We start from the raw sequence: 56,895 nt of genomic DNA, 5'->3' as shown, positions 1-56,895 counted from the left end.
CGAGAAATGCCACAACCTTTACTGGGAGCTAAGCGGCACGAGTAAAAAAAACATAAAAATCTCCGCCGACAAAGAAGCCAGCCCGCCTACGGCGCTAAATTCGGCGTTAAATTTTATATTTTTTAAAGACGGCCGCGTAAAAGATATCAAAGAGCAGGTAAAACAGAGTCTAACCGGCAAAGAGCAGTTGGGCGAGGAGCCTAAAAAGCTAGAAGAAAAGGTCGGTCTAAACGCGGTTTATAAAAAAGAGTTCGAGCGGCTTTACCCGGGCGGCGTAAGCTTTGAAAACATCGCCGACGCGCTGGTAAATTTCGAAAAAGCCCTCGTTACGCCAAACGCCAAATTCGACAAATTTATCGGCGGCGACGAGAACGCGCTAAGTGGCGACGAAAAGCGCGGGTTTGAGCTATTTAAAAAAATCGGCTGTATAAACTGCCACAGCGGGGTCAATCTAGGCGGTAATATCTACTACGAGCTAAGCTCCGGCGATAAAGGCAAACAGATTCGCTACAAAGTGCCTAGCCTAAGAAATATCGAAAAGACCGCGCCCTATCTTTATAGCGGCGAGATAGCGGATCTAAAAGACGCGATAAAATTTATCGCCAAAGAGCGTATCGGCTACGAGTTAAGCGATGAGCAGACGCAGTTGCTTTATAAATTTTTGCTTGCTTTAAGCGGCGAACGACCGGAAATTTTAAAATGAAACACAAGATAATCTTTCACAAAATTTTACTTTTCATCATCGCTTGCATCGCGTTTTTCGGTACGGTGATGACGCAAAAAGCCACCAAAGACGTAATCAAAGCCTACGAATACAAAGGCGCGATAGAAGACATGATGGACTCCGACGACGAGATAGACTTTGCGCTAAAAAGGACGTTTTTGCAGGCTGATTACGATGCGACGATGAGATATGCGGCCAGTCTTAAAAACGATTTGTTAAATTTAAGCTCCGGCAAGCTGGCATCGTTTGAGCGGCTAGCTATCGGCGAGGGAGCGATAAACGAGATACGAGAAGCGTTTGATAAAAAAAGCGAGCTAATCGATAAATTTAACTCCCTTAGCGCTCTAGCAAAGCTTAGTTTTGAAGAAACGATGCTGAAATTTAGCTCTTTAAACAACTCACGTTTTAGCGAACTGCTGCCTAAAATTTTGCTGATTAGATACGGTATAAACGCCGATATAAACGGCGCTAAAGAGCTACTAAAAAGCTATGAGAGTCTAAATTTAAACGAGCGCGAGAAAGATTTTTTACAAAGCGCGCAAAGGCTGCTGCGTCGCTACGAGGAAGCAGACCGGACGCTAGCTAGCATACAAGATTTAAATCTAAGCAAAAAGCTATACGAGCTAAGAAGCAAAAACGATGCCTACGTAGAGCGCGTAACGTCGAATTTACGCGGTACGACGATTTTTGTGTTCGTACTTTTCGGGATTACGGCGGCGTTTATTTATCTATCGTACATTAGGGCTAGAAACAACATCAGACTGCTAAATCGCTTCGAACAAGCCGTAGATAACAGCTTTAACTCCATCGCTTTTACCGATCTAAATAAGCAAGTCAGGTACGTAAATAAAATTTTCGAGCAAAACTCGGGTTATAAATTTGAAGAAATAAGCGGCAAAAATATAAATTTACTAAAATCGGGCTTACATCCGCAAGAGTTTTATCAAAGAATGATAGACACGATAGAAAACGATAATATCTGGCGCGCTGATGAGCTAATCAGCAAAACCAAAAGCGGTAAATTAATACGCGAACAGGTCGTTTTCTCGCCGCTTTTTAACGAAAAAGGCTACAAAGACGGCTATATGGCGATCAAATTTGATAGAACCAAAGAGATAGCGATAACAAAAGAGCTCGAAGATAAAAACAAGCAGCTACAAAACGAAGCCCTCATAGACAAGCTGACGGGATTTGGTAGCTATTTCGCGCTCACGCAGCGCATGGAGCGCCATCCTAGCGGGATGATAATCTACATAAACATAAACAATTTTATGGATTTTAGATTTTTTTACAAGACCAAAACCGTAGACCTTATCATCGCCTCGTTTGCCTCTACGCTAAAGCTTTGTATAGATACTTACGCGATGGACGCGGATATCTACAGAGTGCAGTTTGACGAGTTTTGCATCTGGTATAACGGCGAAGACGCAAACAGGGACGCTAAGCGATTCGTAGATTATTTCAAAACGCAAAACCTCTACGTAACCGTAGACGGCGAGCGCGAATCCATACCTAACATAAAAATAACTTTAGGCGTCAGCATGCCTCAAGACACGGTGCAGACAAACCGCCTAACTCAAGCCATGCTAGCGCACCACGAGGCCGTGCAAAGGGGCGAAGCGGCGCAGTTTTATACCGAAAATAGCTACATCGAGCAGCAGTATTATCACAACCAAATCATGTCGCGCACCATCGAAAGCGCCCTATATAACGATACCGTTATCGTCGAGTGCCAGCCCATCTACGACGTATCCGGCCAAGGCGCGCGGATCAAATACTACGAAGTGCTCGTGCGCCTCATCGACGAAAACGGCAAGATACGCTATCCGGGCGAATTTCTTGATATCGCAAAGAAAATCTCGCTTTATAACGACATAACCAAAAAGGTCATCGAACACGTCTTTAGGCTAGTCGAGAGATTTGAAAACGTGGGCTTTTCGATGAACCTTTCAAGTAGCGATATCACAAACGAGAGCATAAGAGAGCTCATAGAGAAAAAGCTACGCGTCTGCTCAAAGCCTGAGCGCGTGTATTTTGAGATATTAGAGAGCGAAGGCGTGGACGATTATAATATCGTAAATGATTTCATCAACAAGGTTCGCGCCTACGACTGCAAAATCTCGATCGATGATTTCGGTAGCGGCTACTCCAACTACTACCGTATCTTGGAGCTTGATATCGACACGATCAAGATCGACGGCTCGATTATCAAAAAATTACCGTTTGATCAAAACGCCCGCTACTTGCTGCAAACCATCATTGACTTTGCCGCAAGACAGGGCTACAACGTCGTGGCGGAGTTTGTCAGCTCAGAAGAGATCCTAGCCGAGATAAAAAAATTCGGCATCAAATACGCGCAGGGATTTTTGCTAGGCAAACCGATGCTGCCGGATAACATAAAAGAGTAAATTTGCGTACGGCAACTATACTGCGCTAAATTTGACGGCGGCGCGCGTATGGGAGAATAAGTTTGACTAGAACGGATTTAGCCTTAGTTTGCGTACTAGCCTTTTTGTTTTATGCCAAAAGCGCAGGGATGGGCTGGTTTGCGACTATCACGATATGTTTTTGGATTATAGGCTACTTTGCAAATGATATTTTTTAGGGATTTTTTAAATTTGCTTTTTAATGCTAAATTTAACGCGGTTTGCGTCCGCTAGTTAATTTAGCTCGTCCTAGTCAAATTGGTCCGCTCAAATTTGACTAATCCTGCATCCAAACCGCCAAAAATCCGAGCAAAACGATAGCGAAAAACAATCCCGCCTGAAAATAAAAATTCTTTTTTAAATTTTCGTTTATCAGAGAGCAAAGCCCGGAGATAAAGATGTATAGTTCGCTCACGCATATCCTTTTGACTGCAGATTTTACGTCAAATTTGCCGCCCTCGCCGAGTCAAATTTGAGCGAGGCGACGAAAAGCTGCTTAAATTTAGCTTGGATTATAAATTTGAGCTTGGCTCGTCTTTAAATTTTCTTCTAACAAAAACGGCGCAAACCGCAAACGAAACCGCCGTCAAAGCATAAAATATATAGCTAAAAATAGGATTTGCCCGCGTTTGGCCCTCTTTTAGCTTTTTAACCGAAACGGCGTTTCTAAACATATCAAGCATCGCGATGCGCCAGCCGTAGTATTTGATCTGCGCCCTGCCTTCGCCCACTAGACTCTGGGCGGCGGCTTGGACGTCGGCGGAGTTAAATTTAAAATAAAGCGGTAAGCCCCAGCCCGTGTCTTCGTTTCGATACGGCATCACTTTAGTGCCGTTTAGCTCCCGCGTGTAGATAAAGTACACGTCGCGCGTCGGACCGTCGGCGGGATTTTGCGCGTCGATGAAGCCGTCTTTGTCCATGCGTTTGACCTCGCCGCCCGTAATGATCGCCTCGTCGTAGTGCGGAAAAGCGTAGTTTATCGCCGCGACCGCCGTAACGTGCAGGGCAATCAAGAAGCCAAAGATAAAATTTCGGAGATATTTTTTAAATTTTTGCATTTTCGTCCTTTGGACGAATTTTACAAGATAGAAGTTTATAATAAGCTAAGCCCCTAAAGCAGGGGCTTAGAGGGATTAGGCTTTGGCCTTGCAGCCGCAGCTTCCCGCGATAAATTTAAGAATCTGGATAAAGAAGCAAACGCCGCCGATGATGAAGATCGTATCGCCGATCATCCTTAGCCAGCGTAAATTTTGCAAGTGATCCATCTGTAAAAACTCCGCGCTTCTAGCGTACCACATGCCCACATCTATCGCGGCGACGGCTTGATAAAGACCGATCGGAAGCAGGGACGCTAAAATCATTAGCATTAGACCCGCATTTAGCGACCAAAAGCCCACTTTCATAAGCTTGTCGTTAAATTCTTGCCCTTTGAAAAGGTAAAGCGCCACGAGCCAAACAAAGCCCAAAGCCAAAAATCCGTAAACGCCAAACAGCGCCGCGTGTCCGTGCACCGAAGTGGTGTTTAGACCCTGGATGTAGAACAAAAATAGCGGCGGGTTGATAAGGAAGCCAAACACGCCCGCGCCCAGCATATTCCAAAACGCCACCGCGATAAAGCAGTAAAGCGGCCATTTGAGGTTTTTCGCCCAGCTTTGCGCGAACTGAAGCGAATACTGATGGAAGGCCTCTGCTCCAAGAAGCACCAAAGGCACGACCTCAAGCGCAGAAAAGCTAGCGCCCACGGCCATGATCGGAGTGGTAGTTCCCGCAAAATAAAGGTGGTGGAAGGTGCCAGGGATACCGCCCATTAAGAATAAACTAGCGCTTGCCAAGGTTGAGTAAGTCGCGAATTTTTTACCCACTAGACCCAAAGAGGCAAACACGAACGCAAGCGACGCGGTCGCAAACACCTCGAAAAAGCCCTCGACCCAAAGGTGAACGACCCACCAGCGCCAGTATTCCATCACCGGTAGCGGACTTCTTTGACCGTAAAATAGTCCCGCGCCGTAGAAAAGTCCCACCGCGATAGCAGAAGCCGTAAAGATAGCTAGCAGGTTTTTATCGCCGTCAGCCTTAAATCCGCCGACGAATCCGCGAAGTACGAGCGCCATCCAGATAACAAGACCCACAAACAAAATAAGCTGCCAAACCCTGCCAAGCTCGATATACTCGTATCCTTGGTGACCAAGCCAAAAGCTAGTAGACGTTTCCATCTTGCCCGCTATCGCCATGTACTCGCCGATAAAGCTACCCACGACTAGGAAAAGCAGCGCGTAGAAAAGCAAATCCACGCCTAGCTTTTGAAATTTAGGATCCTTGCCGCCGTTGATGATAGGCGCTAGGAAAAGTCCGGCCGCCAAAAAGCCCGTCGCGATCCAGAAAATGCTCGCCTGGATATGCCAAGTGCGCGCCAAAGAGTACGGTATGTGCTCGGATAAATTTATACCGTAAAACTCCTGTCCCTCGACCGTGTAGTGCGCCACGAAGCCGCCTATCATGATCTGGAAAACAAATAGCGCGAGCGCTACGAAAAGGTATTTGCCAAGCGCCTTTTGAGACGGTGTCAAATTTAGCTTTGAAAGCGGATCGGCATCGATAGGAGCGAGTTTCTCGTGATCTTTTTCGCCGTAGAAATTTGAAAACCAAACTAGTAAGCCCACGCCCGCAACCAAAATCGTAACGCTAATAATCGTCCAAAATACGTTTTCTTGCGTCGGGACGTTGTCGATTAGCGGCTCGTGTGGCCAGTTGTTCGTGTACGTAGCTTCGCTATTTGGGCGATTCGTCGCCGTAGCCCAGGTCGCCCAGAAGAAGAAATCATTTAGCTGCTCGCGGTTTTCCTCTTTGACTAACGTGTTGTTTTTCATCGCGTAGTTTTCGCGTAGCTTCTGGTATTTCGGATCGTTACCGAAAAGCCCGTTATACTCGTCACGCACTACTTTTGCCGCGGCGATCCTCTCGTCGCTGATGGTTATAACGCCGTTTTTTAGCGTATTCGTGCGGTATTCGCTCTTGGTTAGAGCCTTGATGTTGGCTTGTTGCTCGGCGTTAAGAGCATTAAATTTAACTCCGTAAAGCTGATTTGCCTTTATATCCATAAACGCGACTAGCTCTTTATGCAGCCAATCAGCCGTCCAGTCAGGCGCCTGATACGCTCCGTGTCCCCACACAGAGCCCACCTGCATACCGCCGATGCTCTGCCAGGCCTCCTGGCCTTTATAAATTTGCTCTTGCTCGACTATTATTTTGCCGTTTTTATCGGCGAAACTCACCACCGGCGGCGCTTCGCGGTAAACCTCTACGCCGTAATAGCCCAGTATCCCGAAGGCGATAGTAACGACTGCTACCAGCGCCCACCAATACTTCTTGTATTCACGCATACTTTTCTCCTTTGTGATATGAAAATTCGGGCGATAGTTTATCCAAAACGAGAATTTAATCGAATGATTTGCGTCAATAAAAGGATAAAATCTGTCCTTAAAATATTGCTTATTTTAAAAATGTATAATTACGAAAATATATTTTGGGAGATTCTATGCTTAAAGTCGAGATTATTTATAAATTTTGCCTGGTTTGCGCGCTTATTTTGGGGCTTAGTTTGCTCGCGTTTTCGGGACTAAATTTCGCGCTTGGAGAGTACGGCGAGTTTTGGATGAGCGCGCATAAATTTGCAGGCTTTTTGGTTGCGCTCGCAGCGCTTTTGCACGTGATAAATCGCAAGAAAAAGCTCATTAAGCTCTCAAACGAATTCATAGACGTCGTCACTCGCCGCAAAAATCCCAGCATGTGCAACATGGACCGCATCATCGCCTCGCTAGAGCCCTACACGATCGCCCAAATCTCGCAAAAACTGGGCTTTGACGAGGCTGAGTTTTGCCGCACTTTGCGCGAAAACGGCGTCAAATTTAGCAGCGCCGACCAAACCCTACGCCAAATCGCTTTTTTAAACGACGAAAAGATATTTTTCGTGCTGGTTCTTATCGTCGAGGCGAAATTCGGCAAGAGATTTTGCGGCGAACTCAAATTTAAGGGCGCTAAATTTAACGGCGTCAAAAAAGCGGCTTAAGCTCGGCCGCAAGCGACGCAGGGGTTAAATTTGCATTTTTGAAAGGACTCAAATTTTAAAAATAACCGAAATTTTAATCATAACTTTTAACGTTTTGCTTTTTGGCGGGATTGCGCGGATTTGTTTTGCGGACGAGTTTGAGCAAGACGGCTCGGCCGAATATAAATTTGTGCCCGCCGTTTCGATTTTATGCCAAATTTTAAAGAGTTTTTGCAAATTTTACGCGAAAAAAATCAGGACGCGATCAAAACGAAGCTGAGATTTTGGGAGACCGTTTAACCGTAAATTTGGAACTTGCGTTAAATCGTGCTCTTTGAACCGATACAAAAAGATAAAATGCGGTCGTTTTGATAAAAAATAAAATATAAAACACTCCGGCGCGTAAGTGTATTGATTTAACAAAACGGGCTTAATATAGGACTAAAAATTTAGCGATAATTTTTAAGTTTTATCAATGCCTATAACCTTGTCAAAAATAAATTTAAGCTCCTCTTGATGCGTGATAGCTAGTACGCCAAGGCGCGGAAAGTCGTGCTTTAGATTAGCAAGAAGCTCGTTTGCTAGTGCGCTATCAAGCGCCGATGTCGCCTCATCAAGTAGTAAAAACGCAGGCTGCGCAAAATAAACTCTTGCAAATGCAAGCCTTTGCGCCTCGCCGCCGCTTAAAATCTTGCCCCAGTCTTTGATTTCGTCTAGCTCAAAGATAAATTTCTCCAGCCGTACGCGCCTTAAAATATCGGTAAAATCGGCATCGGTGCCTTGCAAATCGCTAGGATACGCGATAAGCCGCCTTAGGCTCATGCGCGCTAAAAACGGTTTTTGCGGCACGACCATCGTCCCGCGCGGAGCGCAAACATCGCCCGAGCCGTGATCCCAGATGCCCGCGATATACCTAAATACGCTGCTTTTGCCCGTTCCGCTAGCGCCGCGTAGCAGTACCCATTCGCCACTTTTTACGCTTAAATTTAGCCCGCAAACCAACCTTTCGCCGCTTGGGGTAAAAATTTGTAAATTTGTACACCTTAGCTCGTTTGCTTCGGCGTTTTCGTCAAATTTATCTTGTGCCAAATTTGCCGCCGTTACCTGAGCGGGTTCGTTCGCTCCGTCAAGATCGCTGTTTTGCTCTCTAATTTTAGCGTCAAATTTGACCTTAGAGTCCGCTGCCTGCGCGATATCGATGAATTTATACACGCGCTCCACGCTCGCAGCCCACTCCATGATCTGTTTATAATAATCCATAAACCACGCAAAGCCGTCTTGCACGCTGTAAAACGCCGAGCGTGCCCGCATCATATCGCCAAAGCTCATCGCGTGCGCGAAATAAAGCGGCAAGCAGGCGAAAATCGGGATGAGATTCGTGACCTTTAGATAGCTTGCCGAAAAGCACTCGAGGCGAAACTCGGTGTTCATGATGACGCGCCAGTTGCGCACTACCTCGCCAAAACTCGCTCTAAAGCGCGATTTTTCAGCGCCGGCGCCATTCATTAGCGCGACGGCTTCGGCATTTTCGCGGGTGATTAGCAGATTTGCGCGGTAGTCGGCCTCAACCTGCTGTTTTTCGTAGTTTAGGCGCTTTAGGCTGCGGCCTATGAGGTGCGTGATAAGCGAGCTAAAAAGCGTATAAACGAGCGCGACATAGACCAAAAAGCCCTCTAACGCGAACTCGCGTCCAAAAGCGCCAAAGCGCAGTACTTTTGACGCCTCCCAGAGGATAAACGTGAAAGCAAAAAGCTTGGAGAGGTTGTAAACCATGGATTTTATTAGATTTACGCTTTTATCGGCGAGCAGGAGGCTGTCCTCTGCGATACGCTGGTCCGGGTTATCAAAGCCCGCGACACCGGATAAGCGGTAGAAATTTGCGTTTTTTAGCCATAGATTTTCCATCTCTTCGCTTAGGCTCTCGCGCCACGAGATCACGAGCAGCTTTTTAAACCAGCTTCCTATCACGATAAAAAGCACGATAACGGCGGTATAGACGAGAAATTCGCCCACAAGCGGGAGCATGAGATCTTTTTCAAATTTTTCGATCGCGTCGTAAAATTTTTTATCCCAGGCATTCATTAGCGTCGCGACCTTGACGATGGCTAGGCTAGCCCCCAGCGTCACGGCCAGCATCGCCCACGCCGCTAGTGAGCGCTTGCCCGTCCAAAACCAGCCCGCGATGATGAAAAACTTCTTTAAAATTTGCAAATTTAGCCTTTTTTGTTTGGTTTTTTGCTATTTACGGCGAGATTTTTTACGGCGCGAATTTTATTCTAAATTTAGTCCGCATTGAGCAAATTTAGCTCCGTAAATAAGTAAGACAAATTTACGCTAGAGGCTCGTATTTATAAATTTTACGAGCCTAGCTAAGCCCGAAAAGCAGGTGCGCAATAGCCTGATTAGTATGCGTAATTAAACGTCACCATAAAGTTCCTAGGCTCGCCGTAGAAGTTATTTTGTCCGGCCACGCGGTTATTTTGATTGATAAAATACTTCTCGTCGGTTATGTTTTTGACGGATAAATTTACGTTAAAGTGCTTGTCGTAATAATACGCGATATTCGAATCCCATAGCGCGTAGGCCTTTTGGTCCGGGATGTCGTTAGCCGGATAATACGCGCCGGTCGTGATATTGTATCTTGAGTACATGTTGTTGGTCTTGGTCTGATAGCGTACGCCCGTGCCAAAGACTAGCTTTTGCTGCGCGACTAGAGGCAGCTCGTAGCTTGTGTAGACCTTGACAATATGTTTTGGTATCCAAGGCTTAGCATTTGCGCCTTTGCGGTAGTCGACACTTGTAGGATTGTGCGTTTCGTCTTTCATGTATTCGCTTTTATTATACGTATATCCGCCGAAAATTTTCCACCTATCGGTGATCGCGCCGTTTGCTTCGATATCAAGGCCGCGGCTTCGTACTTTACCCTCGGCTACGCTTCTGTTTTTATTCGTGGCGACGTAGTACTCGTAGTCTTGTATCGCGCGATTTTCTTGTTCGATCTGAAACAGCGCTACGGTCGTGTTTAGCGCGCCGTCAAAAAACTCGGACTTTAGACCGATCTCGGCGTTGTAGCCCACAATAGGCTTCAGTATCTCGTCATTTCTATCGGTAGCAGTTTGGGGCTTATATATCTCGGTGTAGCTGGCGTACAGCGAGTGATCTCTGGCAAAATCCCACGTAAGACCGATATATGGCGTTAGCTTGTGCTTTTTGACCTCTTGTGCGACCGTATGCGTGCCTCGGCGGTAGTTGTCGGTAGTGCTATTTCTCTTTAACCACGAGTATCTAGCGCCAAGGAGTAAATGCCAGTCGTCGCTAAAGTTATACCTAGTGCCGATCGTAAACATTTGTTGGTAAATTTTAGTGTTGTAGTATAGGTTGTAGCAGTTGGTACCCAGCGCGCAAAGAGCCGTCATATCTCCCCAGTTTGGTTCATTGTTTATGAGGCCTTTGTTGAAGGTATTATAGGTGAGATTTGCCGCGCCCGTAAATACGTCTCTGTCGTGCTGCGTGAAGGTCTCGCGAGACATCGTAATGCTGGTGAAAAAGTCGTGATTTTGACCAAATAAATCATAGTTTGCGTCGATACCGGTTTTAAAGCTAAATTCTTTACTTGCGTTGTCGTATCTATCGTAGCCGATATATCTGGTAATCGGATCGCGATTTACTCCGTGCCAGCCGCCGAATTTGAGGGTGCTCTTGCTATCGGTATAGTTAAATTTGGCATAGGCCTTGATGCTGTCGTTAAAATAGTGCTCAAGATCTAAAAATAGGTTATATTTTTCGTAGATCGCACGACTCCAGTCTGATATAAAGGTCGTTTTGCGGTTTAAATTTAACTCCTCGCCGTTCTTGCCGACCACGGGTACGCCAAACGGATCGTAGACGCCTCTACTTTTTTGGTAGATTATCCCGGCAAGCGCGTTCGTGGAGTCGCCTATATCGGTTTCTATCATCGCAGAGACTGCGCCTCTTTTGTTGCCTTTCATATCCCTAAACGACCCATCCTTGCCCAGAGTGCCGATTACTCTGCCTCGGACTGAGCCGTCGGAGTTTAGCCCGCCCGTCACGTCTGCTACGCTACGGTATGTATCCCAGCTGCCTACACCTAGGGATAAATTTGCTCCGAACGTCTTTTGCGGACGCTTTCTAGCTAAATTTATCGTGCCGCCGGGCTCGCCGTTACTCTGCGTCAAACCCGCCACGCCGCGAAGTACCTCCACGCGGTCATAAAACGCCATATCGGTATGCTCTTTGGACTGGCCGTAGAGCCCCTGCGCAGCAAGCGCGGTGGTGGACTGCATGCCGTCTTCTTGGATGTTATCGATGTTAAAGCCTCTAGACATCGGTAGATTCATGCCAAACCTGCTCGTAGTCGTAATGCCCGGCGCATAGCTTAGCGCCTTATCTACGTCGTTTAAATTTAGATCTTTAACGAGCTGATCAGGGATAATGGTGACGGTTTGCGGCGTTTCGCGGATAGTTAAATCAAGACCCGTCGCAGTGTTCATGTTTTGCGTCGTATATGAGCCCGTACCCTCGGTGGCCGAGATGTCTGTTTTACCGTAGGCGGTCACCTCACCGAGGTTTGCATCGACTGCGTAGAGTGAGCAAGCAAGGCAGATAGATAAGCCTATAAATTTGCATTGTACGTTCAAAATTTTCTCCTTAATATTGATAATGATTAGATAAATTATATATAAAAAAATTTAAGAAAAAATAAAGAGCAAATAAGCACTAAATCAGACAAAACATGGGTTAAATTTGGGTGGATAAATTTAGTATTTTGGGTTAAGTGATATAAATTTGGATCAAATCTAAACAAAAACAAATCAATTCAGCGAGCGCCATAAACCGCTCGCTAATTAAAAGCATTAAGCGCCTATGATAATATGGCTAGCTTTGATTATAGCAGTTACTTCATCGCCAGCTTTTAGAGCTAGGTTTTTAGCAGACTCATTAGTGATGATAGCGCTTAGTTTATCGCCGCCGGCTATCTGGATATCTACTTCAGCGTTTACCGCGCCCTCTACTACTTTTGTTACCTTGCCTTTTAGTTGGTTAGTAGCGCTTAGCTTTAGACCGTTCTCGCCTTTGGCTACTATGATAGAAGAAGCTTTAAATAGATAAACCACCTTTTTGCCCGCTACTAGATCTAGAGCCTTTTGGCTATCTACGGTTACGGTCGCTTTTACGGTCTCGCCGCCTTGTAGCTTTGCTACTACTAGAGAGTTTACCGCTCCCTCTCTTACCTCTGTGATTTGAGCTGCTAGTTGATTTCTTGCACTAAACATTATGTTTTTCCTTTGTGATTAAATTTGATTTCGTATTAAAATCTGAGCGAATATTAACAACTTATACTTTTATAAAACTTAAAAACCGAATATGTAAAAATCTAACTTTATTACTAAAAACGCATACATTAAACGATTATCGGAATTTTAGGTATTTTGATAAATGAAGTAGAAAAATTTAATTTCGCAAATTGAAATTCGGGACAAACGTTTTTTGGGTTAAATTTGAAAAGGAGGCAAAAATGCAAACGCAAAAAGATAAAATCGCCAAAGCAGCTAAATTTGAGCCTAAAATTGACGATACAAGCCGCCAAGATAAGCTAGCTTAAAGCGACAAGGAGGCCGAAGCGCTGGAATACAGCAAAGCCTTAGCGCAAATCTCTAAAATTTTAAAAAAAGCCGACTTGGTCGCTTGATTAGACTTTTATTTGCGAGTTTTAGGCAATTGCTTTTAAGCGCGCTTATTGCTACGATGCTTTTTACTCGCATCTGCCGCTAATCCCAACGCTACCCGTAACGGCCGTTGTTTGCTTAGCAAGAAATTTGAGCATTTGCAAGTAAATTTAGACTAAAATCTGCGGCAAAATCGCTACCGCAAGGCAAATTCAGTATCCAAATTCGGCGCTAAATTTAGCTAAATTTTAAAGCTAAAAATTGTATAATCTGCAAAAATTCTTAACAAAGGAGCTAAAATGGCAACAGATCGAGAGTTGGTTAACTTTTCCGAAGAACACGAGCTAAACACCGTACTAGCAAGACATGGCAAGGCTCAAAGTATAGCAAACCGAGAGGTTTTGTGCGAGCTTGGCAAAGAGTGCAAGGAAAAACTAGGCAAAAGAGTGCTAACGCAGGACGAATTTGACGAGTTTTTAAAGCCCGTTTTAAACCGCCTAGAAAATAAAAGAGCTTAATTTCGGGATAATTCCCGAAATTAATACTTGCGGCTAGATTCTCACCCCAAAAAACAATCTATCTTTTATAATAGCTAGCTTAATTTGCGACTAGCTTCTCGGACGGCTAAATTTAACCGCCCGAATTTAGCGCAAATTTGAGCCCAAGCCGCGTCAAATTTGCCGTCTAAAGCAAATCAGATAGGTAGGACGCGGATATTTGGGCTGAGGTTTTCTTGCAATACGTTTTCGATCGCGTATAGCGTGCCCGTCGCGCCGCTTGCGCAGCCGCTGCAAGCGCCCATATATCTGATATAGACGTCAAATTTACCCTCGGCGTCCTTTTGTAGATCGAGTATCTCCATGTTGCCGCCGTCCATCATCAGCATCGGGCGGATATCCCTATCTATGACGCTCTCGATAGCCTTTAACTGGCCCACGACGGTCATATTTTCAAAGCTCACGTCGTCAAATTTGCCCACAGCCTGCGCGTCGATGAGGGCTTGCTTTTTCTCCCGCTCCATCTCGGCTCTGGTGTCTGCGAGGATGTCCACGAGATAATACTCGCGCTTTTCGTGTCCGCCCGGGCGCACGCAGGATTTGCAAAAGGCGCCTGCTTTGGTGTATTGCGTGATCTCCTCGACCGTGTGTAGGTCGTTTAGACGGATGACCTCTTTGATCGTGCCTAGGCTCACGCGCGCGCACTCGCACACGATGATCTCGTCCTCGAAATGCTCCGGATCCACGCCCTTGTACTGCGCCGCCGCGGCCTTGATAACGTCGTAGGCCATGACCGAACAGTGCATCTTTTGCGGCGGAACGGCTGGGACGTCGGGCGTGTCGCGCATGGCTTTTTCCACGTCGATGTTGGTGATTTTGACCGCTTCGTCCACGGTCTTGCCGATGCAAAGCTCAGCCATTGTATCTGAGCTAGCCACCGCCGTGCCGCAGCCAAAGCTTTTAAATTTAGCGTCCATGATGCGGTCGGTTTTCTCATCCACGAGCCAGTACAGCCTCACCGCGTCGCCACAGCTTTCGGCGCCAAAATCCGCTACGATGAGCTTGCCACCCCTTGCTTTTGCCTCGTCCTGTGTTATCTCGCCCATAAATTTGGGATTGTTCATGCGGTCTTGGACGTTTTGGGAGTATTCGTCCCAGATGGAGCCGCCGATTAGATTATTTTTTGCCATTTTATTTCCTTTTTAGAGGCGTTGTCTCGCGAGCGTCTTTGAATGAGTTTGCAAAAATATCGCTGCGGCAACCTATTTGGTTAGCCTTGCTCATTTTTGCTTCACAACATTCAAATCCATCTCGCGATACTGCCGCCCGCTTCCTTTTAAATTTAACTCAAATTTGGGCTTTTAAAAACCCAAATTTGAACCAAATTTATGAAATTTAAATTGTTAAGGCAAAGTATTTTGAGATGATTTTTGGGGTTGCGCAGGTAAAATTTAGCGTAGGCTGGACAAGTAGTCCGCCGAGCTAAATTTTAGCAAGCTCCGCAAAAAGCGCTCAAAAGACAAGCCGCTACTTGCTGTTAGGGTTATAGGCGTACGTGCTTGATATGCCCCTTAACCTCTCCACCGCCTTTTTGATATGCTCTATCGTATAGTCGATCTCTTCTTCGGTGTTAAACCTTGATAGCGACAGCCTTAGCGCCGTGTGCGCCAGATCGCTGCTAGCTCCGATTGCTTCCATTATCGGATTGCTCTCTAGCGTCTCGGACGCGCACGCCGAGCCCGTAGACGCGGCGATACCGGCCTGATTTAGATCCCATAGCATCGCCTCGCCTTCGACGCCTTTTACGGCGGCTAGGATGGTGTTTGGCAGCCTGTGAGCGCGGTCTCCCACGACCGATATATCGGGGATTTGCAGCAGCGCGTCTTCGAGCTTATCGCGCAGGCGTCTTACGTGCAGATTTTCAAATTCGATTAGCTTGTTGCTGTTTTCCAGGGCTTGCGCCATGCCCACGATACCAGCGACGTCAAGCGTCCCGCTGCGTCTGCCGCCCATGTGTTCGCCGCCGTGAAGCAGGCTCGTTAGCTTTTGCGAGTCCTTGATATACAGACCGCCAACGCCTTTTGGTCCATGAAATTTATGCGCTGAAAAGCTCATAAAATCCATGCCCATCTCGCGCACGTTTATCTTGATCTTGCCAACGGTTTGCGTCGCATCGGTGTGAAATAGCGCGCCGTATTCGTGAGCGATCTGTGCGCACTCTTTGATCGGGAAAATCGTGCCAGTTTCGTTATTTGCCCACATGATGCTAACTAGCGCGGTTTTATCGTCGATGAGCTTTCTTAGGTCGTTTGGATCGAGCAGACCGTTTTCGTTTACGGGTACGTAACTCACGCGCACGCCGTATTTCTTGAGCGACTCAAACGTCGCCGCGATCGCCGGATGCTCGACGGCGCTGATTACGACGTGATCCTTTTCTTTATTTAATATATGATCGAAAAACACGCCCTTAGCCACCCAGTTGTTGCTCTCGGTGGCGCAGCTTGTTATCACGATATCGTCGTTATCGCTCGCGTTTATGCCCGCATAGAGCTGGTCCATCGCGCGGCGAAGCGCGGGGTGCGTCTCTGAGCCGAATTTATGAAGCGAGTTTGGGTTGCCGTATTTTTCGCAAAAAAACGGCCTCATAAGCTCGAAAGCTTCGGGATCGACCATCGTCGTGGCATTGTTGTCTAGATATACTCTCACGCTTGACCTTTATCAATTAGGATATATTTTATCCCTTTTATTTTCGCGAGGATAATATAACAAATTTTATAAATTTTTGATTAAAATTTTAGCTTAGTTTTTTCAAATTTAGCCGGTTTTTGATAGAGTTTATATATTGAAATTCCTTATCAAATGAGCAAAACGTCGCCCTTTCAGTCAAATTTGATATAAAAAGATAAAATATATCCTAAACTTAGTTTGATTTCTTAAGGTTTTAGAAAATTTAAAAATTAAAATTTTTGCATTTTGGGTTAAATTTATCAAAATAAGCCCGAATTTAGTACGGTGAAAAAGGGTGAGACCGGCAGTTTAGAGTTTTTCAGGTAAAATGGAGTAGAATACTAGCATGAAATTTTTTAAAAAAGCTCTTTGCGTTTTAGGCGGCGTTATTGCCGTGTATGCAGTATTGTGGTTTATATTGTGGTTTATATTGTGGTGGTTATTTGATCCGCCTTTGGGTTGTGATCCCGAATTAAGCGGAGATCCGGCATGCGATTACATAAATAAGCGGTTTGAGAGAGAATTGAAAAAATTACCCCAGGCTCCCGTACTGTCGGTAAGTGAAAAAAGGCCGGTATTTTTTCTAGGTGAAGGCTATTTTGCCAAAGGTGCGGAATTTGGCTATTTATATATTAAAGATGAATTTGGAGTCTGGCTTAGATATAAAGACCATGAATATACCGACTTTTTGTTACAAAAAGGTATGCCGGAGCACTACTATGGATATTACGAAATTAACCACTCGCCGAATCAGGATTGGGTGGGTAAAAAGCTTAGATATTATAGGTACGGCATCTATGATATTTCGCTTTTTGAGAATGAAGCCAAGATATTTTCTCAAACCGCGCATAAAGTTATAAGAAAATTTATAGGTACGTTTGATTTGCACTCTCAGCCCGGCACCTCTTTTGCGGCTCCGCAAGGCACCGAGGAAAATTTAAAAGCCATAAGAAGGCTTCAAATTCCGCTTGCGGATTTTCCGCAAGAACCGAACTACTCTGGGCTCGGTTGGGCTTATAAACCAGAAGCCAAAGGCTATGTCGGAGATGAGATAGCCAAAAAGCTCGCTCGCAATGTCTTTGAGATCAAAGGCGAGGGATGGCGACAAACTATACGTATAAACAGCAGCGCCAAGGATATCAAGGTTATCTGCGGAGATGAAATTTGCCTCGCGCTTGTCTTTAATGAAAACGAATTTAACCGCTGCGATAACGGCGCTGCATCCACGGAAATTTATACGCTAAATTTAAAGCAAAAATTTAGTAATTTTCATACACTTACTAGCAAAAATTTTGATTATGTCAAACTCGGCGATAAATACGCTTTAGACGACGTAAAATCTTTTAAAATAGTTTTATCTAGATTCAGATATATCGAAGGGTATAACAAAGGTCGCGAAATTACGGACTACGAGGTTATCTTACGAAATAGCGAGGGTGAGCAGGTCAATGAAATTTGCAGAAACCAAACCCAGAAACTTGACAACCGCACGCAGTAAATCAAAACTCGCGCCGCAGACTTGAAACAAAGGCGGTGAAATCTCGGCGCACAAAACCCATGCCTTTAATATGTAAATTTAGCGGCGATCCGGGATAAATCGTATCCTTGCTCGATAAATTTAATGCAAGGCAAACACGAAAGCCGCCGCCGAATTTAAACCCGCTTAAGGTTTTCGGCGTCGTAAAATTTGATCGTCCAGGGCGCATTCGCGATATCGGTGCCTAGTTTCGCCCTAAAATACTCCCGCACCGCGGCGCAGTCTGATTTTGAGATGAAATAAATATTTATAACGCCGGTCTCGCTAAACATGGCAAGGTTGCAAAAGTAGCTTAAATTTACGTCTTTGTCAAAGGCTCTGAGCACGCATCTAGCGATAAAAAATCAGTACATAAAAAATAAACGCGGCCAAGACGAACATAAACGGGATCACTACCGCGGAAAGCGGATTTTTCGGTATCGCTCCTAAAATTTGATAGGGCGATTTTCGCATTTGGACGATATCTGTCAAATTTATCGTTACTCCCTTTTTGGTTTGGTAAATTTTATCCTCGTAAAGGTAAACAAGCGAGGGATTTTTGAGTTTTTTCATTAGGTCGGCGGCAGCTAAAACATTTCCAAAAATAACCCCTATAAACATCGAAACAAATCTGCCGTCTCGCATCGCTTCCGCTGCGAAAACTTCCCAAAATGAGCCGCTTTCCCAGTCCACTATGCCGCTAAAAAATATCAAAAACGCCATAAAAAAGTTAGCACTAAATAAAAATGCGCAGCCAACCGAGATGCGGTAAAAATCATCCTGTAAAACCAGCGGATTTTCGTCATAATTTCTGCTCAAATTTTCTCCTTGTATTGCGCTTGCTCGCGCAAAAATAGCTAAATTTACCGGCAAGCCTCACGCCCTAAATTTAGCCTTTAAAACCGGACGCGCATCTTAAAATGGTTGCGATTTTTTCGTCCGCTTTTTGCAAACGAGCTAAACTCTTGCGCCGATTTTTTGCGGGCGCTTGCCTAGTTTTAGTAAGGCTTTGCCGCTAAATTTAACCTCAAATCAAAGTCGCCCTCGCCGCGGCAAAACGCCGCAAAGGACTATTTAAAAATAAAATCCGCAATGCCGGCAAAACCGCTTAAAACCTTGCGCGCATCCTCGCTGCCTAGGCCGGCGGCTCGTTCTACGAGTTCGTCGCTTTTTTGCTCATCCGCGCTCACGCCTACGCCAAGGCCGTAGCAAACGCCCAGCATAAACGTCCCGTCCGCTCCGCCTAGACGCACGGCGTTAGCAAAGTCCGCAACAGCAGCCTTTGGGTCGTGAAGCTTGCCTCTGCGCGGATCTAGCCTAACCATGCCGCGGCGATAATACCCGTCCGCCGCACGCTCGCTACTAAGCGCCTCCTGCCGCTCCAAAGCCTGGCCGATATAGTCTAGCGCGCGCGAATAATCGCTCATCCGCAAAAACAAATAGCCCAAATTTAGCGCCGCTTGGGGTTCGCCGCCGCTTGCGGAGAGCTTGTAATAGCGCACCGCGCGAACGTAATCTCCGTAAATCGCCTCATAAACGTAGCCCGCCTCTAGCTGCGCCTGCGCGTCCGCGCCCTCTGCGGCTTGCAGAGCAATTTCTAGCGCGGCGCCGTAGTTTTGTTCGTTAAAAAGCCTTAGATACTCGTCTTTAACGGCGTCAAAAAGCTCGCCTGAGGCGAGATTTACCGCAAGTATCGTTAGCCAAAGCGCGAGTCTCACCGCTCGTCCTTTAGCGGGCTAAACAGATCCGCAAACATCGGCTCGTAGTTAGCTATGGGCGCGCCCCCTATCTCGTCGTAGCCGGTTATGACGCCGTCCTCGTCGGTGACGAAAAACGCCGCGTTTAGTTTGCTAGGCGCCGTCTCGTCGCAAGCCCGCCCCGGCTCGCCGCTTTTTGCGCTATTTTGCAAATAATAAACCTTAGATCCGTCCTCTCGCACGCAAACGTCGGCAAAATCCGCGCGGTCTACGAGGGTTAGAATATGTTGCCCTTTTAGCTGCGCTAGATGCGGATTTGCGTAGTTTTTACCGCTCGCGCAGCCGCTAAGCATTAGCGCGCTTGCAAGCGCGGTTTTCATTAAATTTCGCATTCTTTTTCCGTTTTATTTGTTTTTTGTTAAATTCGCAAACTCTCGTGCAAATCCGCCCTAAATTTACTTAAAATAGCCGTTTCGCCTATCGTTTAGGCATTTAGTCGCCGCGCCGATTTAAATTTACCCGTCCCGCAAAATCTCGCCGCGCGGTAATTTCATACTTTGCGCTATTTGACTCAATCTTCTATCTCAAAGTAGTAAGAAATGGGCAAAATTCGGCCCTTTTTGTCGATAAACAAGCGTTTGTAGTCCACGCTAGCGGCCGTCGCGTCGCCCTCAAAAACGTATATGTCGTCAAATTTCGGTTCTATGACGACCTTGCCGTCTACGTCTAGGCAACCGCTTTTTCTATTTACGCTGAAATTTAACATTCCGCCATAAAACTCGTCAAATATATAGTCGAATTTTTGCGGCTCAAGGATAAATTTACCGCTTTTATCTATAACGCCCCACAGCCCGCCGACCCTCGCTACGGCGCGGTCTTCTTTAAAGTGATTTTCTTCGTCAAAACGCGGCTCTATCGCGAACTTTCCGCTTTTGTCTATGAAACCCCATTTGCCGCCCGATTTTACGGCCGCCAGCCCTTCGCTAAAGAGCGACGCTAATTCAAATTTAGGCTCTATAACGATGTTTGCACCCTTGTTCACAAAGCCGTAGAGTCCGTTAAATTTTACGGGCGCCAAGCCTTCCGTAAAAGTTATCGGGCGGCCCAAATTTAGCTTTGAAACGGTAGCGCCGCTTTTGTCTATCACGCTCCATTTATCAGCGATACGCACCGAGGCTAGCCCGTCAGAAAAAGACCTTGCCTCGTCGTAGCGCGGAGAAATGATAGTTTTGCCGTTTTTATCCACGTAGCCGTATTTCATCCTGCCTACAATCATCGCGCCGTCTCTAAAAGCTATACCCGTATAGTCAAATTTGGGTTCTACCACGACCCTGCCCGTTTTGTCTATGAAGCCGAATTTACCGTTTTTGACGATGGCTGCTAGCCCCTCGGTAAAGCTGGTTTTAAAGCCCGTGCCGGGCGCCAAACGCACGGCAAGTCTGCCGTTTTCATCCATAAAAAAGGTCTGTTCGCCTATAAAAACCACGCAAAGACCGTCGGAAAAGGTTCCCGTGACCATAAAATTTTTACCTACGGCTTTTATGTTGCCGTCTTTATCCACGGCATTGCCGTCCGCAAAAACCAACCCGTAGTCCGCTAGCTCGCCCTGACCGATTATCTTAGCTTCAAGGCCGAGCAAGCCTAGAAGCAGCATCGCTAAAAATTTTTTCATTTTTGCCTTTTTTGCAAATTTGAGGCTAATTTATCCCGCCTAGCAGCTCTTGCGTCTGCTCGAAGCTAAAGCCCTCTTCGGCGTCTTGTTTTAGGAAGTTATCTATAAATTCTTTTTTCGAGATAGCAAGGTCAAGCTCTTTGTCGCTGCCTTTTTGATATGCGCCGATGCGTAGTAACACCTCGTTTTCTTTGAGAAGCGAGTAGAGGCGCTTTAGCTTGGCGGCGTTTGCTCTGTGCTCTTTGGTAGCGATGTCGCTCATCACGCGCGAGGCGGAGTTTAGGATGTTTATAGGCGGATAGATGCCAAAGTCCGTCATCTCGCGGCTAAGCACGATGTGACCGTCTAGGATCGAGCGGCTCTGGTCGGCTATGGGATCGCTCATATCGTCGCCGTCTACAAGCACGGTAAAAAAGGCCGTTATGCTGCCCTTACCATCCTCTTTGCCCGCACGCTCCATCAACTGAGGTAGCAAAGTAAGCACGGAGGGCGGGTAGCCCTTGGACGTCGGCGGCTCGCCTAGTGCCAGCCCGATCTCTCGCTGCGCCATAGCAAATCGCGTCACGCTATCCATGATAAAAAGTACGTCTTTGCCTTGGTTTTTGAAGTATTCAGCCACGCTCATCGCGCAAAAGGCGCCGTATTTTCGCATCAGCGGGCTATCGTCGCTGGTGGCTACGATGACGACGGTGCCGCTTAGGTCGCCGCGTAAATTTTTCTCGATAAACTCGGGCACCTCGCGGCCGCGCTCGCCGATAAGCGCGACTACCTTGATCGGAGCTTGCGAGTTTTTTACTATCATGCCCATTAGCGTACTTTTGCCCACACCAGAACCTGCGAAAATGCCTAGTTTTTGGCCTTTGCCGCAGGTTAGCAGCCCGTCTATGCTTTTAACCCCGACGCTAAAAATCTCATCTATCAGCCCGCGCTTCATCGCATCGATCGGAGCGCGCATTATCGGTGCGTACTCGGTCGCAGCGATCGCGCCTTTGCCGTCTTTTGGATTCATAAAAGGATCGACTACGCGCCCTAAAAGAGCGTCTCCGACGGGGATTTTCATGCCTTGGTCGCTTTGATAGACGAAGTCGCCGATCTTGTAGCCTTCTACAAAGCCAAAGGGCGAGATGAGCGCGGTATTTTGCCGCACCTCAGTCACCATCGCTAGTCCGCTTTTGCTCCTATCTTTAGCGCAAATTTGCACGATGTCGCCTATGCTGGGGCGCAGTCCCGAAATCTCTATCGTCGTAGCAGAAATTCGCTCGATCACGCCAAAGACGCTAGAGAGAGATAAATTTGTGCCCAGTTTTGATTTTAAGCTATCTAAACCCACTAAAATCTCACTTCTTTGTGCGAATTTATAAGAGAGAAAAACTCGCGCCTAGTCTCGCTGCTATTTAAAAAACATCCTCGCAGCGCCGATGTTGTAGTGGTCGAGTTGATCTTGCCCACGCCTCGCATCTCCACGCACATGTGACGCGCCTCGATGACGACGCCCACACCTTTTGGCTTGATGACCTCTTGCACGGCCTGCGCGATCTGCTCTGTAAGCTGCTCTTGGATCTGCAGGCGGCGGGCGAAGATATTTACCATGCGCGGGATTTTGCTAAGGCCTACGACCTTGTGGTTTGGTATGTAGGCTACGTGCACGCGCCCGAAAAACGGTAGCAAATGATGCTCGCAAAGGCTGTAAAATTCGATATCTCGCACGAGCACCATTTCGTTATTTGAGCTATCAAACAGCGCGTCGTTTAGCACGACTTTTGGGTCTTGCGAGTAGCCGCTCGTTAAAAACTCGTAAGCTTTAAAAACGCGCTCGGGAGTTTTAGCTAGCCCCTCTCTGTGCGGGTCTTCGCCGACTAAATTTAGCATCTGCTCGACGCAGCTTTCAAACTTTTCTTTTTTTAAATTCTCATTTTTTAAATTTTCTTGCATTTACGTTCCTGACTAATTTCGCTATTTAAATTTGATAAACGATTTTACTTAAATTCGCCTTTCGCGCGCTTAAATTTATACTATGAATAAGGAAAATTTTGCTACACTCTAGGAAATTTTTATTTTTTAAAGGAATTTAATGCAAATCAAAACCAAGGCGATCGACGCCGTAAATGCTTCGCTAAGTGCGAAAATACCGAGCGCGGACGTAAAATCCAAACTCGAAAACGCTGCTAAAAAAGCTGCGAAAAATATGAAAATAGATGGATTTAGAGCGGGCAAAGTACCTGTGAACGTAGTACTAAAACGTTACGAAAAAGAACTAACCGCCGATGCCGAGCAAGACGCGCTAAAAGACGCGATCGACGCAGGTCTAAAAGAGCTAAATAGAAAATTTGAAGAGGTTATCGGCGAGCCGATCGTGACGAAATTCGACAGGGGCGAGAGCGAGATCGACGCAGAGATCGAAATCTCGTTTAAACCCGTCATAAACATCGACGGCTACGAGGAGCTGATAGAGAGCGTCAGCGCGCCGCGCGTAACGAAAAAAGAGATCGATGAGAGAAAAAACGAAATTTTAAAAATGATCGCTCCGCTAGAAAAAGTGGAAAAAGCCGCGCTTGAAAAGGGAGATTTTGCCAAATTTGACTTCGAGGGCTTCGTAGACGGCGCTGCGTTTGAGGGCGGCAAAGCTGAAAACTACCTGCTAGAAATCGGCTCGGGTCAGTTTATACCGGGCTTTGAGGACGGCATGATCGGGCTAAAAGTAGGGCAGGAGCGCGACGTGAAGGTTAAATTTCCGGCCGAGTACGGCGCTGCGCACCTTGCGGGCAAAGACGCGACGTTTAAAGTAAAGCTACACGAAATCCAAGGCAAAAAAGTGCCTGAAGAGATCGACGAAGAGACGCTAAAACGCATCATGCCGGGCGAGGAAAAGGTAAGCGTCGAGCTATTTGAAGAGAGACTAAAAGAGCAGATCAAAGCCGACAAGCACGCCAAAAACGTAAACGAAGAGCTAAAGCCTAAATTTGCCGACGCGATCGTGGCTAAATTTAACTTCAACGTGCCAAAAAACATCGTAGAGCAAGAGATGGATATGCAGTTCCGCGGTGCTTGGAGCAGCTTTACACCTGAGCAGATGGCTAAATTTAGAGAGGATAAAGACGCTCTAACCAAACAGCGCGAGACCTACCGCGACGACGCGGTAAAAAGCGTGAAACTAACGTTTATAATAGACGAGCTAGCGCGCCGCAGAGGCATAAAAGTAAGCGACCAAGAGCTGATCCAAGCGGTGTATTTTGAGGCGTATCGCTCGGGCGTAGATCCGAAACAACACCTTGAAAACTATAAAAATCAAGGAATTTTACCTGCGATCAAAATGTCGATGATCGAGGAGAAGCTATTTAACGAGATGTTCGCGCTAAAGAGCGAGAAAAACGATAAAAAAGAGAAAAAGGCGGAGTAATGAGCTACTACATCCCCTACGTCATCGAGCGCACGAGCAAGGGCGAGAGAAGCTACGACATCTACTCGCGCCTGCTAAAAGACCGCATAATAATGCTTAGCGGCGAGATCGAGGACGGCATGGCGTCTGCGATCGTGGCTCAGATGCTGTTTTTAGAGGCCGAAGACCCGGACAAAGACATATATCTATATATAAATAGCCCCGGCGGCGTGATAACGAGCGGATTTAGCATTTACGATACGATGAACTACATCAAGCCAGACGTCTGCACGATCTGTATAGGTCAGGCGGCGTCTATGGGCGCGTTTTTGCTTAGCTGCGGCGCGCAGGGAAAGCGTTATGCGCTGCCAAATTCGCGCATCATGATCCACCAGCCTTTAGGCGGCGCACGCGGACAGGCGACGGATATAGAGATCCAGGCGAAGGAAATCTTGCGTATGAAAGAAATTTTAAACGCGATCCTAGCTAAAAATACCGGTCAAAAACTAGCTAAAATCCAAAAAGACACCGACAGGGACTTTTTCATGAGTTCTGCTGAGGCTAAAGAATACGGACTGATAGATAAGGTTTTAGAAAAAAGCTTTAAATAAAGAGTAAATTTTGCTAAAGATAGACGACAAAAAAAGCGAAAAACAGCTCCCGCAAAGCGCACAAAATCCTGGACGCGTCGGCGCGGGAAAAGGCGAGGATAACGGCGGCGATATGGGTATTTACGGATTTTCCGAGGCTATCATAAAAGAGCTAGCTGAGGAAAATATCCCCTCAATACCCAAAAATTATTCAATATTTTTTGAAAAAATACTCGAAAAGCAACCGGACGACTTCAAAAAAAAAGTCGGGGAAATCATCAAAATAGAAGATGAAATCGGCAGGCTAGAAGACGATAGGCAAATCAGCATCGAGCGCGAGGTAAAAAATAGCTTTATACAGATAAAAAGTATGTTGCAAGCCGTCGCGCTCATTTATAAAAACCTATCCGTACTAAAAACAGTCGTTAAAAAGCGCCTAGACAGCCTCGATCCAAACGGAAATTTGCTGGCTAATCAAAGCGTTTTTAATGCATTTAGCGATGATCTAGCCAAGCTAAATACGCTGATGGATAAGCATATCGAGGTCATAAAAACCAGCTACGATGAGGTCGGCAAAGTTTTTAAGATAGTAGAAGAACAGTCCGTCTATGATCCTAAATTTGATATCTATAACCGAAAATTTTTCCTAAAGACGCTGGAAATGGAGGCCGGTAATATCCAAAAATACGGCTACAAATCCTCGCTGATGCTAATCAAACCAAAAGAAACCTCGCTGCAAGGCATCGGCTCAAAAGGCAAACATGCGGTGCTAAAAAATATCTCGCGTATGTTACTTCGTACCTCAAGGCGCAGCGATATTTTAGCGCATTACGGCGACGGGTGCTTTGCGATGCTGATGCGCCATACCGATATCGTCGGCGCGCAAAAGGCGTGCGAACGTATAACGGAGATGTTTTACGGCACCTCTTTTATGCTAAACGACGAAAAGATCGATTTTGATATGGAGGTAGTAGCCTGCGCTCTGGGCGGACAAAAGACCGTCGAGGAGCTGCTTTCTAGCGCGCTTGATGCGCTAAAGAACACCGGTAGAGACGGTAAACGCTACCTTATCCTACCCGGCGAGGGCGGCAAATGATACTAGAAATCCTAACCTATCCGAACAAAAAACTCTTCGTCAAATCGCTTGAAGTTAAAGTTTTTGACGAAGAGTTGCATAAATTTCTAGACGACATGTATGAGACCATGATCGCTAAAAACGGTATCGGACTAGCCGCCATCCAGACGGGCGAGGCTAAGCGAATTTTGATCGTAAATTTAGTTGACGAAGAGAGCAAAGAACAGCGCAAAGAGGATCTGCTAGAAATCATAAATCCCAAAATTTTACGCAAAGAGGGCGAGATAATATATCAAGAAGGCTGCCTTAGCGTGCCCGGATACTACGAGGACGTAAAAAGAGCCGAGTTTATAACGCTAGAGTATCAAGACCGCTTCGGACAGCGCCAAGAGCTCGAGGCCGACGGACTTTTGTCGGTTGCGATCCAGCACGAGATGGATCATCTAGACGGACACCTTTTTATCGAGCGTATCGGCTACAACAAACGCAAAAAATTCGACAAAGAGTATAAAAAGCAAAAAAACGCATGAAAGCCCTAAAATGCGCCACTTATAACGACGAATTGCGGCTTGTAGACGTCGAGTCCAGTTTTAACCGCGGTTTGCCGGCGCTTAATATCGTAGGGCTTGCTGGTGCTTCGATCAAAGAGAGCGCCGAGCGCGTAAAATCAGCGCTTTTATCGTTAAATTTTTCTTTTCCAGCGCAAAAAATCATCATAAATTTATCCCCGTCCGATATGCCAAAATCAGGCAGTCACTTTGACCTGCCTATCGCGCTTTTAATCGCCTTGCAAAAAGAGCGCGACTTCGAGCCTATTTTCGTATTTGGCGAGTTGGGGCTCGACGGCGGCGTCAAAAGTACGGCGAGCCTTTTTTCTATCCTACTTTTTTTGAGCGCGAAAGCGCCGGGCTCTCGCGTGCTGATCCCGCAAGAGATAGCGCAAAAAGCGGGCGCGATACCGAATTTAGAAATTTACGCCGTTTCAAATTTAGCCGAAGCGATCAAATTTTTCCTAGAGCCAGAGTTTACCGCTTTGCGCAAAGTCGGCAGCGTTCATCCGCTTTTTTCGAATTTAATCAAAATCGGCGAAAAAAGCTTCGTAAAAAATCAAAATTTCGAGCTAAATTTTAGCGACGTCAAAGGCCAAAGTAGAGCAAAAAGAGCCTGCCTGGTGGCCGCTTGCGGTATGCATAACATTATCTTTGAGGGTAGCCCCGGATGCGGCAAGAGCATGAGCGCCAAGCGCCTGCGCTACATTTTACCGCCGCAAAGCTTGGATGAGATCTTGCTTAGCTGCGCTTATAGCTCGCTAAATCAGCAGGAGAGCGAATTTTCCGCCCTGCGAGCCTTTCGCTCGCCTCATCACACGAGCACGCGCAGCTCTATTTTCGGCGGTGGATCGAGCTCGGCTAGGATCGGCGAGGTCGGGCTAGCTAACGGTGGGATTTTATTTTTTGACGAGCTTCCGCACTTTGCGCCGCAAATTTTAGAGAGCCTGCGCGAGCCGCTGGAAGACTACAAAATCAACATCTCGCGCGTAAATTCAAAAATCACGTATGAGACTAAATTTATGTTCGTAGCCGCGATGAACCCGTGTCCTTGCGGCAACCTACTCTCTAAAAATCTAGAGTGCAAATGCTCGGAGCTTGAGATCAAGCGCTATAAATCGCGCATCTCGGCACCCGTGCTAGACCGCATCGACCTTCACGTACAGATGGACGAGGTGAGCGCCGATGATAAAAGCGACGTTACGAGCGAATCGATGCAAGATACCGTGCTACGCGTGTTTGAGACGCAAATCTCGCGCGCTCAAAGCGAGCTAAACGGCAAGCTTAGCGACGAAGAGATTGCTAAAATTTGCATTTGCGACGACGAGGCGAGCAGGGCGCTAGATCACGCGACGCAGAGATTTTCGCTCAGTCGCCGCGCTATAAATAAAACCCTAAAAGTCGCCCGCACGGTCGCCGACATCGAGGGCTCGCGTATCATCAAAAAGCCGCACATTTTAGAGGCTTTGAGCTACCGAGTGAAGCAGGAGGGCGCATGAAAAAGCTATTTTGGGATACGGCGGAGCTTGACGCTAGAGCCGTGAGCGAGTTTGGGCTTAGCACCGAAGTTTTGATGCAAAACGCCGCGAATGCGTTAGCTCGCGCAGTACGGACTAGGCTCAAAAAATCATCGACCAAACGCCGTAAAATTTTAGGCGTAGTCGGCAGCGGAAATAACGGCGCAGACGTACTTGCCGCACTTCGGCTTTTGGGCGATAAATTTGATTGTTTTGCGTTTTTAGCGAGCGACAAACAAAATGAAATCTCAAAAACCGAGCTAACCAGAGCGCTAAAATGCGGCGTAAATTTGATCTCAAATTTGACGCAAAGCGACGAATTTGACTGCATCATCGATGGGATTTTCGGAACCGGACTTAGCCGTGAGCTAGACGAGCGGATGATAAATTTGATAAATCTACTAAATGCAAAACCCGCCTACAAACTCGCCTGCGATATCCCGAGCGGTCTTGATAAAAACGGCGTGCCGCAAGGCACGGTCTTTAAGGCCGATACGACTGTGACGATGGGTGCGTTAAAGCTAGCGCTTTATAACGACTTTGCAAAAGATTTCGTGGGGCGCGTAAAGGTCGCAAATTTGGGCCTTTCTCGCGAGCTGTACGAGACGGGGACGAGCTTTTATAAACTTGGAAAAAGCGATTTAAATTTGCCGTTTCGCGCTAAGCAAAACGTTAACAAGGGCGACTTTGGGCACGTGTTTGTTGTTAGCGGCGAAAAGGGCGGAGCGGCGCGTATAGCGGGACTTGCCGCGCTAACTATCGGTGCGGGACTCGTTAGCGTCGTGGGCAAAAATTTAAACATTGAGCCCGTTTTAATGCAAAGCGCGCGCATAACGCCCAAAATGCGAGTCGGAGCCGTCGGTATGGGACTTGGCGAGCTTGACGAGGTGCAAAAAGACGAGCTTTTTAGCGAACTAAAAAAAAAAGACGCGCTCGTTATCGACGCCGATCTTTGCTATGAGCCGCGCACGCTTGAGCTTTTAAATAATAAAAACGTCGTAATAACGCCGCATCCAAAGGAGTTTGCGAGCTTGCTGGAGCTTGCGAATCTTGGCAAATTTGACGTCCGCGAAGTGCAAAAAAATCGCTTCAATCTCGCTCAAATTTTTAGCCGAAATTTTAAATGCGTGCTTGTGTTAAAGGGCGCAAATACGCTAATCGCGCAAGGCGGCGAGGTCTACGTCATGACGCAAGGTAGCGCCGCACTCGCAAAAGGCGGTAGCGGAGACGCGCTAAGCGGTATCGTCGCGGGACTACTGGCGCAAGGTTACGATCCGCTAAATGCCGCGATCTCGGGCGCGTTAGCTCACGCTCTAGCCGCCCGCGAAATCAAAATCAACGACTACGCGCTCACGGCCGCGGACGTCATCAAAGGACTCAAATGCTTACGAAAAAAATAGCGGTTTTATTTAGTGGCGGCGGCTCAAATTTGGATGCGATTTTGCAGAATCTGCACGGCAAAGTTTTTGGCGAAACCAAGATCGAGGTCGCGCTAACGTTAACAAATAAAGCTAACGCAGGCGGCATAGCAAAAGCCGCAAAATACGGCTTGCAAAGCGTCGTTACCGAGCACGTTAATTTTGCCTCTAGAGAAGAGTTTGACGCCGCGGTCGTAGCACAGATAAAGCGTGCCAACGTCGATCTAACGGTTCTTGCGGGCTTTATGCGCATCCTTACGCCCGTTTTTACGAGGCAGATTCGCGCGATAAATTTGCACCCATCGCTGCTGCCACTTTTTAAGGGCGCGCGTGCCATAAAAGAGAGCTTTGATAGCGATATGAAGGTGGGCGGCGTGAGCGTGCACTGGGTCAGCGAGGAGCTAGACGGCGGCAAGATCATCGCTCAGCGTGCGTTTGAAAAGAGCGCGGGAATGAGCTTTGAAGCTTACGAGGCCAAAATCCACGAGATAGAGCATGAAATTTTGCCCGAAACTATCGTGCAAATTTTAACCGGTAAAATTTAGCCCGCGTTTTGCCGTAGCAAAGGCGACTGCGTTGCCAATTTTGCAAGGCTAAAAAGGTCGGCGCTTTACCCCTGCAAGCCAGCGCCACGTCGCAAAGCTTTGAGCTAGCGTAAGTGCTTCAGAAGTTACTACCGAGCTACAAATGCGCGCTTTATGCACCAAAGCCTGCAAGGCCTCGGGCCGATTTTGTAAGCAGTTCAGCAAATGCCACTTAAACAGGCAAATACAAAGCGCTCGTTTGTCCGCAAAGCTAAATTAACGTAGGCGCAAGGAAGCAAAATCACATTAAATTTAAACAGTTCTAAAACGACTTAAAAGATAAAATGCCTCAACCTAAATCTTTGCAAAAACATATCCGTGCAAGTGCCGAATTTGCTCTGCGACCGTCGCCAGTAAAGCGACGTAACTTTTCGCATAAGCGTAGAGATGGAAGTTTTCAAACATCTGCGCCCCGTGTCTGTCGGCAAAATTTAGCGCCTGGGCGATAAGGTCGGACGAGACGGTCCTGGCGCAAGAAGCTACGCGTAAATCGGAAGCTAATCTAACTAATCGCAAGCGATAAATGCGACAGGCGATGTTAAATTTAAACTCGGCGCCGACGTAAGCTACAAGCTTGCAAAGTCTGTTAGAAATTAACGACGCATAAGAGCAAAGTCTGCGGCTATTATGCGTGAGCGCAGAGTTTTAAACAAAGTTACGCCAAAAGTATGGCTTCGTAGCTAAATAACTTTATAAATTTGCTTTTATCTCGGCGCTTTTTAAGACGTTTTGATTTGGGCTGCCAGGCCTAAAAATCTTAATGCAACAATGTAAATTTACGCTGGGTTTAAATTTGTCTAAAAGAGTAAGAAAATATTTTCGGATTTAGCAAACAAAAACCGGTGCGACCTCTTTATACTAAATCAATCCGCAAAACAAACGCCACGACCGTCTAAAATATCGCAATTTATTTGTCAAAATCGGTTTACGATTTTATAAAATTTAACGGCAGTGGCGCAAAGTAAAAATCAAAATACGAATTTAATAAAAATACCCTAGAATACAACCGCTCGTAGAGTAAAAATTAAAATTACGCAAAATTTATAGCAGCTTAAATTTCAGCGTCCGAGATTGCTTCGGCTTGATAATGCGCAATCAGCGGCTCGATGATCTCGTCGAAAAGCCCTGCCGCCATTATCGCGTCGAGGCGATAAAGCGTCAAATTTATGCGATGGTCGCTGATGCGGTTTTGCGGGAAGTTGTAGGTGCGGATACGTCCCGAGCGGTCGCCCGTGCCGACTTGGCTTTTGCGCTCGCTGGTTTCTTTGGCTAGGCGCTCTTCTTCTTGTATCTCGTAAAGGCGCGCTTTTAGCACCTTCATCGCGGCTTCTTTGTTTTTGTGCTGGCTTTTGCCGTCTTGGTTCGTGACGACGATGCCTGTGGGGATGTGGGTGATTCGCACCGCCGAGTCGGTCGTATTTACCGACTGTCCGCCGTGACCGGAGCTGCGCATAACGTCGATACGAAGGTCGTTTGGATTTATCTCGATCTCGCTGTCTTCGACTTCTGGCATGATAGCGACGGTGACTGCAGAGGTGTGCACACGACCCTGGCTTTCGGTCTCGGGTACGCGCTGTACGCGGTGGGTGCCGCCCTCAAATTTGAGCCTCGAGTACGCCCCCTTGCCCTTTATCAGCAAAATAATCTCTTTAAAACCGCCCGTATTACCTTCGCTTTGACTCACGATCTCGAATTTATACCCGCGAAGCTCGGCGTATCTGGCATAGGCGTTAAACAAATCGCCCGCAAAAAGCGCCGCTTCATCTCCGCCCGTTCCCGCGCGGATCTCTAAAAATACGTTTTTATCGTCATTCGGATCTTTTGGAAGGAGTAAAATTTTAATCTCTTCTTCGAGATTTTCTTTTTTGGATTCGAGATTTTTTAGTTCGTCTTTGGCTAGCTCGCCAAGCTCGGCGTCATCGAGCAAAGCCTTGTTCTCCTCGATGTCCGCGAGAGTTTGTAGATAGGACTTTGCAGCCGAGGCGATATCTTCTAAATTTGATTGCTCTTTGGAGAGCTTGGTCATATTTGCGATATCGTTTGTGATAGACGGATCGCTAAGTAGACGAGAGAGCTCGTCGTAGCGATCCAAAAAAGGCTGCAGTTTGTCGGCTAACATTAAAAATTTAGATTAAGCAGATAGTTTATTTACGAGTTTTGCGAGACGTCCTACGCGGCGAGAAGCTGTTTGTTTTTTCAAAAAGCCCTTGCTAACGAAGCTGTGGAAATCTTTGTTTGCCACTTTAAACGCGTTTAGCGCGGCTTCTTTATCGCCTGCCTCAACGGCTACGCGCACGGCTTTAGTGATATTTTTAAGCCTAGTGCGGTAAAATCTGTTTCTTTCAGTCCTTTTGATAGTCTGTCTGGCTCTTTTTTCAGAAGATTTATGGTTTGCCATAATGTCCCTTTTTCATAATTTTAGTCCGTGATTATATAAAAACCAGTTTTAAAATCCGCTTAATTTAAGTAAAATTTAAAGCGAGTAAATTTACAACTTAAATTTGGATATTTTTTGATAGAATAGGTCGAAAATTTAATGAATTTATGGAATTTGGCGGGCAAATTTTATCTTACCATAAATTTAAAGACGCAGTGTTTGCCACCCAAAAAGTTGATAAGGCTTTATATCTTGAGATAGATTTAAAAGTTGCGACGCAAAAATAAAGCGGAGCGGACTGGTCGTCCGTGAGCATTTATTTTTGCTAGCCCTTTTAAATATACTCAAGAGATAAGGCCGTAGAAATTTTAAAAAAAGGAAAGATAATGAAACTATTCGGTACCGACGGCGTCCGCGGCAAAGCCGGCGAAAAACTATCCGCCGCAACGTCCATGCGCCTTGCTATGGCTGCGGGGATATATTTTAGACAGTTTGCGTCGCATACGAACACTATTTTACTAGGCAAAGACACGCGCAAAAGCGGCTACATGATCGAGACCGCCATCGTCGCGGGGCTCACGGCCGTGGGCTACAACGTCCGTCAGATCGGCCCGATGCCTACTCCTGCGATAGCGTTTCTCACCGAGGATATGCGCTGCGACGCGGGCATCATGATCAGCGCCTCGCACAACCCGTATTACGATAACGGCATCAAATTTTTTGGCAGCGACGGCAATAAACTGGGCGAAGAGGCCGAAGAGCAGATAGAAAAGATTTATTATGACGACGCGCTCATAGAAAGATCGCAAAAACAGATGCTTGAAATCGGCGCCGCAAAGCGCATCGACGACGTCATCGGCCGCTATATCGTGCAGATCAAAAACTCATTTCCTAAAAACCTAAGCCTGCACGGACTGCGCGTGGTTTTAGACGTCGCAAACGGCGCTGCGTACAAGGTCGCTCCGACTATATTTAGCGAGCTGGGAGCTGAAACCATCGTCATAAACGACGAACCAAACGGCAGCAACATAAACCTAAACTGCGGCGCGCTCTATCCGCAAAATTTAGCCTCCGAGGTCGTGCGATTGCGGGCCGATCTGGGCTTTGCGTTTGACGGCGACGCCGATAGACTCGTGGTCGTAGACGAGTGCGGCGAGGTGGCAAACGGCGATAGTTTGCTAGGCGTCATGGCGGCATTTTTACAAGAAAACAAAGCCCTAAAAGGCGGCGCGGTCGTGGCTACCGTGATGAGCAACGCAGCACTCGAAGACTACCTAAAATCCCACAAAATCAAGCTCCTACGCGCAAACGTCGGCGACAAATACGTGCTTGAAAAGATGAAAGAAAACGGCACGAATTTCGGCGGCGAACAAAGCGGTCACATCATCTTTAGCGACTACGCAAAGACGGGCGACGGACTCGTGGCGGCGCTGCAGTTTGCGGCACTGGTGCTAAAAAAGGGTAAAAAAGCGAGCGAAATTTTAAGCGAGATAAAGCCGTATCCGCAAATTTTGCTAAATTTAAAGATAACAGAGAAAAAGCCGCTTGAAAGCATCGCCGGGCTAAAAGAGCTTGAAGCAAGCCTCGCAAAAGAGGGCATCCGCTCGCTATTTCGATACTCGGGCACCGAAAACCTCATCAGACTTTTGATCGAGGGCAAGTGTGCCGACGCGCTAAAAACCCGCATGGACGAGGTCGAGAAATTTTTCGTAAAAGCGCTAAATGGCTAAAATTTTAGGCGTTTTTTTCGCGGCGTTTTTCGTCGTTTTAGCACTCGATCAGGCGGTCAAGCAGATATTTTTGGGCGGTTTTTCGTGGCAGGGCGAGTACTTTTCGCTAGTGCTTGCATACAACCGCGGCGTGGCGTTTTCGATGTTTGCGTTTCTGGGGGAATGGCTCAAATTTATCCAGCTAGTGCTGATCGCGGGCGTTTGCGCTTATCTACTCTGGCGACTAAAGCGCAAATTTGACGCGCGGGACGCAGCGAAAACGGAGTCAAATTTGACCCAAGATAGCGAAAAAAAGGAAATTTTAGAAGAGCACGCGCTAGGAGCGGGTATAATACTGGGCGCGGGTAGCTCAAATTTGCTCGACCGTTTCGTTCACGGCGGCGTCGTGGACTACGTCTACTGGCACAAGTGGTTTGAGTTTGCGATCTTTAACCTCGCAGACGTTATGATCGACGTCGGGGTCGTACTCACACTCTGGCAGAGCTTCGCCGTGGGACGAAAAGGGGCTAAAAATGGGCGATAACGTTTATATAGCCTACGCGCTTTGGTTGCTTACGGGCTGGTTTGGCGGGCATAGATTTTATCTAGGCAAATTCGTGAGCGGCTTTGCGATGATGGCGCTGTTTTTCATCGGATATAGCCTAGCTTGGGCGCTTGTCGGCTACGTATTTTGGGCGCTTTGGGGCGCGTGGTGGCTCTTTGATCTACGCCTAACCGGCGCGGCGGTCGAGAAAAATCAGAAAAAAGAAGCGCTAAAAGACAAACTGCGCGCGCAAGACCTCGAGGAGCGGCTTAGACGCCTCTACGAGCTTTATGAGAGCGGCGCGATAAGCAAAGAGGAATTTGAGGCAAGGAAGGAAATTTTGCTAGGGTGAGGGTCGGTTAAATTTGTTGAAATTTTTAAAATTGCTTCAAATTTAGCTTTTAATCTACTGCCTAAAATAGAACCCTGAGCCCAAATTTTTAAAATCCAAACGCTCAAAGTAGTTACCTACCGAATTTCGGCTTCGCTATCGTTTAGAGGCGATCTGCTAACAGTTGCAAGCGTAGCGAAGCAAAAAGCTTTTTGATTGTTGCGTTTTAAAAATTTTGAATCTAAATTTTAGCATTTTCAAGGTGCGGGTCTCGGTGGCTCAAATTTGCAAATTTAACTTCAAATTTGAGCGCAAAACGATAAGGCGAAGTATTTTTTCTTTTTACTTCGCGCAAGCGCTCGTAACGTTCTGCTTGCAGTAGCAAACGCAGTGAAGCTAAACTTCGCTACGAGGAGACGAGGCGGAAATGAGCCGATCGAGGGCGCGTATAAATAATACGTAACCGAGCTTCGGCAAAATTTCCTTCTGCTTGCAGTTGCGACCGCAAGGGAAGCAAAGCGAAGTATAGGGCAAAAAGACAAGCCTCTAAAATAAAAATTAAAAGGAGAAAAAATGGCAGAGTATTACAATCTCATCAAGTACTTCCACTACTTGTGTTTCATCTCGTGGATGGCGTTTTTGTTCTATCAGCCGCGCCTCTACGTCTATCACGCGGAGAATATGGACAAGCCTGATTTCGTACGCGTCGTCGAGGTGCAGGAGTACAAGATGTACCACTACATCGGCTGGGTCGCGCTGATCGGCACGTTTTTGACGGGCATTTTGATCATCGTCGCGATGCCTGAGCTTTTGCGCAGCGGCTACATGCACGTCAAGCTCACCGTCGTCGTTATCCTTGCGGCGTTTCATCTGGATCTTGGCCGCTATATGGTGCAGCTGCGCGAGAAACGCTGTAAGAAAAGCGGCATGTTCTTTCGCGCTTACAACGAAGTGCCGACCATCGCGATGGTTATTATCATCTGGATGATGGTGTATAAGCCGTTTTAAACCGCGCTAAATACTTGCCTCGAGACGAAGAGTTTCAGGATGATTTTGTATCTACGGCAAGAATGCGAGCAAACAAAGCCGCCCCGCACGGAGCGTTTTGCGCTAAATCGCGCCAGTTTCTAAGCGGTAGATCGTAAATTTACGTCGCTCAAACAAGGCAGGCAAAAATGCGCAAGATGCTGCGACGTAATTTCTTGTGCGGCTTATAAATTTAGCCTCTAGCCAAAAGCGTAGCTGGCGGCTAGCTCGGGCGCAAATTTATGCCGCCGATGTTTGCCGTCGGGATGAGCGGTTTGATCGCGGCAAACTAAGATAAATCCGTCAAAACCGTCAAATCCGCCGACTAGTCCGGATGGCAAAACCTACCCGCCGCCTCTTGAGCTAGCGGGGCATGCCTGATCATCAACCCTGCGGTTTTCAAACACCCGCCCGTTTTTGCGCCGCACGGATGGATAGCGCAAACGTTTGGGGTAAATTTAAACCAAAAATGCGAGAAATCATCTAGTCCGCGACAAAGGCGGCTAAATTTGATTTGCGAGAAATCCGTATAAATTTATGCGGACTTTAACGTAAATTTACCTTAGATATTTGTCTTATAGGCTTTATGCTTGGGTCAATATCCCTCAGCATCCCATTCATACGGAATAAATCTATACGTATAATCCTTGTCCTTATACCTTACATGAACAAAGCCAGTATCGCCCTCTATATAAATATTAGCCTCTTGCTTTCGTCCGGATATCGTAAATTTAAAACGTTTATACATATATCCCGCACCTTCTGCTTGAGCGTTCGTTTGTCCGCAATGTACGACTCTCCCGCCGTACGAACGTTGAAGAACGTGCGATATATGAGGTCTACCAAATTCGTCAAAGCTTAGTGTTCTACTTGTGTACGGGTTATTTATGCAGTTTAATCTAGACGGAGATACGTTTCCTAGGGAAGTACCGTTTAACATGCCTGTTATGGATATGCTATCTACGGGATTAGCGGCAAATCCGCCGATGTATACATGAATAACTCCTTTTCTAACAAAATTAAGCTTATTGTTAAATTTGCTTAAATCGCAGGGTAATTGGCGGGACGATGAATGTTCAAAAGCATAGCCGCTGTATAAAAAGACGTTAGGATTAGAAGGGTCTTTAGCAAATATAGGCCTAGGCGTTCCGCCGGGATTAGTCTCCTTAAAAACAGTAAGTCCAAAAGGTAGTTCTACGAGTCCAAATTGATTTTGTGCTTCTTGACAATTTGCAAGCTGTATACCCCATCTTTTTTTAAACCAATTAGGATCGTTTGGATTATAAAGATTGTCTTGTATTGCTAATTGCTGCGTATAGCGGATCAGCGCGACGATTTGATCGACCGCCTCATATAGGCGGTCTTCCTTTACCTTAGGTAGCGCAATCAGAGCCAGTATGCCCACGACCAAGATAACGATGATAAGTTCGACCATAGTAAAAGCTCTTTTTAGGGTTTTTGGGACTTGGCGGATTAAATTTAAACGAGACGCGGCAAAATCAGAGAGAGAGTAGAAGGAAAATGTTTACTTATCTTTCGCATTTGTTTCCTTTGTGTTAAATTTTAGACAATGATACGGTTTTTATCCTAAAACCGAGCTAAATTTAGTCGCGATTTTTTAAAAATTTAGGTTAAATTTGACAAAAGAAAGTGAAATTTAACGAATTTACAGCTAAAAAGGCATCTCAAACTAACCCGCAAGCAAAATACGTCTAAATTTAGTCAAATGCGGCACGCTTTCTAGCCTTTATCTCTAGCCAAAGCCACCGCCAAAATCCTCGGCGTAACAAATCTCAAAAAAAGATAAATTTGTCGCCGCCCTAACGAGCACCCGCCTCAAGAACAAGCTCGCGCCGATATCGGCCCGCCCTCTTTTACCGTGTTTAGGATTTTGCCGCTCGGGTTACAGGGCGGTATCTACGATCTCGTAAATGCCGGATCGCTCCTCGCTTCTTTCTAAGCGCGCAAAAAGTAAATTTATCGCCGTTTGCGTAAATCCGGTCATAAAGGTCGGCGCGCAAAGATAATCAAAGACTCTAAACTCAAATTTCTCCGCATCTAAAACGTAGCCTACCTCAGCGGTAAAAGACGCGCCGTAAAATTTATAGCGCCTTGCTCGCCAAAAAGCGCGGATTTAAAAAATAAAGAAATTTACGCCCGCCTTGGCGCCGGGTGCCGCTTTATCAAACTAGGCGCACCCATTTGCGCGCCTAGTCAAGGCTAAATTTGATAAATTTAGCCCGAGCGACAAAAGCGCCAAGGCGGCAAGCAAAGTTAAATTTTAGCCTTTTTTATCGCCTGAGCCAGATCGGCGATTAGGTCGTCTGCGTTTTCTACGCCGATAGCAAGGCGCAGCAGATTAGGCTTTATGCCGATTTTATCTTGCAGCTCTTTAGGGTATGATTCGTGCGTCATGGACGCGGGCTGGCAGATGAGGCTCTCAACGCCGCCAAGACTCACGGCTAGATCAAAAAGCTCCAGAGATTTGGCAAAAATTTTATAGTCGTATTTTTCGTTTAGCTCCAGCGATATAACCGCGCCGATATCGCTTGCTTGGCGGGCCTGGATCTGCTTTTCTAGCTGCGAGTGCGATCCCGCGTAGTGCACCGCATCTACCGCTTCGTGCGATTTTAAAAATTCGATGATTTTATGCGTATTTTGCGTCTGGCGATCAAAGCGCACGCTAAGGGTTTTAAGGCCTCTCATCAGATAATAAGCGTCCATCGGGCTGATTATGCCGCCAAACGTATTTCTGGCAAATTTTATCTTTTCGGCTAGCGCGTCGTCGTTTATCGTAACGATACCCGCGATCACGTCTGCGTGTCCGCCGATGTATTTCGTCGCGCTATAAACTACGATATCTACGCCAAAATCAAAAAGCTTTTGATAATAAGGCGTTAAAAAGGTATTATCGGCAATCACTAGGATGCCTCTTTTGTGCGCGATGTCTGCGATACGGCGGATGTCGGTCACGCGCAGCAGCGGATTTGAGGGCGTTTCGATAAATATCGCTCTCACGTCCTTTGCGATATCTTTTTCCTCTAATAAATTTAAATCATCCACCGCCTCGTAGCTTATGCCCTGCGACGCAAAGACATTGCTAACGTAGCGGAAAGTGCCGCCGTAGACGTTATTGTTTAGCAGCACCTTATCGCCCGTTTTTAGCAGACTAAAAGCCGCTGCCGTCGCCGCCATTCCCGAGCCAAAGCTAAATGCGTATTTGCTGCCCTCTACCTTAGCAAAAAGCTCGTCAAACGCCTGTTTAGTCGGATTTGCGCCGCGCGAGTAGGCAAACTCGCCAAAGCCGTCTAGCCCCTCTTGCACGAACGTCGTCGCCAGATAAACGGGCGGCACGACGGCTCCAAAAGGGTTATGCTTGGCCTCGATGCCTTTTACGATTAGCGTGTCTAGTTTCATTTTCTCTCCTTAAATTTATCGCTAAAATTTCAAAAATCTTATATCCATCGCCGAGATAAAGCTCATTATACGCTCGTTTCGGCTAGCGAAAAATCTCTCCGCATCGCCGTCAAACGCGATCTTGCCTTTATCCAAAAATAAAATCCTGTCCGCGACTTTGCGAGCAAAATTCATATTATGCGTGACGATGACGAGGGATTTTTTCTCTCTGGCTAGGGCTATGACGACTTTTAGCACCTCGGCTTCCAGCTCCGGATCTAGCGCGCTAGTTGGCTCGTCTAGCAGCAAAAACGACGGATCCATCGCTAGCGCCCTAGCTATCGCCACGCGCTGGCTCTGACCGCCCGAGAGTCTGTTCGGATAGGCGTTTTGCTTATCCGCCATGCCAACCTTGCCTAGCAGCTCGAGGGCTTTATTTATCGCCGTTTGCTTGTCGGTGCCAAGTACCTGCGTCGGTCCTTCGATCACGTTTTGTAAAACCGTTAGATGCGGAAACAGATGAAATCCCTGAAACACCATCCCCGTTCGCCTGCGAAAAGGCAGTAGCTCTTTTGGCGAAATTTTGCCGCCGAATTTTATCTTCTCGCCGTCTAGCTCCAGTTCGCCTTCCTCGGGGATTTCGAGTAAATTTATGCAGCGAAGCAGGGTTGATTTACCGGATCCGGAAGACCCCACGATCACCGTAGTTTGCCCATCTGCGATCTCTAGGTCGATGCCCTCTAGCACCCTTTGTTCGCCAAAGCTTTTGGTTAAATTTTTAAATTTTATCGCCATCACACGTACCTTGAAGTTCGTTTTTCTAACTTGCCTTGCAAAAAGGTAAGTAGCGTGCAAACGACCAAATAAATAAGCGCGGCCAGCACGTAAAGTAGCAGCGGCTCGTATGTGCGAGCAGCGATGCGCTGGGCGACCATAAACATATCCACCATAGTTATGGAAGCTGCTAGCGAGGTGTCTTTAACTAGCCCGATGAAGGTGTTTGATAGCGGCGGCAGCGATATACGAACGGCCTGAGGCGCGATGATACGGCGTAAAATTTGCGCGTGCGTCATACCTAGCGATGTCGCCGCCTCCCACTGCCCCTTAGGTACCGATAGGATCGCCGCCCTCACCGACTCGGACGCGTAGGCGCCGACGTTTAGGCTAAAAGCGATGATCGCCGCGCTCCACGTATCAAGCGTAACGCCGATAGAAGGAAGCCCGAAAAATACGATAAAAAGCTGCACTAAAAGCGGCGTGCCGCGAAATATCCAAACGTAGCCGCCAAAAGCCCATCGTAAAATTTTCACGTTTGAAAGGCGCGCGATAGCGGTTATCACGGCGATAATCAGCCCGCAGGCAAAAGACGCCAGCGTTAGCGGTATCGTGACCTTAGCTAGGGCTTCTAGCATCGGCAGCAGCGAGCTTGAGACAAGCTCGATTATGCGGTTTATGCGTTCCGTGTCCAAATTTACCTCCGTTTTTCACACCGAATTTAGGCTTAAATTTACTAGTCGCGAGCCTTTGAGCCGTTAAATTTTGCTTGCAAGATTTACCCGAATTTGCCGTTTAGTTTTGCAAGCGGCGTTTTTTTGCTAAATTTAAAATTCGCGGCTAAATTTAACGGCTTTTAATTTAGCCTGTAAGCAAGCCTGTAAATAGGCCATCGCCGTTAGCGTAAACGAGCGGCGAACCCGTTAAAATCTGCTGAATTTGACCTAGCAAATTTACTCCGAAACGTCCTTGCCGAAATACTTTTGCGAGATTTCTTTTAGCTTGCCCTCGGCCTTTAGCTCGGCTAGGGCTTTGTTTATCTGCTCAGTTAGCTCGGCGTTGCCCTTTTGCACGGCTACGCCGATGTAGTCTTTTTCGTTTCCGACGGCGGCGATTTTAACCGGAGCGGCGGGTTGATTCTTCGTAAAGTCCAAAAACACGATATTATCGCGCAGCACACTATCTACTCGGCCTGCGATTAGCAGCTCCATGCTTTTAGCAAAGCTATCGACCGTGACGTTTTGAGCGCCGTAGCTAGCGGCAACCTTAGCCCAGTTGCTAGTAGCCGAGTCGGCATTTTTCTTGCCGTTTAAGTCGGCGAAGCTTTTTATCGAGTCGTCGTCCTTGCGAACGATGATAGCGCCGTAAGTAACGGTATACGGCTCGCTAAGTTCGTATTTTTTCTTTCGCTCCTCGGTGATGCTTACTTGGTTAAACACCGTGTCTGCCTTGCCCGCATCAAAAGCCGCTAACATCGCATCCCAAGGCGCGGTTAAAAATTCGATTTTTAAATTTAGCTTCTTAGCCACGGCTCTTGCGACGTCCACGTCGTAGCCGGTTAGCTCGCCTTTTTCGTCATAGAACGAAAACGGTGCGTAAGTGCCCTCGGTAGCGACGGTTAGCACGCCTTCTTTGATCGTTTTAGCGTGCAAATTTAGCCCCAGAGCCAGGATCGCCGCGGCTTTAAATAAATTTGAGATTTTCATGTTTTTCCTTTTTTTGGATTTACTCAGGCGCGAATTTTACGGCAGGGCCGCTTCGCGCCTAAATTTATCATTCGGAGATATTTTTACCGAAATATTTTTCTGAGATTTCTTTTAGTTTACCGCTAGATTTTAGTTCGCCAAGAGCCTTATTTATCTGCGCGATTAGTTCGGCGTTGTCTTTGTGCGCGAGCGCGGCGGTAGGTATCGCTTCTCCGGTAAATACAACCTTGATAGGCGCGTTAGGCCTTTGCTTGACGTAATCAAGAAAGGTCACGTCGTCGTTTATCGTAGCGTCCGCGCGCTTTTGGGCGATTAGCTCTACGCCCTTACTAAATCCGTCTACGACGATAATCTGTGCGCCGTGCTTCTCTGCTATCTGCGCCCAGTTGCTAGTGGCCGAATGCGCGCTTTTCTTGCCTTTTAGATCGTCAAAGCCTTTGATATCTTGCGTATCTTTGTGAGTTATCAAAACCGCGCGAGGAACGGTATAAGGCTCGCTAAATTCATACTTTTTCTTTCGCTCGTCGGTGATGCTTACTTGGTTAAACACCACGTCTGCCTTGCCCGCGTCAAAAGCCGCTAGCATCGCGTCCCACGGAGCCTCGACGAATTCGACTTTAAGCCCTAATTTATCGGCGACGGCTTTTGCGATATCTACGTCGTAGCCGGTTAGTTCGCCCTTTTCGTCGTGGAAAGAATACGGCGAATACGTGCCTTCGGTCGCAACCTTTAAGACGCCTTCTTGGATGGTTTTTGCGTTTGCGTTAGTTAAAAGGGCTAAGCCCGCCAAAGTAAGTAGAGAAGATTTTAGTAAGTTTTTCATTTTTCGTCCTTTTTAAATTTATTGTTAGCTATTCATTTAAAAAGGCTCGCGCATGCGGATTAAGTAAAATTCTTTTTAAATGTTTAGCGACTTGCTAAGCACTTAAAAAGAAATTCGTGCCTAGCGCCCTAGCTTTTCGTCTCGCAACAACACATGTCGCACATATCGCTTTTCATGATGCACCTTTCGTTTTAAATTTAAACGACGATTTTATGCAAAAAAAGTTTAAGATAAAATAAAAATATATCAAAACCCAGCTTTTGCATAAACTAAAACTCCGTTAATTTTACGCCACACGACTTTAAGACGGGCGCAAGATAGGCGGCTAAAGTCTAATCAATCTGCTAACGGCGGCAAATCTGCCTTGCCGCCTCTAAATTTAAGCCTAAATTTACTCCGAGATATCCCTGTTAAAATACTTCATCGAAATCTCTTTTAGCTTGCCTTCTACTTTTAGCTCGTTTAGAGCCTTGTTTATCGCTTCTAGTAGCTCGGCGTTGCCTTTATGTACGATCGCTGCCGTATACATCGGCGTTTCGCCCGCCTTGATTAGCTTTATCGGGGCTTTTGGGTGCTGTTTTTTGTAGTCGTAAAACAACACGGCGTCGTCTATCGTGTCGTCGGCGCGCTTGGTGATTATGAGATTTATCTGGTCGCTTAGGCTATCGGCTACGACGAGTTTTGCGCCGTATTTTTCGACAGTAGGGATCCACATGCTATTTACCGAGTGCGTGGAGCGCTTGCCCTTTAGATCGGCAAAGCTCTTGATATCGTCGTTATCCTCGTGCACGATGATCGCCGAGTATGAGGTCATGTAGGGCACGGAGTAGTCGTACTTTTTCTTGCGTTCTTCGGTGATGCTTACTTGATTAAACACGGCGTCTGCCTTGCCCGCGTCAAACGCCGCTAACATAGCGTCCCACGAGGCTTCGACGAATTTTGGCTTTAGTCCAAGTTTATCTGCGACGGCTTTTGCTATCTCGACGTCATAGCCCATTAGCTCGTCTTTTTCGTTATGAAACGAAAACGGCGAATACACGCCCTCGGTCGCTATTCTTATGACGCCGTCCTTCTTGATCTGCTCGAGCGAATTCGCGCTCGCTAAATTTAAACAAACGGCTAATACCGCGCCTAGTTTTAAAATCTGTTTTAGCTTCATGCTAACTCCTTTTATAAATTTTAATCCTAAATTTAACCGAGCAGCTCGATAAACGCCTCTAAGCGCGTACGAATTTGCCCGACGTCTTGTTTTGAATAATCGGTCTCCAGCGACATATAGTTTGCTCCCGCTTCGCGGCTGGCTTCTTTGATCCTGTTCGTCTCGATCGCGTAGGTGTGGCAGCCGCTTAGCACTACGTCGATGACGCCGTGCGCTTGATACTCATGGATAAATTCCTTTATAATATCCGAGCGTGCGTCGTTTTGATACATCACAGAACAGGGGATTTTAAGGTAGCGCTCGGCGATATTCGTGACCAAATCGCCCTCTAGCCGAACGTTGTTTTGATAGTTTTTCGTACCGGTGCAGTTTTCAAAGGCTACCACGTCAGCGCCCAACTCTTCTATCTGCTTGACGACTTTTTCGTAGATACCTCCGCTTGGACAGCCGGTGATGATGATGCGCTTTTTGCGTTTGGCGCCGCTCATATCTTTTTCTCGCAAAGCCTTCACGTAGGAGCGTAACATGCGGACCTTTTCGCGTTTATCGTAGATATAGTCGCTCGCAAATAGCACCTGATGCATCTCGCTACCGCTAATCGGGGTCGGATTTAGCTTGCCAAGCTCCATCAGCTCGTTTAGCGCGTCTCGCTCCTCGTTAAAAAGCTCTATCGTCTCTTTTAACTTTTCGTCCGTTATTTTTACGCCAAAACGCTGTTCCAGATAGCCCTTAAACTCCCGCAGCTCCTGCGTCCAGAGCTCTAGGCTACGCTTATTCGTCATATTGGGCAGCTCTAAAACGCGGACTTCTTTGTATTTTGCCAGCAGCTCGTACATCTTTTTCTTGCCGTCGCAGGTCGTTTCGCCTATGATGAGGTCGCTGGCGTTCATATAGGGGCATTTTTTCGTAACCGCGTAGCCGTAGCTTGCTTTGATTAGCGGGCAAAGATTGCGCGGAAGCTCGGCATGAGCGGCGTTTATCGGCCCCTCATCCGAAGCGCACAGACTAACCGGAACCGCGCCCGCGGCGTAGATGAGTTCCTTTGGCGAATACGTACAAAACGTCCCCACGACGCTCTTTCCCTCGGCCTTTAGATCCTGAAGCGCCAGAGAATTTCGCTTTTTAAGCTCCACAAAATCATACTTCATATTTTCTCCTTCTTCCCATTATCGCAGCGCCCATCGCGCCGCAGTAGATTGCGTTTTCGCAAGTAAAAATTTCAGCCCCCAGATGCTCGCCTAGAAGCTGCTTAAAGAGCGGCACGTTGCTAAGTCCGCCGCTTAAAAAATAAATTTGATTTTCCAGCCGTTTGATGAGAGAGGCGACCTTGTGCGCGGAGGAATCCACGATGGCGTAGGCGATCTCGCTAGTTTCGGCTCCGTTTGCGCTTAGCGAGACGATCTCGCTTTCTGCAAAAACAGTGCACGTTGAGCTAATTTTAATCGCGGGATTTTTGCGGGCGGTTTTGTAAATTTCGCTAAGCTCAAGCCCCAAGCGGCCCGCACTGATCTCTAAAAATTTACCCGTGCCCGCCGAGCATTTGTCGTTCATGATAAAATCCGCTGGTTTGCCGTTTTCTATTTTGATCGCTTTGGTGTCTTGCCCGCCCACATCGATGACGGTGCAGTCTTGCTCAAATAAAAAGTGTGCCCCAAGCCCGTGGCATAAAATTTCGCTCATGCTAAGCTGCGCGTACTCTACGCTAATGCGTCCGTAGCCCGTAGCCGTCACGAAGCCCTCTGCGTAGCCTTTTTGCTCTAAGGCTTGCTTGATCTGGCGCGCGACCTTGACCGCGCTAAAGCCGCTTGGCAGCAAAAATAGCTCGCAAAATTCGCCGCGTTCGTCCATGACGGCGACCTTTGACGAGGTCGAGCCGATGTCGATACCGATAAAATGCATACCCTGATCCGTAGAAAATTTTTCCGACACGCGGAGCTAAATTTGGGCATAAATTTAAACCCGTCAAAAATAAATTTGCAAAAATCGTAAAAAAGTATTTGTGCAAACGTAAATCGCGACCGCGATCTGCTTTGGTTGAAATTATAGCCAAAATCGGGCGTAAAAAGCGGCGAAAAATTAAAAAATATTGTTTTTCGGGTAAAATTCTAACTCAAAAGGCGCGAAAATACGATACGCCGAGCAAATCTGAGATAAAGCGTTTCGTTTTACCTTGCGCAAGCTCTCGTAACGCTACGCTCATCGCAAAGACATAAAAATCAAATACCGCGCTAAGTCAAACACCCTTTTTCTTCTTCCGCCGCGCCGTAGTCTTGCTTTAAGTTAGCCGCTACCATGCCCGCTTGCGCGCACTCTTTGGCGGCGTATCTGCGGCTAGCAATGGCGAAAGGCCCGGCTCGCTAGAAAATAAATTTAGCGCCGCAAGTAGCGCCGGGAATAATCTTTATCGGTATCTTTTTAAAATTTAACGCGCGATTACGGCAAAAACGCGGCGGAGCGTTTTTCGGCTTGGACGAGAAATTTAGGCGCGATCGGAAATTTCAAGCAAATACAAAACGCATAAATTTACTAGACTTAAATTAATCGGCAAAGCAAAAGCCGCGAGCCTAACCCCGCGCTTTGGCGATGCAAGCGGCGACGGCCTGCATCAAAGCGCCGCGAAATCCGCCTTTTTCAAGCGCGGCAAGTCCTTCGATCGTGGTTCCCGCCGGCGAGCAGACCTCGTCTTTTAGCGCGGCCGGGTGCTTGCCGCTTTGGATCAGACGCGCCGTCCCCTCTATCGCCGCACAGACGGCGTCGTAGCAAAGCTGCCTAGGCAGTCCGCCCCGCACGCCGGCATCGGCCGCAGCCTCGATAAAAGCGCACGCATACGCGGGCAGGCTGCCTGCGATGCCCGTAAATGCGGCAAAACCGGTCTCGTCTATCTCGTAAATTTTACCGATTTTTGCGATTATCTCGCACACGGTCTCTTTCTTGGCCTCGCTAAATCCAGCGTCAAAGCAAAGAGCCGTGGCCGACGCGCCGATGCTAGCTGCGACGTTTGGCATCGCGCGAGCGATATAAACGCCCTCGCCAGCGATTTGCCTAGCGCGTTTTATGTCAAAATTCGGCGCCAAAAGAAGCAAAATTTTGCCCGCAAGCTCGGGCGCAATCAGGCGCAAGATAGCCTCGTAGCTAGCGGGTTTAGTAGCCAGCACGACCGCGTCCGCTTCGCACGCTAGATCCGTTTCGTTCGCGGCTATTTTTACGCCGAATCTCTGCCGCAAGGCTTCGTTTTTGCTTCTAGCATAGGCTATGATTTCAAATTTCGTCTTTTTTTCGCATTCGCGCGAGCTCGCGTTTTTATCCGTTTGCTCTAAATTTTCCGCCCTTTGCGCCTCGCTACCGCCGCTGGTTTTTCGCTCGCCCTCGGCCGAGCTTGGCCCCGCGTCCGCTTCGTCAGGTTGCGCGCGCCAAAGAGCCTCGATCATCGCGCCGCCCATATTTCCGCCGCCGATGAAGCCGATTTTTACGCTTTTCATTTCGCCGCCTTTTTTAGAGTGCCGATTTTGACCGCCTTGCCGGCAAGCGCCTCGCGTACCGCCGCGCTATCCGCCCAGATAGCCCCCGTAACCTGCCCTGGCGTCAAGGTATAAACGCCGCCCGTCTGCGCCTCGTCGCTAGCCTTAAACTCGTTGCCCACGACCAGCTCATAGACGTCCTTCGTGTCGTTTTCAAATTTGATCGCCGCTTTTAGCGTCGGCGCTTCGCCCTGTTTCGCCGCGCCCGCGTACTGATCGAGCATGTTTTTACTAAGCTTGCCGTAGACGTCGCCGTCTTGGCCTAGATATATCCGCACGGCGCGCTTATCCGAGTTTTTGCCGCCCTTTTCGCCCTTGCCTACGCTAACGCTCATCTCATAGGCGGTTTCTCTCGTCGGAAAATCCTTAAATTTTGCGTCCGGGACGAAAACCCGCACGTTGTCCGTTACCGTTTTCGTCTCGTGCGTCTGCGGCGTTATACCCGTTAGAACGAGCGTGGATTTCACGTCCGCGCCTTTGTCCGAAACAAGCGCGGAGATCGGCACGCGAGTAAGCAGCGTCGTCTCGTAGCAGCCGCTAAAAATAAACGCCGCGGTGAGAGCAAAGATAAATTTTAGTTTTTTCATCGGTTTCCTTTAAATTTACGCCGATTTTAGCATAAATTTCGCCTTTGCGCGCTTGCGCGCCGACTCGCGACGAGTCAAATTTTATCGCCGAAAAAGTCGTCGCGGGTGTCGCAAATTTCGATGTTTTATTGCGCCACGAAAATGCAAATTTGGTTTTCAAATTTGACTCCAAATTTGAACGTAAAACGACAAGGCGAAGTATTTTTGCCATAGACAAGGCGGATAAGCAAGGGCAAAGGAGCGTATATATAATACGCGACTGCAGCCCGCAGCGAAATCCAACGAAGTATAGGGCAAAAAGACGAGCCGCTAACGCGTTTGATAATTGCCGCGGACGATATATTTGTAAGTCGTAAGCTCCCTCACCCCCATCGGCCCTCTGGCGTGCAGCTTTTGCGTGCTGATGCCGATCTCGCCGCCGAATCCAAACTCGCTGCCGTCGCTAAAGCGCGTCGAGGCGTTGGCGTAGACGACCGCGCTGCCGACTTCGTTTAAAAATCGCTCGACGTTTGAGTAGTTTTCACTCAAAATCGCGTCCGAATGCCCGCTAGAATGCGCGTTTATAAAGCTGATCGCCTCATCCGTATCCCGCACCGCGCGCACGGCTAGCACGAGATCCAAAAACTCGGCGCCAAAGTCGCTATCGCCTGCAAGTTTGACGTTTTTAGCGCCTCGCAGCTCCGACTCGCACGCGCCTAGAAGCTGCTCGCTCACGCGAAACTCGACCTCTGGCATTTCGCGCACAAGCTCAGGCAAAATTTCGCCCGCCACGCGCTCATGCAAAAGCACGCACTCAACGGCGTTACAGACGCTTGGACGCTGGGTTTTGGCGTTTTTGATTATCTTTGTGGCCTCGCTCAAATTTGCGCTTTCATCGACGAAGATATGACATACTCCGGCGCCAGTCATGATGATCGGCACTGTCGCGTTTTGCGCGATAAAATCTTTTAAGCTCTTGCCGCCTCGCGGTATCAAAACGTCGATATACTCGCTCATTTTCGCCATTTGCGCCACTACTTCGCGTTCGGCGCTCTCCACGAGCTGCACTGCGCCCGTCGGTAAGCCGAATTTCACCCCCGCTTCATTAAATAAATTTACTAAAAAAATGTTTGAATTTAGCGCGCTGGCGCTGCCTCGCAGGATCGCCGCGTTGCCGCTTTTTAGCGCCAAAGCCGCCGCGTCGATACTGACGTTTGGACGGCTCTCGTAGATGATACCGAGCACCCCCAGTGGCACGCGCACGCGGCTGATTTGCATGCCGTTTGGATGGCTCCAGCCGCCTAGATTTTCACCCACGACCTCTGCAAATCCCGCCACTTCCCGCACACCCTGCGCCATAGCCTCGATTCGAGCGTCCGTTAGTCGCAGACGATCGAGCAATGCCGCGCTAAGGCCCGATTTCTCGCCATTTGCAAGGTCTTTGGCGTTTGCCGCTTTTATCGCGTCCTTTTGCGCGAGCAGCTCGTCCGCCACGGCGTTTAAAATTTCAAATTTAGCCCTGCTATCAAGTCTTAAAAGCTCGCCGCAAGCGGCCTTTGCGCGCTTACAAATCTCTAAAATTTCATTCATTTTCGCTCCTTAATTTATAAAGCGCCCTCTCTTAGACGCAAAGGGTAATACGACAAAGCAAAATTTAGCGATGCGTCTACCAAATTTTAGCTTTAAATTTGACCTGATTATAGCTAAATTCGCCCGAATTTCATGCGACCGTAAAAATACGCTATAATCCTTAAAATTTTATGAAAAGGAAGTAAAATGGGCGGGATAAAAGAGTTTTTAAAACACGAAGCCAGCGGCGGGATTTTGCTGATGATCGCTACGGTCGCGGCGCTACTGTGCCAAAACACGTTTTTGAGCGATTTTTACAACGAATTTTTAAAGACCAAATTTACCGTGAGCTTCGGCGAATACGGACTAAACAAACCCCTGATCTTGTGGGTAAACGACGGATTGATGGCGGTATTTTTCTTTCTCATCGGACTCGAGCTAAAGCGCGAAGTGCTGGAGGGCGAGCTAAAAAACCCGTCGCAAATCGCGCTGCCTGCCATCGGCGCAGCAGGCGGTCTGATAGTGCCCGCGGTTATATTTTATCTTTTTACGAAACACGACTCCTTCGCGCTTGGCGGCTGGGCGATACCGACGGCGACGGATATCGCGTTTGCTTTGGGGATTTTGAGCCTACTTGGGCCACGCGTACCGACTAGTTTAAAAATTTTCCTCATGACGCTAGCGATCGTCGATGATCTTTGCGCGATCGTGATTATCGCGCTATTTTACACGAGCGAGCTTAGCGCCCAAATGCTTGCGGTCGCGAGCGTTTGCCTAGCCGCGCTTTTCGCGCTAAACAGACTCGGCGTAAAGAGCAAGGCGGCCTATCTAATCGTAGGCGCGGTGATGTGGGTAGCAGTGCTAAAATCTGGCGTTCACGCCACGCTTGCCGGCGTCGTGGCGGCCTTTTTCATACCGCTTAGCTTTAAAGACGAGCCCGGCAAATCTATGCTAAAAAGCATCGAGCACGACCTGCACGGCTGGGTGGCGTTTGGCGTGCTGCCGATATTTGCCTTCGTAAACGCAGGCATCTCGCTGCGAGGCGTCGGACTGGACGAGATTTTGTCTCCGGTCGCGCTAGGCACGGCGCTGGGGCTTTTCGTCGGCAAGCAAGTCGGAGTATTTTATTTTAGCTTTTTAGCGATCAAATTTAAGCTAGCCAAGCTGCCGGAAGGCTCAAATTTTATCCAGCTTTACGGCATCGCCGTGCTTTGCGGCGTCGGGTTTACGATGAGCCTTTTCGTCAACAGCCTAGCCTACAACGACACGGACGCCTTTGCCTACACCGATAAGCTTGCTATCTTGCTAGGTTCGGTAGTTTCGGGCGCGGTCGGGTTTATATTGCTTAAATTTAGCACCGAAAATCCGGGCGCGATAGAAAAACGGTAGCGAGCAAAACGGCTCACTACCGCCGGCCGCTGCGTAATCTATAAATCAAATCGCAAACCACTCCGGCAAACGCCGCAAAAATCGCGCCGATAACCAGAGCCGCGGCAAGATTATAAGGTGCGCTGTCGTTTGCGAGGGAGTAGGCGTCAAACCGCACGTAAATGCCCCATCTGCCGCCAATTCCTTCGGGCGCAAAGAGTAGTCCGCTAAGCGCGAGAAAACAAAATCCGCCAAGCAGGACAAAGCTTGCCGTAAGTTTGATTAAATTTACCCGCCTAAAATCCTCTTTGCCGTAGTTTAGGCAAAAAACGGCCGCGAAAAAACACAGCCAAAAACACGCGGCGCAGGCGTAAAAGGCTACGACTTCGATTTTTAATCCGTTTTTAGCCAAATCATCCAAAAACGGCGCAAAAACCCGCACGGCGCGGATAAAGCTCGGCCAAAAATTCGACCGCAAAATCTCGTCCGGGCTCAAATTTAGCGCCCAAACTCCAAGCGCGGCAAAAGCTATAACGCCCAGCGAAAACGGCGTAGCGCACGCTAAAACCGCCCTAGAAAATAGGCTTTTGCGGGGCTCGCCTGTAGTAACTTGAACGAACTCGTATCCGGTTTTATCCATCTTTTTCCTTTAAATTTGCGAGTATTTTAAAGCATGCTTAAAAAAACCGACTTAAAACCCGTCAAATTTGACGGTCGGCAAAATTTGCCAGCGAGACTTAGACGAATTTTAATCCGTTGCTTTTTAGATAAAAATTCCGCCCCGCTAAGCAGGCGGCTGCTTTTGAGATCCAAAAGTCCGTCTTTACGCCGCCGCTACCGTTTTGTATTTTCGCCTTTTTAGCAAGCTTTTTTATACTCGCGACTAGCTGCGTATATACGTGCGACATCTCGTAGTCGTCCGTTTCGTAGTTACCGCCTAATTCGCCGTTTTCGTCTCTTAGGCTGACTGTTTTAGGATAGGCTAGTCGCAGGCCAAAGACGCCGTCCGGCTCAAAATACGCCGTGCTAAGCCGCTTTTTCTCGTCGTTATAAAGCAAATTAAAAGGAGCTAGCGTAGCGCACGGCTTAGTGCTATCAAGTATCTTAAAATTCGCCTCCGGCCTTGCCCTCAAGCGAGTCGTCAAAGTAAAGCTTATCCTCGCCGTCTATGAGATATAGCCGCACCTCATCATCCCAAAGCTCGTTCGTCCGCCCGTCCTCGCGCAAGATAATTCGCTCGAAATACCTTTCGTAATCGCTAAAAACTTGCTCTTTGGGCGTAATATTACTCTGCGTTTTTTCGCGTATGCGGTTGGCTAAAAATACGAAATCCTCCCTGTTAAAAACGCCGCGAAACTCGCTTGGAGTAATGACGAAATCAAATTTTTTCCACGAAAGCGCAAAATACATACTTTTTCCTTTCTGATTTAGCTTGTAGCGTTTTTAGCGCAGGCTATAAATTTACGCGCTCTTTGCGAGCAAAGCGCAAAACTCGGCAAATCACGCCTTTTTAACCCATGCGATTTTTTCGCCCTCCGCGCGGCTAAAATTCTTAAATTTAGCAGCAAATCCGTCCGCGCTCATCGTAAATTTACGGGCGTATTTGCCTAAAAAATGATAGCCCGAGCCGCCTTGCGCGATAATGTCTAAAAGCTCGTCCGCGCGCTGCGTATATACGCCTCCCGCGTAGCTAACGCCCCTAGCAAACAGCGGCGCGGGCGACATCGAAACGGTCGGCCCTACGACTACGGTCTTGGCGCCCTCTTTTTTTAGCGCTAGGATCTCTTCTAGCGTGTCGTTTAGCAGCGTAACGCCGGTGATTATGAGATTATCGGCCGCCCTAATCGCCTCAGCCGCCATTTCTTGCGGGACGAAATACGCCGCCTCCTGCGGTTTTAGCACGCTTTTATCAAGCTCTAAAATGCGAAAATCCCTGCCGTTTTTTATCATAAATTTGATATAAGGCACGAGCGCGCCCACGATGACGCTAAGCGAACCCTCGCAGACGTCAAGCTCATGAAACGGATCGGCGTCAAATTTAACCGCATGCGCGCCGGGGTTTTGCTCGAAACAAGTCTGCGAAAGCGCGTTTAAAGCCGCTACCGCGATGGTTTTTTTGATCGCGCCGTCGCTGTTTAAATCCCGCAAAAGAGTTCTGACGTTTTTGCCGCAGATATTGCCCGCATTTGGCATAGAAGCGGCATGAGAGGGGCAACAAACGGCCTGCGGGATGGCTTTTAGCGGGGTGTAGCTCACGCCGCAAACGCCGTTGCTTAGCTTCACACCGGTAAAAAATAGCCCGACGACTACGCGCTGCACGCTTAAATTTTCGATTTCGCCTCCCAAAACGGCGTAAATTTCATCCAAAGTTTCGTTTAAAATTTGACCCATATATGCTCCTTTTTTATTAGCGTCGCGACTAAATTTAACGGCAAGCCCCCGTGCTTTTACGCCGCGTCCGTTTTATGAGGGCGCGAAGCCTAAATTTAACCCGGTTAGCCGCCGCGTCCGTTTAAATTTCACCCGCCATGCAACAAAATTTGCTTCAAATTTGGCGTAAATTTGACGCTGTTACGACCAGAGTTTGCCGCAAAAAATCGCCAAATTTAACCTAAATCAGCGCGATGTTGTCGATATGCAGCGCCTCGTCCTCATATTTGTATCCCAGCGCAGCCTCGATCTCCTCGCTCTTGCGCCCTTTTATGAGGGCTAGCTCGGCCGAGGAGTAGTTTGTTATGCCGCGAGCCAGCGTCCAGCCGCCTGCGTCTTTGATAGCTAGCGTTTCGCCGCGCTCAAACTCGCCCACGACCTCGCGGATACCGACTGCTAGCAGGCTTTTGCCCTCTTTTAGTGCCTTCGCCGCACCCGCGTCGATAGTGACCGAGCCCTTGTCAGCGGCCGAGTAGGCGAGCCAGTATTTGCGCGAATTTATCCTATTTTTGCCCGCCAAAAAGAGCGTCCCGACCTCGTAGCCGTGTGCTGCTCGCACGATGTTTCGCGGGTTGGCGCCGTTTGCGATAATGAGGTGCGTGCCGTTTTTGGTCGCCATTTCGGCTGCTGTTATTTTGGTGCGCATGCCGCCGGTGCCAAATTTGCTGCCCTCCGCACCCGCAGCGGCTCTAATGCTATCATCTAAATTTTCGACTAAATTTATAAATTTAGCGTCGGCAAAAATGCTTGGATTTTTATCGTATAGCCCGTCGATATCGGTCAAAATCACGAGCAAATCAGCCTCGATTAGCCCAGCAACCAGCGCGCTTAGCGTGTCGTTGTCGCCCACTTTCACGCCCCTTATTCCCTCGCCCACGACGGGGTCGTTTTCGTTGATGACGGGGATGATTTTTTTAGCGAGCAGGGAGCGCAGGACGCTGCGCATATTTAGGTAGCGGCGGCGGTCGCTAAAGTCGTCTTTGGTCAGCAGTAGCTGCGCGACCTTTTTGCCGTGCGCCCAAAATAAAATTTGATAAAGATGAATGAGCGAAACCTGCCCGATGGCGGCAAGAGCTTGCTTTTCGACGATGGATTTTGGCTTGTGCGCGAGCTTCATCTGACCCATGCCAGCGCCCACGGCGCCAGAGGTAACAAAGACCACTTCGGCATTTTCGTTTAGTTCGCTTAAATTTGCCACGATTTGTTTGATTTTGTCCTCGTTTAACGAGCTGTCCGCGTTTGCCAGCGTCGAGGTGCCGACCTTTACGACGATGCGTTTTACGCCGCCTAGAAGCTCTTTTCTGTCCATTTTACCGCTCCGAAATTTTTGAAAATTATACCCAAAACGGCTTATTTTAAATTTTAGCTTTATAGCGCGGCGATGGAGCGCAATCTAGGTAAATTTAACCAAGCGGCGCGAACTTGCGGGCGGTTACCGCGCAAATCAAACGCCTGATAAAACCCGCGCGAATTTAGCAAGGCGTTTTGTTTGCGGCAAATTTACGCCAAAGCGGTCGAGCGTTTGCAAACTAGCGGGCGCAGTTAAAAATTCGGAGCTAAATTTAAGCCTCGCCGCGTTCGTTCGCGCGCCATTTAATCCGCGCCGTAAATATCTAAAATGCCGATGCGAGCGCAGCAGGCAAGCTAAAACGCGCGGCGAATTTACTCCGCAAAATCCGCATAAACGCCTAGCCTGCTCTAAGATTCAAACTCGCGGCAAATTTACGCTAAACGGCCAAGCGCAAAATTTAGCTTAAATTTAGCCCGTAGACGCACATCTTGCACGAGTTTTTGATCTTGCTAAAAATGCGGAAAATTTTCGCTGTGAGGCACCATTTTTCAGGCCTTATGTCCATCATCACGCCCGTTTTTAAAAGCTTAATGCGCTCGTCCCACGCTTCAAGCGACCTCTCGTCGTCGATGCCGAGTTTAAATTTAGGCGGATTTGCGATATAGCGCAGTACGTCGTGCTTTTTAGGCTCTATGCTAGCGGCGAAACGACTGAGCAAATCAAGCATAACTACGCCGCTAAATCTCTGCGCTAAATTTCGCATAAACGCCGAAATCTCAGGCTCGCTAAAATACATCGCCACGCCTTCTAGCACGAAGATAAACTTCGCTCCCTCGTGCCGCGCGCGCAGTTCGTCCATCCACGCGGTCTCAAACATCGAGGCTTTGAGGCTAAAATTTAGCGCGGATTTTGGCACTAGCTCGCCCCGCAGGTCAATGACGTCGGGTAAATCAAGGTCGTAAAACAAGGCGCCCGGTAGCTGCTTTTCAAGCCTTAGCGGACGCGTATCAAGCCCCGCTCCGACTTGGACTACGACTAGCTTTTCGCCCGCGTTTTTGCGAGCGAAATCTAAAATCTCGTCGTCGAAAAACCGCGCTCTAATCACGGTGCCGGTTTTGCTAAATTTGCCGCCTTTAAATTTAGCGAAATCATAATCTATGCGCTGCATAACCGGGCGCGAAAAGGGATCGCCCAGTATAGGATCCGGCTCGTCGTTATCCAGCGCGCGGAAATACAAATTTATAAACAGCGTCTCTGAAATCGCGTCGCTAAATTCGACCTTTTTTGCTTGCATAGCTTCTCCTTTATGATAATCTATCGCAATTATAACTCAAAAAGGAGAAATCCGCGCTTTCATTTTACGCGGCGGCGTAAATTTAAAAATAGCGGCGAAAGACGGCGTAAATTTAGCGGGCTAAATTTAGCGCAAAAGACGGGCGCATTTACCCGTCTATGCTATATCCGATACTGCGCACGGTTTTGATTAGCTCAAAGGGCAGCTTCGCGCGCAGCTGACGCACGAGCGAGCGCAGGCGATCGGACGAGACCTCTTCGTCTTTATAGATACTCCACTCAAGCTCTTGGATCGTTACTACGTGCGGGGCGTTTTTGGCCAAAATTTCTAAAAACAACCCCTCTTTTTTGCCCAGCATTATATTTGTGCCGTTTATGTGCAGAGTGAGGCTGTTTTTGTCGTAGACGGCGCCGTTTTTTAGCTCAAATTTGCTTCCGAGCAAAATCCGGCAGTTTCTAAATACCCGAAACAAAAACTCCTCCGGCAAAAAAGGCTTAACCATAAAATCGTCGTATTTGGCGTAGTAAATTTTCTTATAAAGCGCGGGAATGGCCTTATCTATAAGGATCATAACGGGAGTTAAGCTCCCGTTATCTCGCAAAAATTTGACCGACTCGAAATTTGCCAGATCCTTCGTCTTTACGTCGATGACGTAAAAGATGTAGCGGTTGCCGCTATAATAATCCTCTTTTAGCTCGCTTAAATTTTCAAAGCGAACTATGCGGATGTTAAAGCGGTAAAGCGCAGCATTGAGGTTTAGCTGCATCTGAGCGTCGTCGCTAACGAGCAAAATTTTCTTCATTTTAGCCTACTTTTTGGCGGCATTGCCTTCTTTATTTTCTACTTTCGGTGCTACATACTCCTCCCCAAAATATGCCTTCTTTATCTCTTCTTTTTTGATTGCGGCTTTCTTTT

The 56,895-nt window shown here is 47.6% G+C and carries 55 protein-coding genes and 1 pseudogene (1 of these 56 only partly in view); 17 read left to right on the top strand and 39 right to left on the bottom strand.

The features are described 5' to 3' along the window. On the top strand, window positions 1-703 hold the 3' portion of the coding sequence (locus tag QZ157_RS01515; protein WP_295140893.1) for a cytochrome c peroxidase. 173 nt of this gene lie to the left of the window's left edge; only the last 703 of its 876 coding nucleotides appear in the window; the start codon falls outside the window, past its left edge; it ends in the stop codon at window positions 701-703. Beyond that, a complete protein-coding gene (locus QZ157_RS01510; RefSeq protein WP_295140890.1) occupies window positions 700-3,132 on the top strand; it encodes an EAL domain-containing protein in 2,433 nt (810 codons plus the stop codon). Before QZ157_RS01515 ends, QZ157_RS01510 begins: the two co-directional genes overlap by 4 nt. Window positions 3,133-3,427: 295 nt before the next feature. Here QZ157_RS01510 and QZ157_RS01505 read toward each other — a convergent pair whose 3' ends face one another. The 3 genes from QZ157_RS01505 to QZ157_RS01495 all read right to left on the bottom strand — a co-directional run bounded on the left by QZ157_RS01505 (window position 3,428) and on the right by QZ157_RS01495 (window position 6,530). Further along, window positions 3,428-3,565 (bottom strand): hypothetical protein, encoded by a 138-nt coding sequence (locus QZ157_RS01505; RefSeq protein WP_295140887.1) that lies wholly within the window; start codon window positions 3,563-3,565, stop codon window positions 3,428-3,430. A 97-nt stretch (window positions 3,566-3,662) separates the two neighbouring features. Continuing rightward, window positions 3,663-4,208 (bottom strand): DUF1523 family protein, encoded by a 546-nt coding sequence (locus QZ157_RS01500; protein WP_295140884.1) that lies wholly within the window; start codon window positions 4,206-4,208, stop codon window positions 3,663-3,665. A gap of 75 nt (window positions 4,209-4,283) precedes the next feature. Continuing rightward, the gene (locus QZ157_RS01495; protein WP_295140882.1) at window positions 4,284-6,530 is read right to left on the bottom strand and encodes a nitric-oxide reductase large subunit; all 2,247 of its coding nucleotides are present in this window, start codon (window positions 6,528-6,530) and stop codon (window positions 4,284-4,286) included. Window positions 6,531-6,685: 155 nt separating this feature from the next. Between QZ157_RS01495 and QZ157_RS01490 the strand changes: the two genes are divergently transcribed. Then, entirely contained in the window at window positions 6,686-7,216 is a 531-nt protein-coding gene (locus QZ157_RS01490) for a chemotaxis protein (RefSeq protein ID WP_295140879.1), read from the top strand. 441 nt (window positions 7,217-7,657) lie between these two features. On the opposite strand, the gene QZ157_RS01485 is transcribed toward QZ157_RS01490, so the two are convergent. The 3 genes from QZ157_RS01485 to QZ157_RS01475 form a co-directional block, all read right to left on the bottom strand. Beyond that, window positions 7,658-9,406, bottom strand: coding sequence for an ABC transporter ATP-binding protein/permease (locus QZ157_RS01485; RefSeq protein ID WP_295140876.1), 1,749 nt, complete (start codon window positions 9,404-9,406; stop codon window positions 7,658-7,660). A 191-nt stretch (window positions 9,407-9,597) separates the two neighbouring features. After that, window positions 9,598-11,853 carry a TonB-dependent siderophore receptor gene (locus QZ157_RS01480; RefSeq protein WP_295140873.1) on the bottom strand — a complete coding sequence of 752 codons (2,256 nt, stop codon included), beginning with the start codon at window positions 11,851-11,853 and terminating at the stop codon, window positions 9,598-9,600. A 216-nt stretch (window positions 11,854-12,069) separates the two neighbouring features. Next, complete coding sequence (locus QZ157_RS01475; RefSeq protein WP_295140869.1) at window positions 12,070-12,489, bottom strand: TOBE domain-containing protein; 420 nt, start codon at window positions 12,487-12,489, stop codon at window positions 12,070-12,072. Between the two features lie 692 nt (window positions 12,490-13,181). Here QZ157_RS01475 and QZ157_RS01470 point away from each other — a divergent pair. Further along, complete coding sequence (locus tag QZ157_RS01470) at window positions 13,182-13,400, top strand: hypothetical protein (protein WP_002950945.1); 219 nt, start codon at window positions 13,182-13,184, stop codon at window positions 13,398-13,400. 176 nt (window positions 13,401-13,576) lie between these two features. Here QZ157_RS01470 and QZ157_RS01465 read toward each other — a convergent pair whose 3' ends face one another. Further along, the gene (locus tag QZ157_RS01465) at window positions 13,577-14,569 is read right to left on the bottom strand and encodes an iron-sulfur cluster assembly scaffold protein (protein WP_295140863.1); all 993 of its coding nucleotides are present in this window, start codon (window positions 14,567-14,569) and stop codon (window positions 13,577-13,579) included. A gap of 337 nt (window positions 14,570-14,906) precedes the next feature. Beyond that, window positions 14,907-16,085: a NifS family cysteine desulfurase gene (locus QZ157_RS01460; protein ID WP_295140861.1), complete on the bottom strand. Its 1,179-nt coding sequence runs from the start codon at window positions 16,083-16,085 to the stop codon at window positions 14,907-14,909. A gap of 367 nt (window positions 16,086-16,452) precedes the next feature. Here QZ157_RS01460 and QZ157_RS01455 point away from each other — a divergent pair, with 367 nt between their 5' ends. Continuing rightward, the gene (locus QZ157_RS01455; protein ID WP_295140859.1) at window positions 16,453-17,604 is read left to right on the top strand and encodes a hypothetical protein; all 1,152 of its coding nucleotides are present in this window, start codon (window positions 16,453-16,455) and stop codon (window positions 17,602-17,604) included. A 155-nt stretch (window positions 17,605-17,759) separates the two neighbouring features. Here QZ157_RS01455 and QZ157_RS01450 read toward each other — a convergent pair whose 3' ends face one another. The 8 genes and pseudogenes from QZ157_RS01450 to folE form a co-directional block, all read right to left on the bottom strand. Continuing rightward, entirely contained in the window at window positions 17,760-17,969 is a 210-nt protein-coding gene (locus QZ157_RS01450) for a hypothetical protein (protein ID WP_295140856.1), read from the bottom strand. Between the two features lie 4 nt (window positions 17,970-17,973). After that, window positions 17,974-18,441 carry a hypothetical protein gene (locus tag QZ157_RS01445; protein WP_295140853.1) on the bottom strand — a complete coding sequence of 156 codons (468 nt, stop codon included), beginning with the start codon at window positions 18,439-18,441 and terminating at the stop codon, window positions 17,974-17,976. Between the two features lie 251 nt (window positions 18,442-18,692). Continuing rightward, complete coding sequence (locus QZ157_RS01440; protein ID WP_295140850.1) at window positions 18,693-19,340, bottom strand: tetratricopeptide repeat protein; 648 nt, start codon at window positions 19,338-19,340, stop codon at window positions 18,693-18,695. Then, on the bottom strand, window positions 19,337-19,711 hold the full coding sequence (locus QZ157_RS01435) for a hypothetical protein (RefSeq protein WP_295140848.1): 375 nt from the start codon (window positions 19,709-19,711) through the stop codon (window positions 19,337-19,339). Before QZ157_RS01435 ends, QZ157_RS01440 begins: the two co-directional genes overlap by 4 nt. Window positions 19,712-19,890: 179 nt before the next feature. Next, a complete protein-coding gene (locus QZ157_RS10590) occupies window positions 19,891-20,580 on the bottom strand; it encodes a WG repeat-containing protein (RefSeq protein ID WP_363147570.1) in 690 nt (229 codons plus the stop codon). Between the two features lie 27 nt (window positions 20,581-20,607). Next, window positions 20,608-20,718, bottom strand: a pseudogene (locus QZ157_RS10585) (WG repeat-containing protein); the annotation flags it as partial. Between the two features lie 298 nt (window positions 20,719-21,016). Next, window positions 21,017-22,321, bottom strand: a complete 1,305-nt coding sequence (gene fliI / locus QZ157_RS01425) for a flagellar protein export ATPase FliI (protein WP_295140843.1) — start codon at window positions 22,319-22,321, stop codon at window positions 21,017-21,019. Further along, window positions 22,321-22,923: a GTP cyclohydrolase I FolE gene (gene folE, locus QZ157_RS01420; RefSeq protein WP_295140840.1), complete on the bottom strand. Its 603-nt coding sequence runs from the start codon at window positions 22,921-22,923 to the stop codon at window positions 22,321-22,323. Before folE ends, fliI begins: the two co-directional genes overlap by 1 nt. Before the next feature lie 139 nt (window positions 22,924-23,062). Between folE and tig the strand changes: the two genes are divergently transcribed. From tig to purN, 7 genes are read left to right on the top strand one after another with little or no spacing between them, the layout of a single operon-like run. Continuing rightward, entirely contained in the window at window positions 23,063-24,388 is a 1,326-nt protein-coding gene (gene tig, locus QZ157_RS01415) for a trigger factor (protein WP_295140837.1), read from the top strand. Beyond that, window positions 24,388-24,978, top strand: a complete 591-nt coding sequence (gene clpP, locus QZ157_RS01410) for an ATP-dependent Clp endopeptidase proteolytic subunit ClpP (protein ID WP_002949394.1) — start codon at window positions 24,388-24,390, stop codon at window positions 24,976-24,978. The genes tig and clpP overlap by 1 nt, the downstream gene beginning before the upstream one ends. A 10-nt stretch (window positions 24,979-24,988) precedes the next feature. Continuing rightward, a complete protein-coding gene (locus tag QZ157_RS01405; protein WP_295140835.1) occupies window positions 24,989-26,053 on the top strand; it encodes a diguanylate cyclase in 1,065 nt (354 codons plus the stop codon). Continuing rightward, entirely contained in the window at window positions 26,050-26,562 is a 513-nt protein-coding gene (gene def, locus QZ157_RS01400; protein WP_295140832.1) for a peptide deformylase, read from the top strand. The genes QZ157_RS01405 and def overlap by 4 nt, the downstream gene beginning before the upstream one ends. After that, window positions 26,559-28,079, top strand: a complete 1,521-nt coding sequence (locus QZ157_RS01395) for a YifB family Mg chelatase-like AAA ATPase (protein ID WP_295140829.1) — start codon at window positions 26,559-26,561, stop codon at window positions 28,077-28,079. Before def ends, QZ157_RS01395 begins: the two co-directional genes overlap by 4 nt. Continuing rightward, window positions 28,076-29,497: an NAD(P)H-hydrate dehydratase gene (locus QZ157_RS01390; protein WP_295140826.1), complete on the top strand. Its 1,422-nt coding sequence runs from the start codon at window positions 28,076-28,078 to the stop codon at window positions 29,495-29,497. Before QZ157_RS01395 ends, QZ157_RS01390 begins: the two co-directional genes overlap by 4 nt. Continuing rightward, window positions 29,479-30,060 carry a phosphoribosylglycinamide formyltransferase gene (gene purN / locus QZ157_RS01385; RefSeq protein ID WP_295140824.1) on the top strand — a complete coding sequence of 194 codons (582 nt, stop codon included), beginning with the start codon at window positions 29,479-29,481 and terminating at the stop codon, window positions 30,058-30,060. The genes QZ157_RS01390 and purN overlap by 19 nt, the downstream gene beginning before the upstream one ends. Window positions 30,061-31,150: 1,090 nt before the next feature. On the opposite strand, the gene prfA is transcribed toward purN, so the two are convergent. Beyond that, window positions 31,151-32,218, bottom strand: a complete 1,068-nt coding sequence (gene prfA / locus QZ157_RS01380) for a peptide chain release factor 1 (RefSeq protein WP_295140822.1) — start codon at window positions 32,216-32,218, stop codon at window positions 31,151-31,153. Between the two features lie 12 nt (window positions 32,219-32,230). Beyond that, a complete protein-coding gene (rpsT, locus tag QZ157_RS01375) occupies window positions 32,231-32,497 on the bottom strand; it encodes a 30S ribosomal protein S20 (RefSeq protein WP_002949506.1) in 267 nt (88 codons plus the stop codon). A gap of 365 nt (window positions 32,498-32,862) precedes the next feature. Here rpsT and glmM point away from each other — a divergent pair, with 365 nt between their 5' ends. The 4 genes from glmM to hemJ all read left to right on the top strand — a co-directional run bounded on the left by glmM (window position 32,863) and on the right by hemJ (window position 36,068). Continuing rightward, window positions 32,863-34,206 carry a phosphoglucosamine mutase gene (gene glmM, locus QZ157_RS01370; RefSeq protein WP_295140818.1) on the top strand — a complete coding sequence of 448 codons (1,344 nt, stop codon included), beginning with the start codon at window positions 32,863-32,865 and terminating at the stop codon, window positions 34,204-34,206. Beyond that, window positions 34,199-34,729, top strand: a complete 531-nt coding sequence (locus tag QZ157_RS01365; RefSeq protein WP_295140816.1) for a signal peptidase II — start codon at window positions 34,199-34,201, stop codon at window positions 34,727-34,729. Before glmM ends, QZ157_RS01365 begins: the two co-directional genes overlap by 8 nt. Further along, complete coding sequence (locus QZ157_RS01360) at window positions 34,719-35,081, top strand: NINE protein (RefSeq protein WP_122872958.1); 363 nt, start codon at window positions 34,719-34,721, stop codon at window positions 35,079-35,081. Before QZ157_RS01365 ends, QZ157_RS01360 begins: the two co-directional genes overlap by 11 nt. A 552-nt stretch (window positions 35,082-35,633) precedes the next feature. Next, entirely contained in the window at window positions 35,634-36,068 is a 435-nt protein-coding gene (gene hemJ, locus QZ157_RS01355; protein ID WP_002949512.1) for a protoporphyrinogen oxidase HemJ, read from the top strand. A gap of 218 nt (window positions 36,069-36,286) precedes the next feature. Here hemJ and QZ157_RS01350 read toward each other — a convergent pair whose 3' ends face one another. The 14 genes from QZ157_RS01350 to QZ157_RS01285 form a co-directional block, all read right to left on the bottom strand. Then, window positions 36,287-36,427, bottom strand: a complete 141-nt coding sequence (locus QZ157_RS01350; protein WP_295140810.1) for a hypothetical protein — start codon at window positions 36,425-36,427, stop codon at window positions 36,287-36,289. 254 nt (window positions 36,428-36,681) lie between these two features. Beyond that, complete coding sequence (locus QZ157_RS01345; RefSeq protein WP_295141005.1) at window positions 36,682-37,560, bottom strand: type II secretion system protein; 879 nt, start codon at window positions 37,558-37,560, stop codon at window positions 36,682-36,684. An 800-nt stretch (window positions 37,561-38,360) separates the two neighbouring features. Continuing rightward, on the bottom strand, window positions 38,361-39,503 hold the full coding sequence (locus QZ157_RS01340) for a PLP-dependent aspartate aminotransferase family protein (RefSeq protein WP_295140807.1): 1,143 nt from the start codon (window positions 39,501-39,503) through the stop codon (window positions 38,361-38,363). A 21-nt stretch (window positions 39,504-39,524) separates the two neighbouring features. Further along, window positions 39,525-40,277 (bottom strand): amino acid ABC transporter ATP-binding protein, encoded by a 753-nt coding sequence (locus QZ157_RS01335; RefSeq protein WP_295140804.1) that lies wholly within the window; start codon window positions 40,275-40,277, stop codon window positions 39,525-39,527. Continuing rightward, window positions 40,277-40,894, bottom strand: coding sequence for an amino acid ABC transporter permease (locus QZ157_RS01330; RefSeq protein WP_295141002.1), 618 nt, complete (start codon window positions 40,892-40,894; stop codon window positions 40,277-40,279). The genes QZ157_RS01335 and QZ157_RS01330 overlap by 1 nt, the downstream gene beginning before the upstream one ends. A gap of 315 nt (window positions 40,895-41,209) precedes the next feature. Beyond that, the gene (locus tag QZ157_RS01325) at window positions 41,210-41,962 is read right to left on the bottom strand and encodes an amino acid ABC transporter substrate-binding protein (RefSeq protein ID WP_295140802.1); all 753 of its coding nucleotides are present in this window, start codon (window positions 41,960-41,962) and stop codon (window positions 41,210-41,212) included. 67 nt (window positions 41,963-42,029) lie between these two features. Next, the gene (locus QZ157_RS01320; RefSeq protein WP_295140799.1) at window positions 42,030-42,785 is read right to left on the bottom strand and encodes an amino acid ABC transporter substrate-binding protein; all 756 of its coding nucleotides are present in this window, start codon (window positions 42,783-42,785) and stop codon (window positions 42,030-42,032) included. 391 nt (window positions 42,786-43,176) lie between these two features. Continuing rightward, window positions 43,177-43,944: a transporter substrate-binding domain-containing protein gene (locus tag QZ157_RS01315; RefSeq protein WP_295140796.1), complete on the bottom strand. Its 768-nt coding sequence runs from the start codon at window positions 43,942-43,944 to the stop codon at window positions 43,177-43,179. Between the two features lie 32 nt (window positions 43,945-43,976). Continuing rightward, window positions 43,977-45,092, bottom strand: coding sequence for a double-cubane-cluster-containing anaerobic reductase (locus QZ157_RS01310; protein WP_295140794.1), 1,116 nt, complete (start codon window positions 45,090-45,092; stop codon window positions 43,977-43,979). After that, window positions 45,082-45,843 (bottom strand): acyl-CoA dehydratase activase, encoded by a 762-nt coding sequence (locus QZ157_RS01305; protein WP_295140791.1) that lies wholly within the window; start codon window positions 45,841-45,843, stop codon window positions 45,082-45,084. Before QZ157_RS01305 ends, QZ157_RS01310 begins: the two co-directional genes overlap by 11 nt. 665 nt (window positions 45,844-46,508) lie before the next feature. Beyond that, complete coding sequence (proC, locus tag QZ157_RS01300; RefSeq protein WP_295140788.1) at window positions 46,509-47,423, bottom strand: pyrroline-5-carboxylate reductase; 915 nt, start codon at window positions 47,421-47,423, stop codon at window positions 46,509-46,511. Beyond that, a complete protein-coding gene (locus tag QZ157_RS01295) occupies window positions 47,420-48,049 on the bottom strand; it encodes a hypothetical protein (protein ID WP_295140785.1) in 630 nt (209 codons plus the stop codon). Before QZ157_RS01295 ends, proC begins: the two co-directional genes overlap by 4 nt. Beyond that, the gene (locus tag QZ157_RS01290) at window positions 48,000-48,260 is read right to left on the bottom strand and encodes a hypothetical protein (RefSeq protein WP_295140782.1); all 261 of its coding nucleotides are present in this window, start codon (window positions 48,258-48,260) and stop codon (window positions 48,000-48,002) included. Before QZ157_RS01290 ends, QZ157_RS01295 begins: the two co-directional genes overlap by 50 nt. A 98-nt stretch (window positions 48,261-48,358) precedes the next feature. Beyond that, window positions 48,359-49,618, bottom strand: a complete 1,260-nt coding sequence (locus QZ157_RS01285; RefSeq protein WP_295140779.1) for a glutamate-5-semialdehyde dehydrogenase — start codon at window positions 49,616-49,618, stop codon at window positions 48,359-48,361. A gap of 186 nt (window positions 49,619-49,804) precedes the next feature. Here QZ157_RS01285 and nhaA point away from each other — a divergent pair, with 186 nt between their 5' ends. Then, window positions 49,805-50,986 (top strand): Na+/H+ antiporter NhaA, encoded by a 1,182-nt coding sequence (gene nhaA / locus QZ157_RS01280; protein ID WP_295140777.1) that lies wholly within the window; start codon window positions 49,805-49,807, stop codon window positions 50,984-50,986. A 16-nt stretch (window positions 50,987-51,002) separates the two neighbouring features. On the opposite strand, the gene QZ157_RS01275 is transcribed toward nhaA, so the two are convergent. From QZ157_RS01275 to QZ157_RS01245, 7 genes are all read right to left on the bottom strand, one after another. Next, complete coding sequence (locus tag QZ157_RS01275) at window positions 51,003-51,605, bottom strand: hypothetical protein (RefSeq protein ID WP_295140774.1); 603 nt, start codon at window positions 51,603-51,605, stop codon at window positions 51,003-51,005. 97 nt (window positions 51,606-51,702) lie between these two features. After that, complete coding sequence (locus tag QZ157_RS01270) at window positions 51,703-52,098, bottom strand: hypothetical protein (RefSeq protein WP_295140771.1); 396 nt, start codon at window positions 52,096-52,098, stop codon at window positions 51,703-51,705. Then, window positions 52,070-52,375, bottom strand: coding sequence for a hypothetical protein (locus tag QZ157_RS01265; RefSeq protein WP_295140770.1), 306 nt, complete (start codon window positions 52,373-52,375; stop codon window positions 52,070-52,072). The genes QZ157_RS01270 and QZ157_RS01265 overlap by 29 nt, the downstream gene beginning before the upstream one ends. A 90-nt stretch (window positions 52,376-52,465) precedes the next feature. Further along, complete coding sequence (locus tag QZ157_RS01260) at window positions 52,466-53,356, bottom strand: DUF364 domain-containing protein (protein ID WP_295140768.1); 891 nt, start codon at window positions 53,354-53,356, stop codon at window positions 52,466-52,468. A gap of 220 nt (window positions 53,357-53,576) precedes the next feature. Further along, entirely contained in the window at window positions 53,577-54,704 is a 1,128-nt protein-coding gene (gene proB, locus QZ157_RS01255; RefSeq protein WP_295140765.1) for a glutamate 5-kinase, read from the bottom strand. A gap of 439 nt (window positions 54,705-55,143) precedes the next feature. After that, window positions 55,144-55,980 (bottom strand): class I SAM-dependent methyltransferase, encoded by an 837-nt coding sequence (locus tag QZ157_RS01250; RefSeq protein WP_295140764.1) that lies wholly within the window; start codon window positions 55,978-55,980, stop codon window positions 55,144-55,146. A gap of 148 nt (window positions 55,981-56,128) precedes the next feature. Next, a complete protein-coding gene (locus QZ157_RS01245) occupies window positions 56,129-56,782 on the bottom strand; it encodes a winged helix-turn-helix domain-containing protein (protein WP_295140756.1) in 654 nt (217 codons plus the stop codon). Window positions 56,783-56,895: the final 113 nt, after the last annotated feature.

This window comes from uncultured Campylobacter sp. (genome assembly GCF_905372745.1).
Taxonomy (GTDB): domain Bacteria; phylum Campylobacterota; class Campylobacteria; order Campylobacterales; family Campylobacteraceae; genus Campylobacter_A.
The sequence above is the reverse complement of the archived record's forward strand: the minus strand, read 5'-3'. Positions and strand labels throughout refer to the sequence as shown.

Excerpts from the sequence above, each read along its gene's own strand:
- QZ157_RS01510 (WP_295140890.1), top strand. The coding sequence starts at position 700 with ATGAAACACAAGATAATCTTTCACAAAATTTTACTTTTCATCATCGCT.
- QZ157_RS01500 (WP_295140884.1), bottom strand. The coding sequence starts at position 4,208 with ATGCAAAAATTTAAAAAATATCTCCGAAATTTTATCTTTGGCTTCTTG.
- QZ157_RS01495 (WP_295140882.1), bottom strand. The coding sequence starts at position 6,530 with ATGCGTGAATACAAGAAGTATTGGTGGGCGCTGGTAGCAGTCGTTACT.
- QZ157_RS01490 (WP_295140879.1), top strand. The coding sequence starts at position 6,686 with ATGCTTAAAGTCGAGATTATTTATAAATTTTGCCTGGTTTGCGCGCTT.
- QZ157_RS01475 (WP_295140869.1), bottom strand. The coding sequence starts at position 12,489 with ATGTTTAGTGCAAGAAATCAACTAGCAGCTCAAATCACAGAGGTAAGA.
- QZ157_RS01470 (WP_002950945.1), top strand. The coding sequence starts at position 13,182 with ATGGCAACAGATCGAGAGTTGGTTAACTTTTCCGAAGAACACGAGCTA.
- QZ157_RS01465 (WP_295140863.1), bottom strand. The coding sequence starts at position 14,569 with ATGGCAAAAAATAATCTAATCGGCGGCTCCATCTGGGACGAATACTCC.
- QZ157_RS01455 (WP_295140859.1), top strand. The coding sequence starts at position 16,453 with ATGAAATTTTTTAAAAAAGCTCTTTGCGTTTTAGGCGGCGTTATTGCC.
- QZ157_RS01435 (WP_295140848.1), bottom strand. The coding sequence starts at position 19,711 with ATGCGAAATTTAATGAAAACCGCGCTTGCAAGCGCGCTAATGCTTAGC.
- QZ157_RS10590 (WP_363147570.1), bottom strand. The coding sequence starts at position 20,580 with ATGAAATACGGCTACGTGGATAAAAACGGCAAAACTATCATTTCTCCG.
- folE (WP_295140840.1), bottom strand. The coding sequence starts at position 22,923 with ATGCAAGAAAATTTAAAAAATGAGAATTTAAAAAAAGAAAAGTTTGAA.
- tig (WP_295140837.1), top strand. The coding sequence starts at position 23,063 with ATGCAAATCAAAACCAAGGCGATCGACGCCGTAAATGCTTCGCTAAGT.
- clpP (WP_002949394.1), top strand. The coding sequence starts at position 24,388 with ATGAGCTACTACATCCCCTACGTCATCGAGCGCACGAGCAAGGGCGAG.
- def (WP_295140832.1), top strand. The coding sequence starts at position 26,050 with ATGATACTAGAAATCCTAACCTATCCGAACAAAAAACTCTTCGTCAAA.
- QZ157_RS01395 (WP_295140829.1), top strand. The coding sequence starts at position 26,559 with ATGAAAGCCCTAAAATGCGCCACTTATAACGACGAATTGCGGCTTGTA.
- QZ157_RS01390 (WP_295140826.1), top strand. The coding sequence starts at position 28,076 with ATGAAAAAGCTATTTTGGGATACGGCGGAGCTTGACGCTAGAGCCGTG.
- purN (WP_295140824.1), top strand. The coding sequence starts at position 29,479 with ATGCTTACGAAAAAAATAGCGGTTTTATTTAGTGGCGGCGGCTCAAAT.
- prfA (WP_295140822.1), bottom strand. The coding sequence starts at position 32,218 with ATGTTAGCCGACAAACTGCAGCCTTTTTTGGATCGCTACGACGAGCTC.
- rpsT (WP_002949506.1), bottom strand. The coding sequence starts at position 32,497 with ATGGCAAACCATAAATCTTCTGAAAAAAGAGCCAGACAGACTATCAAA.
- glmM (WP_295140818.1), top strand. The coding sequence starts at position 32,863 with ATGAAACTATTCGGTACCGACGGCGTCCGCGGCAAAGCCGGCGAAAAA.
- QZ157_RS01365 (WP_295140816.1), top strand. The coding sequence starts at position 34,199 with ATGGCTAAAATTTTAGGCGTTTTTTTCGCGGCGTTTTTCGTCGTTTTA.
- QZ157_RS01360 (WP_122872958.1), top strand. The coding sequence starts at position 34,719 with ATGGGCGATAACGTTTATATAGCCTACGCGCTTTGGTTGCTTACGGGC.
- hemJ (WP_002949512.1), top strand. The coding sequence starts at position 35,634 with ATGGCAGAGTATTACAATCTCATCAAGTACTTCCACTACTTGTGTTTC.
- QZ157_RS01340 (WP_295140807.1), bottom strand. The coding sequence starts at position 39,503 with ATGAAACTAGACACGCTAATCGTAAAAGGCATCGAGGCCAAGCATAAC.
- QZ157_RS01335 (WP_295140804.1), bottom strand. The coding sequence starts at position 40,277 with ATGGCGATAAAATTTAAAAATTTAACCAAAAGCTTTGGCGAACAAAGG.
- QZ157_RS01330 (WP_295141002.1), bottom strand. The coding sequence starts at position 40,894 with ATGCTAGAAGCCCTAGCTAAGGTCACGATACCGCTAACGCTGGCGTCT.
- QZ157_RS01325 (WP_295140802.1), bottom strand. The coding sequence starts at position 41,962 with ATGAAAATCTCAAATTTATTTAAAGCCGCGGCGATCCTGGCTCTGGGG.
- QZ157_RS01320 (WP_295140799.1), bottom strand. The coding sequence starts at position 42,785 with ATGAAAAACTTACTAAAATCTTCTCTACTTACTTTGGCGGGCTTAGCC.
- QZ157_RS01315 (WP_295140796.1), bottom strand. The coding sequence starts at position 43,944 with ATGAAGCTAAAACAGATTTTAAAACTAGGCGCGGTATTAGCCGTTTGT.
- QZ157_RS01310 (WP_295140794.1), bottom strand. The coding sequence starts at position 45,092 with ATGAAGTATGATTTTGTGGAGCTTAAAAAGCGAAATTCTCTGGCGCTT.
- QZ157_RS01305 (WP_295140791.1), bottom strand. The coding sequence starts at position 45,843 with ATGCATTTTATCGGTATCGACATCGGCTCGACCTCGTCAAAGGTCGCC.
- proC (WP_295140788.1), bottom strand. The coding sequence starts at position 47,423 with ATGAAAAGCGTAAAAATCGGCTTCATCGGCGGCGGAAATATGGGCGGC.
- QZ157_RS01295 (WP_295140785.1), bottom strand. The coding sequence starts at position 48,049 with ATGAAAAAACTAAAATTTATCTTTGCTCTCACCGCGGCGTTTATTTTT.
- QZ157_RS01290 (WP_295140782.1), bottom strand. The coding sequence starts at position 48,260 with ATGGCAAAAATACTTCGCCTTGTCGTTTTACGTTCAAATTTGGAGTCA.
- QZ157_RS01285 (WP_295140779.1), bottom strand. The coding sequence starts at position 49,618 with ATGAATGAAATTTTAGAGATTTGTAAGCGCGCAAAGGCCGCTTGCGGC.
- nhaA (WP_295140777.1), top strand. The coding sequence starts at position 49,805 with ATGGGCGGGATAAAAGAGTTTTTAAAACACGAAGCCAGCGGCGGGATT.
- QZ157_RS01275 (WP_295140774.1), bottom strand. The coding sequence starts at position 51,605 with ATGGATAAAACCGGATACGAGTTCGTTCAAGTTACTACAGGCGAGCCC.
- QZ157_RS01265 (WP_295140770.1), bottom strand. The coding sequence starts at position 52,375 with ATGTATTTTGCGCTTTCGTGGAAAAAATTTGATTTCGTCATTACTCCA.
- QZ157_RS01260 (WP_295140768.1), bottom strand. The coding sequence starts at position 53,356 with ATGGGTCAAATTTTAAACGAAACTTTGGATGAAATTTACGCCGTTTTG.
- proB (WP_295140765.1), bottom strand. The coding sequence starts at position 54,704 with ATGGACAGAAAAGAGCTTCTAGGCGGCGTAAAACGCATCGTCGTAAAG.
- QZ157_RS01250 (WP_295140764.1), bottom strand. The coding sequence starts at position 55,980 with ATGCAAGCAAAAAAGGTCGAATTTAGCGACGCGATTTCAGAGACGCTG.
- QZ157_RS01245 (WP_295140756.1), bottom strand. The coding sequence starts at position 56,782 with ATGAAGAAAATTTTGCTCGTTAGCGACGACGCTCAGATGCAGCTAAAC.